The organism is Pantoea jilinensis (assembly GCF_019104105.1).
GTDB lineage: Bacteria > Pseudomonadota > Gammaproteobacteria > Enterobacterales > Enterobacteriaceae > Pantoea > Pantoea eucalypti.
Genome location: NZ_CP077746.1, coordinates 3042836 through 3098329 on the forward strand (window position 1 = coordinate 3042836; position 55494 = coordinate 3098329).

The 55494-nt window shown below is 55.1% G+C and carries 57 protein-coding genes, 1 other RNA gene and 1 other annotated feature (2 of these 59 only partly in view); of the genes, 26 read left to right on the forward strand and 32 right to left on the reverse strand.

Going from position 1 to position 55494, the window contains the following annotated elements:
• Both ybbP and ybbA read right to left on the reverse strand, forming a co-directional pair.
• Nucleotides 1-236 carry the beginning of a putative ABC transporter permease subunit YbbP gene (ybbP, locus tag KTJ90_RS14375; RefSeq protein WP_442844135.1) on the reverse strand. The gene continues 2182 nt to the left of window position 1, outside the view, so the window shows 236 of its 2418 coding nt (coding positions 1-236); it begins with the start codon at nucleotides 234-236; its stop codon lies beyond the left edge, outside the window.
• Nucleotides 233-919, reverse strand: a complete 687-nt coding sequence (gene ybbA / locus KTJ90_RS14380) for a putative ABC transporter ATP-binding protein YbbA (protein WP_010259059.1) — start codon at nucleotides 917-919, stop codon at nucleotides 233-235. Before ybbA ends, ybbP begins: the two co-directional genes overlap by 4 nt.
• Between ybbA and tesA the strand changes: the two genes are divergently transcribed.
• From tesA to KTJ90_RS14405, 5 genes are all read left to right on the forward strand, one after another.
• Nucleotides 887-1513, forward strand: coding sequence for a multifunctional acyl-CoA thioesterase I/protease I/lysophospholipase L1 (tesA, locus tag KTJ90_RS14385; protein WP_181162210.1), 627 nt, complete (start codon nucleotides 887-889; stop codon nucleotides 1511-1513). The genes ybbA and tesA overlap by 33 nt on opposite strands.
• Nucleotides 1514-1543: 30 nt before the next feature.
• Nucleotides 1544-2317 carry an SDR family oxidoreductase gene (locus tag KTJ90_RS14390; RefSeq protein ID WP_003849434.1) on the forward strand — a complete coding sequence of 258 codons (774 nt, stop codon included), beginning with the start codon at nucleotides 1544-1546 and terminating at the stop codon, nucleotides 2315-2317.
• 79 nt (nucleotides 2318-2396) lie between these two features.
• A complete protein-coding gene (locus tag KTJ90_RS14395) occupies nucleotides 2397-3254 on the forward strand; it encodes a co-chaperone YbbN (RefSeq protein WP_003849432.1) in 858 nt (285 codons plus the stop codon).
• 58 nt (nucleotides 3255-3312) lie between these two features.
• Nucleotides 3313-4227: an SPFH domain-containing protein gene (locus KTJ90_RS14400; RefSeq protein WP_499025121.1), complete on the forward strand. Its 915-nt coding sequence runs from the start codon at nucleotides 3313-3315 to the stop codon at nucleotides 4225-4227.
• Entirely contained in the window at nucleotides 4227-4673 is a 447-nt protein-coding gene (locus tag KTJ90_RS14405; RefSeq protein WP_182630039.1) for an NfeD family protein, read from the forward strand. Before KTJ90_RS14400 ends, KTJ90_RS14405 begins: the two co-directional genes overlap by 1 nt.
• Here the strand turns inward: KTJ90_RS14405 and cueR are convergent.
• Nucleotides 4661-5065 (reverse strand): Cu(I)-responsive transcriptional regulator, encoded by a 405-nt coding sequence (gene cueR / locus KTJ90_RS14410; protein WP_003849426.1) that lies wholly within the window; start codon nucleotides 5063-5065, stop codon nucleotides 4661-4663. The genes KTJ90_RS14405 and cueR overlap by 13 nt on opposite strands.
• Nucleotides 5066-5162: 97 nt before the next feature.
• Here cueR and copA point away from each other — a divergent pair, with 97 nt between their 5' ends.
• The 3 genes from copA (at nucleotide 5163) to ybaK (ending at nucleotide 9202) form a co-directional block, all read left to right on the forward strand.
• Nucleotides 5163-7676: a copper-exporting P-type ATPase CopA gene (copA, locus tag KTJ90_RS14415; protein ID WP_140033630.1), complete on the forward strand. Its 2514-nt coding sequence runs from the start codon at nucleotides 5163-5165 to the stop codon at nucleotides 7674-7676.
• Nucleotides 7677-7746: 70 nt separating this feature from the next.
• A complete protein-coding gene (locus KTJ90_RS14420; protein WP_499025131.1) occupies nucleotides 7747-8550 on the forward strand; it encodes a TraB/GumN family protein in 804 nt (267 codons plus the stop codon).
• 172 nt (nucleotides 8551-8722) lie between these two features.
• A complete protein-coding gene (ybaK, locus tag KTJ90_RS14425) occupies nucleotides 8723-9202 on the forward strand; it encodes a Cys-tRNA(Pro)/Cys-tRNA(Cys) deacylase YbaK (protein WP_039659101.1) in 480 nt (159 codons plus the stop codon).
• Here the strand turns inward: ybaK and KTJ90_RS14430 are convergent.
• Complete coding sequence (locus KTJ90_RS14430; RefSeq protein WP_033742998.1) at nucleotides 9199-10068, reverse strand: LysR family transcriptional regulator; 870 nt, start codon at nucleotides 10066-10068, stop codon at nucleotides 9199-9201. The genes ybaK and KTJ90_RS14430 overlap by 4 nt on opposite strands.
• An 89-nt stretch (nucleotides 10069-10157) precedes the next feature.
• Between KTJ90_RS14430 and KTJ90_RS14435 the strand changes: the two genes are divergently transcribed.
• Nucleotides 10158-10589 carry a multidrug/biocide efflux PACE transporter gene (locus KTJ90_RS14435; RefSeq protein ID WP_003849418.1) on the forward strand — a complete coding sequence of 144 codons (432 nt, stop codon included), beginning with the start codon at nucleotides 10158-10160 and terminating at the stop codon, nucleotides 10587-10589.
• A 34-nt stretch (nucleotides 10590-10623) separates the two neighbouring features.
• Here the strand turns inward: KTJ90_RS14435 and ushA are convergent, their stop codons facing one another.
• Nucleotides 10624-12390 (reverse strand): bifunctional UDP-sugar hydrolase/5'-nucleotidase UshA, encoded by a 1767-nt coding sequence (gene ushA / locus KTJ90_RS14440; protein WP_003849416.1) that lies wholly within the window; start codon nucleotides 12388-12390, stop codon nucleotides 10624-10626.
• A gap of 556 nt (nucleotides 12391-12946) precedes the next feature.
• On the opposite strand from ushA, the gene ybaL reads away from it, so the two are divergent.
• The gene (ybaL, locus tag KTJ90_RS14445; protein WP_003849412.1) at nucleotides 12947-14641 is read left to right on the forward strand and encodes a YbaL family putative K(+) efflux transporter; all 1695 of its coding nucleotides are present in this window, start codon (nucleotides 12947-12949) and stop codon (nucleotides 14639-14641) included.
• A gap of 223 nt (nucleotides 14642-14864) precedes the next feature.
• Here the strand turns inward: ybaL and KTJ90_RS14450 are convergent, their stop codons facing one another.
• From KTJ90_RS14450 to KTJ90_RS14465, 4 genes are all read right to left on the reverse strand, one after another.
• On the reverse strand, nucleotides 14865-16166 hold the full coding sequence (locus tag KTJ90_RS14450) for an inosine/guanosine kinase (RefSeq protein WP_003850408.1): 1302 nt from the start codon (nucleotides 16164-16166) through the stop codon (nucleotides 14865-14867).
• Nucleotides 16167-16224: 58 nt separating this feature from the next.
• Nucleotides 16225-17184 (reverse strand): ferrochelatase, encoded by a 960-nt coding sequence (gene hemH, locus KTJ90_RS14455; RefSeq protein ID WP_003850410.1) that lies wholly within the window; start codon nucleotides 17182-17184, stop codon nucleotides 16225-16227.
• A 113-nt stretch (nucleotides 17185-17297) separates the two neighbouring features.
• On the reverse strand, nucleotides 17298-17942 hold the full coding sequence (adk, locus tag KTJ90_RS14460) for an adenylate kinase (RefSeq protein WP_003850412.1): 645 nt from the start codon (nucleotides 17940-17942) through the stop codon (nucleotides 17298-17300).
• A gap of 105 nt (nucleotides 17943-18047) precedes the next feature.
• A complete protein-coding gene (locus KTJ90_RS14465; RefSeq protein ID WP_003850414.1) occupies nucleotides 18048-18932 on the reverse strand; it encodes a DUF6024 family protein in 885 nt (294 codons plus the stop codon).
• 189 nt (nucleotides 18933-19121) lie between these two features.
• Here KTJ90_RS14465 and KTJ90_RS14470 point away from each other — a divergent pair, with 189 nt between their 5' ends.
• Nucleotides 19122-19991, forward strand: a complete 870-nt coding sequence (locus tag KTJ90_RS14470; protein ID WP_078804164.1) for a LysR substrate-binding domain-containing protein — start codon at nucleotides 19122-19124, stop codon at nucleotides 19989-19991.
• A gap of 33 nt (nucleotides 19992-20024) precedes the next feature.
• Here the strand turns inward: KTJ90_RS14470 and htpG are convergent, their stop codons facing one another.
• The 6 genes from htpG to KTJ90_RS14500 all read right to left on the reverse strand — a co-directional run bounded on the left by htpG (nucleotide 20025) and on the right by KTJ90_RS14500 (nucleotide 26314).
• Nucleotides 20025-21899 carry a molecular chaperone HtpG gene (htpG, locus tag KTJ90_RS14475; RefSeq protein ID WP_008924917.1) on the reverse strand — a complete coding sequence of 625 codons (1875 nt, stop codon included), beginning with the start codon at nucleotides 21897-21899 and terminating at the stop codon, nucleotides 20025-20027.
• 100 nt (nucleotides 21900-21999) lie between these two features.
• A complete protein-coding gene (gene recR, locus KTJ90_RS14480) occupies nucleotides 22000-22605 on the reverse strand; it encodes a recombination mediator RecR (RefSeq protein ID WP_003850420.1) in 606 nt (201 codons plus the stop codon).
• Nucleotides 22605-22937 (reverse strand): YbaB/EbfC family nucleoid-associated protein, encoded by a 333-nt coding sequence (locus tag KTJ90_RS14485; RefSeq protein ID WP_003850423.1) that lies wholly within the window; start codon nucleotides 22935-22937, stop codon nucleotides 22605-22607. The genes recR and KTJ90_RS14485 overlap by 1 nt, the downstream gene beginning before the upstream one ends.
• 55 nt (nucleotides 22938-22992) lie before the next feature.
• The gene (dnaX, locus tag KTJ90_RS14490) at nucleotides 22993-25071 is read right to left on the reverse strand and encodes a DNA polymerase III subunit gamma/tau (protein WP_499025141.1); all 2079 of its coding nucleotides are present in this window, start codon (nucleotides 25069-25071) and stop codon (nucleotides 22993-22995) included.
• Nucleotides 23590-23651, reverse strand: a sequence feature (DnaX frameshifting element). (Overlaps the previous gene by 62 nt.)
• 157 nt (nucleotides 25072-25228) lie before the next feature.
• The gene (apt, locus tag KTJ90_RS14495; RefSeq protein ID WP_182630043.1) at nucleotides 25229-25780 is read right to left on the reverse strand and encodes an adenine phosphoribosyltransferase; all 552 of its coding nucleotides are present in this window, start codon (nucleotides 25778-25780) and stop codon (nucleotides 25229-25231) included.
• Between the two features lie 144 nt (nucleotides 25781-25924).
• Nucleotides 25925-26314, reverse strand: coding sequence for a DUF454 family protein (locus KTJ90_RS14500; protein WP_003850431.1), 390 nt, complete (start codon nucleotides 26312-26314; stop codon nucleotides 25925-25927).
• A 57-nt stretch (nucleotides 26315-26371) separates the two neighbouring features.
• Between KTJ90_RS14500 and priC the strand changes: the two genes are divergently transcribed.
• From priC to rsmS, 3 genes are read left to right on the forward strand one after another with little or no spacing between them, the layout of a single operon-like run.
• Nucleotides 26372-26902: a primosomal replication protein PriC gene (gene priC / locus KTJ90_RS14505; RefSeq protein ID WP_182630044.1), complete on the forward strand. Its 531-nt coding sequence runs from the start codon at nucleotides 26372-26374 to the stop codon at nucleotides 26900-26902.
• Between the two features lie 57 nt (nucleotides 26903-26959).
• Nucleotides 26960-27205 carry a GlsB/YeaQ/YmgE family stress response membrane protein gene (locus tag KTJ90_RS14510; protein WP_008924913.1) on the forward strand — a complete coding sequence of 82 codons (246 nt, stop codon included), beginning with the start codon at nucleotides 26960-26962 and terminating at the stop codon, nucleotides 27203-27205.
• Nucleotides 27206-27213: 8 nt separating this feature from the next.
• On the forward strand, nucleotides 27214-27366 hold the full coding sequence (gene rsmS, locus KTJ90_RS14515; protein ID WP_003850436.1) for a pleiotropic regulatory protein RsmS: 153 nt from the start codon (nucleotides 27214-27216) through the stop codon (nucleotides 27364-27366).
• On the opposite strand, the gene acrR is transcribed toward rsmS, so the two are convergent.
• Nucleotides 27363-28001, reverse strand: coding sequence for a TetR/AcrR family transcriptional regulator (gene acrR, locus KTJ90_RS14520; protein WP_499025144.1), 639 nt, complete (start codon nucleotides 27999-28001; stop codon nucleotides 27363-27365). The genes rsmS and acrR overlap by 4 nt on opposite strands.
• A 142-nt stretch (nucleotides 28002-28143) precedes the next feature.
• On the opposite strand from acrR, the gene KTJ90_RS14525 reads away from it, so the two are divergent.
• From KTJ90_RS14525 to ykgO, 4 genes are all read left to right on the forward strand, one after another.
• Complete coding sequence (locus KTJ90_RS14525) at nucleotides 28144-29340, forward strand: efflux RND transporter periplasmic adaptor subunit (protein WP_078804162.1); 1197 nt, start codon at nucleotides 28144-28146, stop codon at nucleotides 29338-29340.
• Nucleotides 29341-29356: 16 nt separating this feature from the next.
• The gene (locus KTJ90_RS14530) at nucleotides 29357-32512 is read left to right on the forward strand and encodes a multidrug efflux RND transporter permease subunit AcrB (RefSeq protein ID WP_003850443.1); all 3156 of its coding nucleotides are present in this window, start codon (nucleotides 29357-29359) and stop codon (nucleotides 32510-32512) included.
• Between the two features lie 161 nt (nucleotides 32513-32673).
• Complete coding sequence (locus KTJ90_RS14535; RefSeq protein WP_008924911.1) at nucleotides 32674-32934, forward strand: type B 50S ribosomal protein L31; 261 nt, start codon at nucleotides 32674-32676, stop codon at nucleotides 32932-32934.
• Nucleotides 32935-32937: 3 nt separating this feature from the next.
• A complete protein-coding gene (ykgO, locus tag KTJ90_RS14540; protein ID WP_003850445.1) occupies nucleotides 32938-33078 on the forward strand; it encodes a type B 50S ribosomal protein L36 in 141 nt (46 codons plus the stop codon).
• Nucleotides 33079-33123: 45 nt separating this feature from the next.
• On the opposite strand, the gene KTJ90_RS14545 is transcribed toward ykgO, so the two are convergent.
• Genes KTJ90_RS14545 through KTJ90_RS14555 form a run of 3 tightly spaced genes read right to left on the reverse strand, consistent with a single transcriptional unit; the run spans nucleotide 33124 to nucleotide 35522 of the window.
• A complete protein-coding gene (locus KTJ90_RS14545) occupies nucleotides 33124-34002 on the reverse strand; it encodes a metal ABC transporter substrate-binding protein (RefSeq protein WP_003850447.1) in 879 nt (292 codons plus the stop codon).
• 15 nt (nucleotides 34003-34017) lie between these two features.
• A complete protein-coding gene (locus KTJ90_RS14550) occupies nucleotides 34018-34857 on the reverse strand; it encodes a metal ABC transporter permease (RefSeq protein WP_003850449.1) in 840 nt (279 codons plus the stop codon).
• Entirely contained in the window at nucleotides 34854-35522 is a 669-nt protein-coding gene (locus KTJ90_RS14555; protein ID WP_008924910.1) for a metal ABC transporter ATP-binding protein, read from the reverse strand. The genes KTJ90_RS14550 and KTJ90_RS14555 overlap by 4 nt, the downstream gene beginning before the upstream one ends.
• Before the next feature lie 340 nt (nucleotides 35523-35862).
• Between KTJ90_RS14555 and KTJ90_RS14560 the strand changes: the two genes are divergently transcribed.
• The 3 genes from KTJ90_RS14560 to hha all read left to right on the forward strand — a co-directional run bounded on the left by KTJ90_RS14560 (nucleotide 35863) and on the right by hha (nucleotide 36981).
• Nucleotides 35863-36216: a hypothetical protein gene (locus tag KTJ90_RS14560; RefSeq protein ID WP_003850454.1), complete on the forward strand. Its 354-nt coding sequence runs from the start codon at nucleotides 35863-35865 to the stop codon at nucleotides 36214-36216.
• Nucleotides 36217-36363: 147 nt separating this feature from the next.
• Nucleotides 36364-36741 carry an Hha toxicity modulator TomB gene (gene tomB, locus KTJ90_RS14565; protein WP_003850455.1) on the forward strand — a complete coding sequence of 126 codons (378 nt, stop codon included), beginning with the start codon at nucleotides 36364-36366 and terminating at the stop codon, nucleotides 36739-36741.
• 24 nt (nucleotides 36742-36765) lie between these two features.
• Complete coding sequence (gene hha, locus KTJ90_RS14570; protein ID WP_003850458.1) at nucleotides 36766-36981, forward strand: hemolysin expression-modulating protein Hha; 216 nt, start codon at nucleotides 36766-36768, stop codon at nucleotides 36979-36981.
• A 135-nt stretch (nucleotides 36982-37116) separates the two neighbouring features.
• On the opposite strand, the gene ffs is transcribed toward hha, so the two are convergent.
• Nucleotides 37117-37213, reverse strand: an RNA gene (gene ffs, locus KTJ90_RS14575) — signal recognition particle sRNA small type.
• 187 nt (nucleotides 37214-37400) lie between these two features.
• Between ffs and KTJ90_RS14580 the strand changes: the two genes are divergently transcribed.
• Nucleotides 37401-37718, forward strand: coding sequence for an MGMT family protein (locus KTJ90_RS14580; protein WP_003850460.1), 318 nt, complete (start codon nucleotides 37401-37403; stop codon nucleotides 37716-37718).
• A 30-nt stretch (nucleotides 37719-37748) separates the two neighbouring features.
• On the opposite strand, the gene KTJ90_RS14585 is transcribed toward KTJ90_RS14580, so the two are convergent.
• Entirely contained in the window at nucleotides 37749-38306 is a 558-nt protein-coding gene (locus tag KTJ90_RS14585; RefSeq protein WP_008924908.1) for a YbaY family lipoprotein, read from the reverse strand.
• Nucleotides 38307-38496: 190 nt separating this feature from the next.
• On the opposite strand from KTJ90_RS14585, the gene tesB reads away from it, so the two are divergent.
• Entirely contained in the window at nucleotides 38497-39360 is an 864-nt protein-coding gene (gene tesB / locus KTJ90_RS14590) for an acyl-CoA thioesterase II (RefSeq protein WP_003850463.1), read from the forward strand.
• A gap of 49 nt (nucleotides 39361-39409) precedes the next feature.
• Here the strand turns inward: tesB and amtB are convergent, their stop codons facing one another.
• The 5 genes from amtB to KTJ90_RS14615 form a co-directional block, all read right to left on the reverse strand.
• Entirely contained in the window at nucleotides 39410-40696 is a 1287-nt protein-coding gene (gene amtB / locus KTJ90_RS14595; protein WP_003850465.1) for an ammonium transporter AmtB, read from the reverse strand.
• A gap of 34 nt (nucleotides 40697-40730) precedes the next feature.
• Entirely contained in the window at nucleotides 40731-41069 is a 339-nt protein-coding gene (gene glnK / locus KTJ90_RS14600) for a P-II family nitrogen regulator (RefSeq protein ID WP_003850469.1), read from the reverse strand.
• Nucleotides 41070-41326: 257 nt separating this feature from the next.
• Nucleotides 41327-43102 (reverse strand): multidrug ABC transporter permease/ATP-binding protein, encoded by a 1776-nt coding sequence (locus KTJ90_RS14605; RefSeq protein ID WP_499025155.1) that lies wholly within the window; start codon nucleotides 43100-43102, stop codon nucleotides 41327-41329.
• Nucleotides 43095-44864 carry a SmdA family multidrug ABC transporter permease/ATP-binding protein gene (locus KTJ90_RS14610; protein WP_003850473.1) on the reverse strand — a complete coding sequence of 590 codons (1770 nt, stop codon included), beginning with the start codon at nucleotides 44862-44864 and terminating at the stop codon, nucleotides 43095-43097. Before KTJ90_RS14610 ends, KTJ90_RS14605 begins: the two co-directional genes overlap by 8 nt.
• 24 nt (nucleotides 44865-44888) lie before the next feature.
• Nucleotides 44889-45350, reverse strand: coding sequence for an Lrp/AsnC family transcriptional regulator (locus KTJ90_RS14615; protein ID WP_033742960.1), 462 nt, complete (start codon nucleotides 45348-45350; stop codon nucleotides 44889-44891).
• A gap of 116 nt (nucleotides 45351-45466) precedes the next feature.
• Here KTJ90_RS14615 and KTJ90_RS14620 point away from each other — a divergent pair, with 116 nt between their 5' ends.
• A complete protein-coding gene (locus tag KTJ90_RS14620) occupies nucleotides 45467-46501 on the forward strand; it encodes a PLP-dependent cysteine synthase family protein (RefSeq protein WP_499025158.1) in 1035 nt (344 codons plus the stop codon).
• A 34-nt stretch (nucleotides 46502-46535) separates the two neighbouring features.
• On the opposite strand, the gene cof is transcribed toward KTJ90_RS14620, so the two are convergent.
• On the reverse strand, nucleotides 46536-47357 hold the full coding sequence (cof, locus tag KTJ90_RS14625) for an HMP-PP phosphatase (protein WP_337028070.1): 822 nt from the start codon (nucleotides 47355-47357) through the stop codon (nucleotides 46536-46538).
• Nucleotides 47358-47448: 91 nt separating this feature from the next.
• Between cof and KTJ90_RS14630 the strand changes: the two genes are divergently transcribed.
• Nucleotides 47449-49167: an SgrR family transcriptional regulator gene (locus KTJ90_RS14630; RefSeq protein ID WP_499025160.1), complete on the forward strand. Its 1719-nt coding sequence runs from the start codon at nucleotides 47449-47451 to the stop codon at nucleotides 49165-49167.
• 41 nt (nucleotides 49168-49208) lie between these two features.
• On the forward strand, nucleotides 49209-49904 hold the full coding sequence (gene queC / locus KTJ90_RS14635) for a 7-cyano-7-deazaguanine synthase QueC (RefSeq protein WP_187512780.1): 696 nt from the start codon (nucleotides 49209-49211) through the stop codon (nucleotides 49902-49904).
• Between the two features lie 49 nt (nucleotides 49905-49953).
• On the opposite strand, the gene KTJ90_RS14640 is transcribed toward queC, so the two are convergent.
• The 5 genes from KTJ90_RS14640 to lon form a co-directional block, all read right to left on the reverse strand.
• Complete coding sequence (locus tag KTJ90_RS14640; RefSeq protein WP_003850485.1) at nucleotides 49954-50352, reverse strand: acyl-CoA thioesterase; 399 nt, start codon at nucleotides 50350-50352, stop codon at nucleotides 49954-49956.
• 100 nt (nucleotides 50353-50452) lie between these two features.
• Nucleotides 50453-50806: a ComEA family DNA-binding protein gene (locus tag KTJ90_RS14645; RefSeq protein ID WP_008924899.1), complete on the reverse strand. Its 354-nt coding sequence runs from the start codon at nucleotides 50804-50806 to the stop codon at nucleotides 50453-50455.
• 140 nt (nucleotides 50807-50946) lie between these two features.
• The gene (gene ppiD / locus KTJ90_RS14650; RefSeq protein WP_008924898.1) at nucleotides 50947-52815 is read right to left on the reverse strand and encodes a peptidylprolyl isomerase; all 1869 of its coding nucleotides are present in this window, start codon (nucleotides 52813-52815) and stop codon (nucleotides 50947-50949) included.
• Nucleotides 52816-53063: 248 nt separating this feature from the next.
• Nucleotides 53064-53336 carry a nucleoid-associated protein HU-beta gene (hupB, locus tag KTJ90_RS14655; protein WP_033731763.1) on the reverse strand — a complete coding sequence of 91 codons (273 nt, stop codon included), beginning with the start codon at nucleotides 53334-53336 and terminating at the stop codon, nucleotides 53064-53066.
• A gap of 214 nt (nucleotides 53337-53550) precedes the next feature.
• A protein-coding gene (gene lon, locus KTJ90_RS14660) for an endopeptidase La (protein ID WP_003850493.1) crosses the window boundary here: on the reverse strand, nucleotides 53551-55494 show its 3' portion. It continues 411 nt past the right edge of the window; the window shows 1944 of its 2355 coding nt (coding positions 412-2355); its start codon lies beyond the right edge, outside the window; it ends in the stop codon at nucleotides 53551-53553.

Genomic DNA, 55494 nt, shown 5'->3' on the forward strand with positions numbered 1-55494 from the left:
CTGACCGTCAGGCCGTTTTCCTTCGCTTTTTCCAGCCAGGCTTCCGGGGCAGCATCAGTGCTACGCAGCGTGCGGTCACCCGCCATAAAATCACGACTCTGCTGATTCAGCCCTTTTTCCATGCGATCGCTGATTGAGCCCAGCGCCAGTACGCAGGCTACCGCCAGCGTCAGAGCCAGCCAGACGATCAGCAGTGAGGGGGAGCGCCACTCGCGCCAGAACCAGCGCCAGATCATTGCTCCTCCCACAATTTTCCGTCACGCAGCCGCAATCGACGGTCGCAACGCGCTGCCAGCTGTTCATCATGCGTCACCAGAATCAGCGTGGTGGCGAAGTCGCGATTAAGAGAAAACAGCAGGTCGGCAATACGGTCACCCGTTTTACGATCGAGATTGCCGGTGGGCTCATCGGCAAACAGCAGGCCCGGACGACCGCTGAAGGCGCGGGCCAGCGCGACCCGCTGCTGTTCGCCGCCGGACAGCTGGGCGGGCAGATGATGCAGACGCTCACCCAGCCCGAGTAGCGTCAACAGTTCACGCGCCTGTTCGCGGCTCTGGCGATCGCTGTCGCCGCGCAACAGTGATGGCAGTTGAACGTTTTCCTGCGCATTCAGAGTCGGTACCAGCATAAATGACTGAAACACAAAACCAACCTGCCGGGCACGCAGTGCTGCACGCTGCTCTTCATTCATCTGGTGCAGCGGCTGACCCAGCAGATGCACTTCACCGCTGCTGCCATCGTCCAGCCCGGCCAGAATGCCCAGCAGGGTAGACTTGCCGGAACCCGACTCGCCAATCAGCGCAATGGTCTCGGCTGGTTTGACAACCAACTCAACTCCGGTGAGGATGGTTAACTGATGCTCTCCCTGACCGACGGACTTAGTAAGATGATGAACTTCAACAATGTTTTCCGCTGGCATTATCCCTTCCTGTTATTGATTCTTCTGCTGGTATCCCGTCTTGCTGCTGCAGATACCCTGATGGTGCTGGGCGACAGCCTGAGTGCGGGCTATCGCATGTCTGCCACTGCGGCCTGGCCCAGCCTGCTTGATAAGCAGTGGCAGCAGAAACCGAAAGTGGTCAACGCCAGCATCAGCGGTGATACTGCTGCCCAGGGACTGGCGCGCCTGCCTGCGCTATTAAAACAGCATAAGCCGCAATGGGTGTTAATCGAACTGGGCGGTAACGATGGTCTGCGCGGTTTCCCGCCCGACGCTATCGCACAGAATCTGAGTAAAGTGATCGACGATGTCAAAGCCGCTAATGCGAAACCCTTGCTGATGCAGATCCGTCTGCCCGCCAACTATGGCCGCCGCTACACCGAGGCGTTCAGCGGCATCTATCCGGAGCTCGCACAGCAGCATGCCATCCCTCTGGTGCCCTTTTTTATGGAGCAGGTCTATCTGAAACCCGAATGGATGCAGCAGGATGGTATTCATCCGAATCCTGATGCTCAGCCGTTTATCTCTGCGTTAATGGCAAAAGAACTGGCCCCCTTAGTTAAGCAGCCGTAACGCGCCAGGATGCGCAAATAGGGTAAATAAATGCAAAAAACTATTCTGATTACAGGTTGTTCAAGCGGCATTGGCCTGGTCGCCGCCCACGATTTACTGGCGCGAGGTTACCGGGTGATCGCCGCCTGCCGCAAAGCCGACGATGTCGCGCGTATGAACACGCTGGGTTTTACCGGGCTACAGCTCGATCTGGACGATCCGCAGAGCGTGGATCAGGCAGCAGATGCGATACTCGCGTTATGCGATAACCGTCTGGATGCGCTGTTTAACAACGCCGGGTTTGGCCTCTATGGACCGCTTCGTACCCTCTCCCGTCAGCAACTTGAACAGCAGTTTTCCAGCAACTTTTTCGGTGTACATCAATTAACGCTGCGGCTGTTACCTGCGTTACAAGCCAGCGGCGATGGCCGCATTGTGAATACCAGTTCGGTGCTGGGACTGATCTCCACGCCAGGCCGGGGCGCGTACGCTGCCAGTAAATATGCACTGGAAGCCTGGAGCGATGCACTGCGGCTGGAAGTGCGCAGCAGTGGCATTCGGGTCAGTCTGATAGAACCGGGACCGATTGAGACGCGCTTTACCGATAATGTGACGCAGGGCGAACAGCATAATCCGGTGCGTAACCCCGGCATCGCGGCACGCTTCACCCTGCCACCGGAAGCCATTCTGCCTAAACTTCGTCACGCACTCGAGAGTAAACATCCACGTTTACGCTACCCGGTGACACTGGTCGCACACGTAATGAGCCTGTTGAAACGGTTACTGCCTGGCTGGATGCTGGATCGCATTTTGCGCAGCCATTAATCAGGCCTGCGTAATAGCGCTTGAAGCCGGGCCAGTTGGCCCCATATTCTTAGAACACTTTTTGCAAAGAGACTTATCCATGTCACCACAAGCTTCTATCATCGACATCAACGAATCTAACCTGCAGCAGACCCTTGAGCAGTCGATGCAGCTGCCGGTGCTGTTCTACTTCTGGTCTGAGCGCAGCCAGCACTGTCTGGAGCTGACGCCGGTGCTGGAGCGTCTTGCCCAGGAGTACGCGGGTCAGTTTATCCTCGCAAAGCTGGATTGTGACAAAGAGCAACGGGTGGCCTCGCAGTTTGGTCTGCGTTCAATTCCGACCGTCTACCTGTTCCAGGATGGCCAGCCGGTCGACGGCTTCCAGGGACCACAGCCAGAAGAAGCGATCCGCGCCCTGCTGGAAAAAGTGCTGCCGCGCGAAGAAGAGCTGAAAGCGCAACAGGCGATGGCGCTGATGCAGGAAGAGAAACCGCTGGAGGCGCTGCCACTGTTAAAAGATGCGTGGCAGTTGAGCAACCAGTCCAGCGAAATTGGTTTCCTGCTGGCGGAGGTGCTGATTACCCTGAACCGCAGCGATGAAGCGGAGGCAGTGCTGAAAGTGGTGCCGCTGCAGGACCAGGATACCCGTTATCAGAGCCTGATGGCACAGATCGATCTGCTGAAACAGGCTGCGGATACGCCGGAGATTCAGCAGCTGCAATCCGAGCTGGAAGCGGACCCGACTAACGCCGGACTGGCTGCTAAACTCTCGTTACAGCTGCATCAGGTGGGTCGTAATGAAGAAGCACTGGAACTGCTGTTCAGTTTCCTGAAATCTGATCTTAATGCCGCTGATGGCCAGGCGCGTAAAATGCTACAGGAAATTCTGGCCGCGCTGGGAACCGGCGATGCACTGGCTGCGCGCTATCGTCGCCAGCTATACTCCCTGCTGTATTAAACAGCAGTACCACGGGCCGAAGCGACTCGGCCCGTTAATCTGACAATGCGGAGGTTGTATGATTAGTGTTATTCCTGCCCTGATTATCCTGGCACTGGTAGCGGTCTGGGCGACCGTTAAAATCGTGCCACAAGGTTTTCAATGGACGGTCGAGCGCTTTGGCCGTTATACCCGCACCCTGCAGCCAGGATTAAGCCTGGTAGTGCCGTTCATGGATCGTGTCGGTCGTAAGATCAACATGATGGAACAGGTACTGGATATTCCCTCGCAGGAGATCATTTCTAAAGACAACGCCAACGTCACCATCGACGCCGTCTGCTTTATTCAGGTCGTTGACCCTGCGCGTGCCGCCTATGAAGTCAGCAATCTTGAGCAGGCTATCCTGAACCTCACCATGACCAACATGCGTACTGTTCTTGGCAGTATGGAGCTGGACGAAATGCTGTCACAGCGCGACAGCATCAACACCCGCCTGCTGCACATCGTGGATGAAGCGACGAATCCGTGGGGCGTTAAGATCACCCGCATCGAGATTCGTGACGTGCGTCCGCCGCAGGAACTGATTGGCGCGATGAATGCGCAGATGAAAGCGGAGCGAACCAAACGCGCCGACATTCTCACAGCCGAAGGTGTACGGCAGGCGGCAATCCTGCGCGCTGAAGGGGAAAAGCAGTCGCAAATCCTTAAAGCCGAAGGTGAACGTACGTCGGCATTCCTTCAGGCAGAGGCGCGTGAGCGTCAGGCTGAGGCAGAAGCTAACGCCACGAAAATGGTCTCTGAAGCGATCGCAGCAGGCGATATTCAGGCGATCAACTACTTCGTGGCACAAAAATACACCGATGCGCTGCAAAAAATCGGTGAGGGGAATAACAGCAAAGTCGTCATGATGCCGCTGGAGGCAAGCAGTCTGCTGGGTTCAATTGCAGGCATCGGTGAACTGCTGAAGGACTCACGCACTGAGTCGAAACGCTGATGCTGGCCGACATTATCGCGCACCCTCACTGGTTCTGGCTGACGCTGGGTGGATTACTGCTGGCGGCTGAGATGCTGGGCACCAGCGGTTATCTTCTGTGGAGCGGTCTGGCGGCGGTTATTGTCGGCCTCATTGAATGGTTTGTGCCGGTGAGCTGGACGACGCAGGGTTCCCTGTTTGCCGCGATGACGCTGGTGTGTGTGTTTTTGTGGTATCGCTGGATGCGCCACCGTGAGGCGCATCAAAAACCCAACGCTCTGAACCAGCGCGGCAGCCAGATGATCGGGTTGCAGCTTACACTGGATACCGCCCTGCACAACCGCACCGGCCATGTGCGCATCGGGGACAGCAGCTGGCGTGTTGAGGCAGATCGGGATCTGCCTGCGGGCACAGCGGTGGTCGTGGTGGGTGTTGAGGGCATCACACTGCGTATTCAGCCACGCTGACCGCAGCATCCGGCCAGATTATTGATGATGGGACACTCGGCACTGTCATCGCCGGGACAGGCGTCCGCCAGCGCCAGCAGGCGTGCGCGCATCGTATGCAATTCTTCAATGTGGGCCGCGATTTCATCAGCTTTCTGCAGCGTGCGGGCTTTGACATCAGCACTGTGGCGCGAGGGATTATTGAAAAACGCCACCAGCTCACGACACTCATCCAGCGTGAACCCCACCTGACGCGCCTGACGTAACAGGTTTAGCTCGTCAATGTGATGACCGCTATACGTGCGGTAACCATTTTCACTGCGCAACGGCGGTGTCACCACGCCTTTCTCTTCGTAAAAGCGAATCGCCTTGCTGGTCAGCCCGGTCTTTTTCGCCACATCGCTGATGTTCATTTGCGTCCCCTTGACCTTCCCCTTGATGGAAGGTTTATGCTTAAGCATGAATCGGAACTGACCAATTCGTCAAATGGGATTACAGAAGGAGTTGATTATGTCACACACTATTTCCCTGGCACTCGACGGCTTATCCTGCGGCCACTGTGTCAAACGCGTCAAAGAGGCACTGGAACAACGCGACGATGTTGATTTGGCTGAGGTCACTCAACAGGAAGCGCAGGTTTCTGGTCAGGCGGATGCGGCCGCGCTGATTGCTACTGTGGAACAGGCGGGTTATCACGCCACGCTGAAAACAGCAGACGCCTCCCCAAAGTCTGAACCGTTGACAGCATCGGAGCCGCCGCCGGAGGCGCTGACAACGGAGACCGCTTCTCATCCGGCAGAAAAAGCGTTGCCTGCCCATATGCTGCTGATTGAAGGCATGACCTGTGCCAGTTGCGTCAGTCGTGTTGAAAAAGCGCTGCAGCAGGTTACCGGTGTCAGCCAGGCACGGGTCAATCTCGGTGAACGCAGCGCGCTGGTGCTGGGTAATGCTGACCCGCACCAGCTTGTGGCTGCCGTCGATGCCGCAGGTTACGGCGCACAGGTCGTTGATGACGAGCAGGAGCGACGTGAAAAACAGCAGCACAGCGCTCGCCGTGCCATGCGGCGTTTCAGCTGGCAGGCTGCTGTCGCCCTGGCGTTTGGCGTGCCACTGATGATCTGGGGTATGGTGGGCAACAACATGATGCTCACCGACAGCAACCACACCACCTGGCTGGCGCTGGGCGTCGTAACCCTGCTGATCATGGTCGTGACCGGCAGCCACTTTTATCGCAGTGCCTGGCGCAGTTTACGCAATGGCAGTGCCACCATGGATACGCTGGTGGCACTCGGCACAGGCGCCGCCTGGGTCTACTCCTTTAGCGTGGTGCTGTGGCCCGACTTTTTCCCGCCGCAGGCACGCCATCTCTATTTTGAAGCCAGCGTCATGATTCTGGGACTGATCAATCTGGGGCATGCGCTGGAGCAGCGGGCGCGTCAGCGATCGTCTAAGGCGCTGGAACGCCTGCTTGATCTGACGCCGGCCCAAGCGCGGCTGGTCGATCAACAGGGTGACCGGCTGATCCCGGTAAGCGACGTCCAGCCTGGCATGACGCTGCGCCTGGTCACCGGCGATCGGGTTCCGGTCGATGGTGAAATCGTCACGGGTGAAGCCTGGTTTGATGAAGCGATGCTTACCGGCGAAGCGGTGCCGCAAAGCAAAAATCCGGGTGCGGCGATCTTCGCCGGCACGCTGGTGCAGGACGGCTCGGTTGAATTTACCGCCCGGGCCACCGGGAATCACACCACCCTGTCGCGCATTATCCGGCTGGTACGTCAGGCACAGAGCAGCAAACCGGATGTGGGACGTCTGGCCGATCGTATCTCTGCTGTTTTTGTTCCGGTCGTGGTGCTGATTGCACTGCTCAGCGGCGCAGTGTGGTATCTGTTCGGGCCACAGCCACACATCGCTTACATGCTGGTAATCGCGACTACCGTTCTGATTATTGCCTGCCCCTGTGCGCTGGGACTGGCGACACCGATGTCAATTATTGCCGGTGTTGGACGTGCCGCTGAACTGGGCGTGCTGGTCCGCGACGCCGATGCCCTGCAGCGCGCCAGCCAAATCGACACGCTGGTGTTTGATAAAACCGGTACTCTCACCGCCGGTAAGCCGCAGGTCAGCGAGGTGCTGGTCTGGGGTGATGCCAGCCGTGAATCCGTGTTAGCGACTGCGGCCGCGCTGGAGTTTTCCTCGGGTCATCCGCTGGCGAAAGCGATTGTCGCTGAAGCGAAACTGACGCAACCGCCTCAGTTAGCGCAATTTCGTACAATACGCGGTAAAGGGGTCAGCGGTATTCTGGATGGCAGAACGCTGCTGCTGGGTAATGCTGCACTGTTACACGACAGCGGCATTGATTATCAGGTGGCAGAAGCAGAGATTGCGCGCCTGACACAACAGGGGGCAACGCCGGTGTTACTGGCGGAACAGGGCCAGCTAACCGGTCTGATTGCGCTCCGCGATCAGCTTCGGCCAGAAAGTGGCGCCGCCCTGAAGCGGCTGCATCAGCAGGGTTATCGCCTGATTATGCTGACCGGTGACCATGAAAATACCGCGCGCGCCATTGCAGCCGAAGCCGGTATTGATGAAGTCATTGCTGGCGTGTTGCCGGATGGCAAAGCGGCTGCCATTGAAGCCTTACAGCAACAGGGCCGCCGCGTTGCGATGGTCGGTGATGGTATCAATGACGCGCCTGCGCTAGCGCAGGCCGAAGTGGGCATTGCCATGGGCGGCGGCAGCGATGTCGCCGTGGAAACGGCAGGCATTACATTAATGCGTGCCGACCTGAACAGCGTGGCGGATGCGTTAGCGCTCGCTTCTGCGACACTGCGCAATATCCGGCAGAACCTGTTTGGCGCATTTATCTATAACAGCATCGGTATTCCGGTGGCTGCGGGTGTGCTCTATCCGCTGACCGGTACTCTGCTTAGCCCGATTGTGGCGGGTGCAGCGATGGCGCTCTCCTCTATAACGGTGGTCAGCAATGCAAACCGCCTGCTGCGTTACCAACCGCCGCGCCAGTAATCGCCTTTTCAGCGCTGTTTTTCGTTCTCTGAAGTCGCTAGCATGGCGTTTTGAACCGCAAGGATTGGGAATGACAGGCAACATCTGGCGCTCACTGCGCGGCTTTATCAGCCAACTTTTTCCCGCCAGTTACCGCTGGCCTGCGATGGATGTCCGGCTTGGCGATCGTCAGTTGCATCTGGTGGGTAGCATCCATATGGGAACGCGCGACATGCAACCGTTGCCGCCGCGCCTGCTGCATCGGTTGCAGCAGGCGGATGCGCTCATAGTGGAAGCGGATATTACGCAGGGTGGATCACCCTTTGATCACCGGGGCGATCGTCCAGCACTCGCGACACGGCTGGAGAGCAGTACGATGCAAACGCTCACCGCAATGTGTCAGGAGATGAGTCTCAACCTGAGCCTGCTGGATAACCTGCCCGCCTGGCAGGTGGCGCTGATGTTACAGGCACAGCAGGCGCAAAGACTGGGATTGCGACCTGACTACGGCATCGATTATCAGTTGCTGCAGGCAGCAAAAGATCTGAACAAGCCGGTGATTGAACTGGAAGGCGCAGATGCACAGATCGCCCTGCTGACCGCACTGCCGGATGACGGTATGGCGCTGTTACAGGATACGCTGCTGCACTGGCATACCAATGCGCGACTGCTGCAGATGATGGTGAGCTGGTGGCTCGATACGCCGCCACGCCAGCCGGAAATTACCCTGCCCGCCACGTTTAGTCAGGCGCTGAATGATACGTTGATCGGTCAGCGCAATGCGCAATGGTGTCACAGCCTGCGAGGGCTCGCGGCAGGAAACTATGTGGTCGCGGTCGGCGCGCTGCATCTGTACGGCGAAGCTAATCTGCCTGAGATGCTGAAGAAGCCCTGAAAAAAAGAGAGCCGATAATGTTATCGGCCCGTCAAAGAGGAATTTGTTTATGATTTTGGTTATCGCCAGCAATCAGATTGCGGGCGCGAGGCCAATTTTACGCAAAGAACAAAATTTCGCCACCTTTTTCAATGGATCCGCGCAATAAGATTTTTCTTAGTAAGGAGCCCGTATGACGCCCGCCGTAAAATTGCTGGAAAAACAAAAAGTCAGCTTCATCCTGCACCCCTATGAGCATGACAGTCACGAAACGCATTTTGGTGATGAAGCCGTGCGCAAACTCAATCTGGATGCGCGGCAGGTGTATAAAACGCTGCTGGTGGCGCTGAATGGCGAGGCGAAACAGCTGGCGGTGGCGATTACGCCAGTTTCGACACAGCTGGATCTCAAGAAGGTGGCAAAAGCGCTGGGCGCGAAGAAAGCAGATATGGCCGATCCCCAACTGGCGCAGCGGGTTACCGGTTATCTGGTGGGCGGTATCAGTCCACTGGGGCAGAAAAAACGGCTGCCTACGGTGATTGACCATTCTGCCAGCGCATTTGACGCCATGTTTATTTCAGGCGGTAAGCGTGGACTGGATATCGAACTGGCACCACAGGATCTTTCGCGGCTGCTGGACGCCCCGTTTGCGGATATCGCCCGCCACGATTAAACCCGTGGCTGGGCGCAAAGCTGATCGATCATCCAGCGGCCCGCCGGGCCAGGTGGCGTGCGTCGCGACCACACCACCTCAATGGCGATATGCTGCGGCCAGCCCGGCATCGACAGCTCTTTCAGGACGTCATGTCCAAACTGCTTCACCAGCCAGCGCGGCAAAACAGTCCAGCCAAATCCCTGCTCCGCCATCTCTAACAGCAGTAAGTACGTGGGTGCCGACCAGATTCGTCCCATCGGCGCGGGTTCAGAGGCCTCAACCCAGGTGTTTAGCCGCAGGTGACGAACGCCTTCCAGCTCGCTTTCGCTGACGGTACTAAGCTGCGCCAGCGGATGATCGCGATGTAAAAAGACGGCCATCTGCGCTTCAACCTGCAGTCGTGCTACCGCAATATCCACCGGCAGATTAGGCTGTGCCCGCACCACACCCAGATGGACCCGCCCGGCCTGCAGCAGATCCAGCACATCGCCATCCTCGGCAATCATGACCTCCAGTTCAATCTCCGGATAACGGGCATCAAATTGCCTGAGCAGATGCTCGTGGTGATCGGTTTGCCAGAAATCGGACATAGCAAAACTCAGCCGGGGCTCAACGCCCTGCGACAGACGTATCGCCAGCGCATCCAGCCGCTCACTGGCGGCGAGGATTTGCTGAACCTGAGGAATAACACGGCGTCCCTGCTCGGTCAGGATGGGTTGACGACCGGCGCGATCAAACAGCACGAAACCGAGATCATCTTCTAAATTTGCCACTGCTGCGCTGATGGTGGACTGACTTTTACCCAGCGCGCGCGCCGCCGCAGAGAAAGAACCGCTCGCCACGGTCTGCATAAAAGCCTCAAGGGATTCCGGGGAGTAACGCATCTGAACCATCGCTTTTTTCGATAGGTGTTCATTTTATCTTAGCATTCTGACGTGTGAAAATGCGCCGCATTATTCAAGGAGAATTAACAATGCGTACCCGCTCAATTAAAGAACGTATTCTTCATGCTGTCTGCTTTGAAACGCTGGCGATTCTGACCGTTTCGCCGCTGGCGGCATGGGTGATGAATAAGCCGCTGTTTCAGATGGGATCGCTGGCGATTATGCTCTCAACGGTCGCGATGCTATGGAACATGATTTATAACAGCGGATTTGACAGGCTCTATGCGCCGGGCCAGAAACGCGGACCCGGCGTGCGTGTGTTACATGCACTGGGGTTTGAAGGCGGATTTATCCTGATTGGTCTGCCGATTGCCGCCTGGATGCTGGATATCTCCCTGGGTCAGGCATTGCTGGTAGAAGTGGCCTTTTTCCTCTTCTTCCTGCCCTACACCATGGCCTACAACTGGGTATGGGACAAACTGCGCGAGCGCTGGATTAGACGTCACTCCTGCCAGGCGTAAGAAAAAAGGGAGGCGCAAGCGCCTCCCGGTGAGTTCAATGCGTGGCGGCTGTCTGGTTCCCCCACGGCCAGATCCACGCCAGAATCATTTTGGGATAATTACGCTTCCGCGCTTTTTCCGCCGCCTCATCCCGCGCCTTAATCTGCTCATCCGTCAAATGCACGATCTGCCCTTTCGGCTCATAGTCGCTGGCTTTCACTGGCGAATGCGCCTTAATGAAGTCGCGCAGCACCTGCGCATCAACGGCTCCACTGTTGGCATACCCGGGGTGATTATCCAGACGCGGGTAACCGTCGCCACCTGCTGCATTGAAGCTGTTGGTCGCCATGCGATAAATCTGCGTGTCCTGCAGCGGTTTACCGTTAATGCTGACGTTGCTGACCTGCTTACCGTCGGTGGTCAGGCTGATGCCGGCAAACTGCGCGTAGCCGCCTGAATCAGGCTGAATATTAGCAACGACATCCAGATATTTTTTGATCTCCGCACCGGTCAGGGTGACCGAAACCACCTGATTGCCAAATGGCTGAACCTGCAACAGGTCACGCCAGTTCAGCTTGCCTGCTTTCAGTGAGGTACGAATACCGCCACCGCTCATCACCGCAAAATCGGCTTTGGTGAACGCCATCTGGGCGCGCAGAATCAGCTGGCCCAGATTCGTCTGCTCAAAGCGAACCTGCTCTTTTTCACCACTGAAATTGCCGTCAGCGCTGCCAACATTCATGATTAACTTCGCCTCTGCACGTTTCTGGAACGGCATCAGCAACTTCATCATGGCGGTGTTTTTCGGGATCTCTTCCTGCCAGGTCAGCCAGGTTTCGCTGCCATCTGCATTCTTTATCTTATGTTTGAGGTTAACCGGCACCAGCTGATAAGCCTCCAGCGTCACCTGACCATTACGGAAGGTGAAGTCACCGCGGCCGACATATTTGCCCCACTTGTCGGCCTGCATAATCCAGATGCCATTTTGCTTATCCGGCTCACACGGCTGGCCTGGCTGATAATTTTTTACGCTGACGTTCTCTTTTTCCATGCAGACCGCATCATGCGAATGACCGCCGACAATCAGGTCGATCGTTCCGGCAGGCAGGCTGCGCGCCAGCGTGACATCACCTATGCCGTTGCTGCCGTGTTTACCGTCGTCATAGTGGCCCAGATGGGTCAGCGCGACAATCACGTCCGGCTTCTCGGTGGCGCGCAATTCAGCCACCGCTTTCACCGTTTCTGCGACCGGATCGCGGAACTCGGTATCTGTCAGTCCGGCCGGATTAGCCAGTTTCGCCGTGTCCGGGGTGATAAGCCCGACCACCGCGATCTTTAATCCGAGACGGTTGAATACCGCCCAGGGTTTGAACAGGCGCTGACCGGTGCTTTTTTGATACACGTTGGCGGCCAGTAGCGGGAATCTCGCCCACTTCTCCTGCTTACGCAGGACCGCGATCGGCTTGTCGAATTCATGATTGCCCAGCGCCATCGCATCATAGCCAATGAGATTCATCGCGCGGAAATCGGGTTCAGCGTCCAGCTCATCGGACTCCGGCACGCCCGTGTTCACATCACCGGCAGAGAGGATCAATGCGCCGCCGCCGCGGGACTGAACATCGTAGCGCATAGTATCCATCAGGGTTTTCTGCGCGGCCAGACCATACTCACCCTGTTCATTAAACCAGAAGTGACCGTGCTCATCGTTGGTGTGCAGCAGACTGAAACGATAGGTGCGATCGGCCTGGGCGGCCTGTGAAAACAGCGGCATCACGGCCACCAGCAGTGCCATGCCCACCCCTGTCCATTTAGATAACAACACTGTGACTCTCCTTAATTTATCGTCTGGCCCGATTTTCTGCCGCTTTGCCCCACTGTGTCGCACATTCCCCCGGCGAACTCAAGGCCAATGCACATTCATCTGCCTGACACGCCCTGTTCTTTTATTTCTGATCCGCCTTTGATGAGCAGGACAGCCCTGCAAAGCGGCGTTAGTGCGATAACGCGCTTTACCAGTGACCCTGTCCGGTTATTGGTGGAGAGTGCAGATACAGGCAGTAAACGCTATTGCTGACCTCCCTGCTGACTGCTGTAAAAAGTGCCGCTGACAGAATTTAACTGCTCTGCACACACATTTATCTCTTTTTCACGCCAGAACGGCATCATTTACTGCATCTGATATTTATTTCTCATCCCCTGGTCTGAAGCGTCAAATCAGTGAATATTGCGGATAATGAATAAAAACACCCACTCAACTGTACATTTGACTTTTTTTCGTGGTTTTTTAAGGTATTCCCGCAAATTGCTCAGCGAAAGAATAGATTTTGTTTTAAACTCATTTGTTACAAGCGGACACATTTGTATACAAGGAGACAGGCATGCATCACACCACACCGCTGATCACTACCATTGTCGGAGCACTGGTTCTGGCATTTCTCCTTGGGATGCTGGCAAATCGCCTGCGAATTTCTCCCCTGGTCGGCTACCTGATAGCTGGCGTGCTGGCCGGTCCCTTTACTCCCGGCTTTGTTGCAGATACAAATCTGGCCCCTGAACTGGCAGAACTCGGTGTTATCCTGCTGATGTTTGGTGTCGGCCTGCACTTCTCGATGAAAGATCTGATGTCGGTAAAGTCGATCGCCATTCCCGGTGCCATCGCACAGATCGCGGTCGCGACGTTACTGGGAATGGGATTATCGTGGACGATGGGATGGTCATGGATGACGGGCCTGGTGTTTGGTCTGTGCCTCTCTACCGCCAGTACCGTGGTGTTACTGCGCGCGTTAGAGGAGCGACAGCTGATCGACAGCCAGCGTGGACAGATAGCGATTGGCTGGTTGATCGTTGAAGATCTGGTGATGGTACTGACGCTGGTGCTGCTGCCTGCGATTGCCGGCATGATGGAACAGGGTAACGCCAGCGCCGGACTGCTGGTCTGGGACCTGCTGTGGACGATTGGCAAAGTCGCCGCCTTTATGGTGCTGATGATGGTGGTGGGACGCCGTGCTGTGCCCTGGATTCTCGCCCGCAGCGCCGCCACTGGCTCACGCGAGCTGTTTACACTGGCGGTGTTAGCACTGGCACTGGGCATCGCCTTTGGTGCGGTTGAATTCTTTGATGTGTCGTTTGCGCTGGGCGCTTTCTTCGCCGGTATGGTGCTGAACGAGTCGGAACTGAGCCACCGCGCTGCGCGCGATACCCTTCCACTGCGCGATGCGTTTGCCGTACTGTTCTTTGTGTCGGTCGGCATGCTGTTTGACCCGTCGATTCTGGTCACGCAGCCGCTGGCGGTGCTGGGCGCGCTGGTCATTATTGTGGTGGGTAAGTCAGTCGCTGCCTGGCTGCTGGTGTCGCTGCTTGGCCATTCGCGTCGTACGGCTCTGACCATTTCGGTCAGCCTGGCGCAGATTGGTGAGTTCGCCTTTATTCTGGCCGGCCTGGGTATCTCACTTGGGCTGCTGAATGATGAGGGCCGCAATCTGGTGCTGGCCGCCGCCATCCTGTCGATTATGCTTAACCCGATTCTGTTTACCCTGCTTGAGCGTTTCCTGGCGAAAACGGAGACGATGGAAGAGCAGACGCTGGAAGAAGCAATTGAAGAAGAGAAGCAGATCCCGGTCGATTTCTGCAATCACGCCGTGATTGTGGGTTATGGCCGTGTTGGCAGCCTGATTGGCCAGAAGCTGCTTGAAGCCAATGTTCCGCTGGTGGTGGTTGAGAATTCCCGCACGCGTGTTGAAGCACTGCGCGAGCAAGGCATCAAAGCCGTGCTGGGAAATGCGGCTCGCGCGGACACCATGGAACTGGCCCGACTCGACTGCGCCCGCTGGCTGTTGCTGACCATCCCGAATGGATATGAGGCGGGAGAAGTGGTCACCGCCGCGCGTGAAAAACATCAGAATATCGAGATTATCGCCCGCGCTCACTATGACGATGAAGTGGAGTACATCATGGAACGTGGCGCCACTCGCGTGGTGATGGGTGAGCGTGAGATTGCCAGCAGTATGCTGCAAATTCTGCAGGATGAGATGACGCAGGGCGAGGATTTACAGGCCTGCGACGTAGTGCGCTGATTAAGTCTGGCCCGTATAGCTGTGATACCGAGACGGCACAGGGAACAGGTTCAGATCGGAAAGACGCAAAAGCCGTCATCCATGACATGCTCGGCCCGCGCCGTCCTGGCGCGGGACGCTTTCCTCTTCTGACCCTGTTCCCTGCGCGTTGAATTAATCCATTGCTGTCAGATTCACCCTCATTTAAGTTTGCAAACTGTCTGCCGCCCTGTGGCGACCCGCTTTACCGATCCCAGTAAGACTCTTCCAGACTGTCTTCCCGCTCCGGCAGGCCGCGGGTTAAACGCGGCGAATGCTGATTCAGCACCTGATAGCTGACACGGTTGGCATATTTACACACCTGCGCCAGCGACGAATAGGTCAGATACGGACGCGCATGTTTGCTGGAGTTAGGCACATTCAGGCTGTGATAGTTATTGGCGGTGATGTCATGCAGTAACGCCGCCAGCGCCCCATCACCGGCACCGTTGGTGTTCATGATCTTTTCCGGTCCGCCCATATAAGGCGCGATGTGCGAGAAAACACGCAGCGGCTGCTGGCAATCCTGCTGGCGCATTACGCGGCTGAACTCGTACTGGTTGAACTCAGCAATCGCACCCGGCAACAGCGGATGATTGGTTTTACGTTTGAACTCGTCTTCGGTGTAGCCCGCCATGTAAAGCCCAATCGGGCCGGCGGTGCAGAGCACCAGATCCACCCAATCCAGCGCCATATTGGAAGCGAGCAGTGGATCGGCTTCGCCGGTCAGCGCCAGCGCTTCCTCTTCATTCATGGCCACAATGCTGACATGATCACGCAGGAAGTCCCGCCAGAACTCAGGATTATCGCCAATCACATGCTTGGTGCCCAGCGTCAGCACCACCGGCACGTTGTGACGTTTGGCATACTCAATCGCCCGTAACGTCGCCTGCGGCATCGGCTCACCTTCGGCGCAGCGCACCAGGTAAGAGGTCAGTACCAGGGCAGAGGCACCGGCAATCACCTCTTCCGGCACGTTATCCGGATGTAACTGGTTCATCTGGCCTGGGCTGATAGCAAACGTTCGCTCGCCATGTTCACCAATCAGCGTAAAGCAGCGGCCAATAGCGCCATCGACACCCTGCAGATAGTTGAGATCGACCCGGCTTGACGTGTTACAGAGATAACGATAGGCGTAGCCGCCAATCTGGATGTTATTGCACATAACACCCAGCAGCACCGAGCGGTCATCAGCCAGTACCGAGAAGTTATGCAGCGTGTTACCGATGGTGCCACCGGCAAACTGATGGGTGATCAGCGCTTCGCGCATCAGCTCGTTATAGAGCGCTTCCGCGACGGCATTATCGATGACCAGCGAGTGCCCGGCACTCAGGCCGTAGCGCTCAAGAAAAGCGTCATCGACTTTTGCTTCGATATCCACCAGCGTCTGGTCGATACCCACCACCCAGCTGCCGGCATCAACGTCGTGTTGTGCGGGTTGTAACAGGGGATCGCGTGCGCTGACGGGAAAGTAGTGTTTGGATTTGCGTTTGCCGGGAAATTTCATCGGGAGGTGCCGTCTGGAAAAACAGGCGGAGAATGATATCACACTCTCCGCCTGCGCTTTAACGGCGTGCGTCGACCAGTTGCGCCATCATGTCGATATGCGCCTCATCGGCGTTCAGCGCAGGGATATACTCAAACTTCTCACCACCGGCATGCATGAAGATCTCGCCGTTTTCGCCACTGATCTCCTCAAGCGTCTCCAGACAGTCAGAGGAGAAGCCCGGACTCATCACCTGAACATGCCTGATCCCTTTGGCGGGCAGGCTTTCCATGGTTTTGTCGGTGTAAGGCATCAGCCAGGGTTCACGACCAAAACGTGACTGGAAGGTCATCATGTACTGACCGTCACGCAGACCCAGTGCTTTAACCAGGGCCGCAGTGGTATCCGCACAGCGCTGCGGGTAGTCATCGCCTTCGTTGGCAAAACGCTGCGGAATGCCGTGGAACGATAACACCAGCAGATCGGGCTGACCGTGCCGCTCAAATGAGCGCTCCACCGTCGCTTTCAGCGCGGCGATATAGGCCGGATGCTCGGCATAGTCGCGAATAAACTGCACGTCAGGCAGCGAACGGTAATCTTTGAATACGGCGGTCAGACCATCCCACACTGAGGCCACAGTGGAGCAGGAGAATTGCGGGTAGAGTGGCAGCACAATCAGGCGGGTCACGCCCTGCGCCATCAGCTTATCGACTGCACTTTTCAGGCTCGGGTTACCATAGCTCATGCCCAGCTCGACGGGCATATCAACACGGGCCGCCAGGGCATCGCGCTGACGCATGCTGTAAACCAGTAGCGGTGATCCCCCTTCCATCCAGACCGATGCGTAGAGTTTAGAGACGCGTGGCGAGCGAAACGGCAGAATGACAGCATTGAGAACCGGCCACCAGAGCCAGCGCGGCGCATCAACCACGCGCGGATCGCCTAAAAATTGTTTCAGATAGCGTTTAACTGCAGGTGTGGTTGGGGCGTCTGGCGTACCTAAATTTACCAATAACACGCCGGGCTTATCTTGCCTCATTGGAGTTCCTTGATGACAGCGGGGATGCGTGAAAACGGGGAAATTGTAGCGGAATTAGTGGGAGGTAAAATCGATTACTGCAAAAGGGGCCAGTAATACCGGCCCCGTTGAGCTTAGCCGAGGATCTTAGCCAGCTCAGCACTCACTTCGGTCACCTTACGGGTCCCGTCGATTTTGTGATAGGCGGTGTTGCCCGCTTCCGCTTCTTTGCTGTAGTAAGCAATCAGTGGCGCGGTCATCTGATGGTATTCCACCAGGCGCTTACGCACGGTCTCTTCCTGATCGTCTTTACGCGTGGTCAGCTCTTCGCCGGTCAGATCATCTTTGCCTTCCACTTTCGGTGGATTAAAGGTGACGTGATAAACGCGGCCAGATGGGGTGTGAACACGACGGCCCACGATGCGTTCAACAATCAGTTCGTCCGGTACGGCAAACTCCAGCACGTGATCAACCTTGATCCCGGCCTCTTTCATTGCATCTGCCTGAGGAATGGTGCGCGGGAAACCGTCCAGCAGGAAACCGTTTTTGCAGTCTTCCTGAGTGATACGCTCTTTGACCAGCGCAATCACCAGCTCATCGGTCACCAGTTTGCCAGCATCCATAATGGCTTTCGCCTGGTTGCCCAGCTCGCTGCCTGCTTTTACTGCTGCACGCAACATGTCGCCGGTGGAGATTTGCGGAATACCGTACTTCTCCATGATGAATTGGGCCTGAGTCCCCTTACCTGCGCCCGGAGCTCCGAGCAGAATAATACGCATTGCGTAAATCCCCTTGCGAATCGCATTGATCTATCTTAGAAGCGGAAGAACATACCATTATGACCCGCTCATCACAAGGAAGGGCGCGGATCGCGCAGGGTGACTTTAGCGGCTTTCTGGCCCTGACCCCGACCCGCCCGGCCTGACTGACGCTTTTTCAGATTTACCACCTGCGCTGAGCAGAAATTGCAGTCGCCGACTCAGATGATGCGTCATATTCACGCTTTTTTTGCCGCTGCCCCGCACGTTAGCATTCAGCTGCAGCCTCGCCAGCTGCGGCCATTTCACCACATCGTCCGCATCTGACAGCGCAGAGATCAGCGAGGCCGGAACATTAAAGCTGGCGAACGGCAAACCAGGCTGATGACAGGAGTTCAGCGGCAGTGGGGATGACAGGGAAAGCGCATCGACGGTGGCAGCATTGTAGGGGCGCCACAGCGGATCGTCGAAGCGGCGCAGCGCCTCATACGTGGCGTTAAGAGTCAGTCCCTGTTCAAATAGCCGCAGTTCGCTGCGCACCAGCGTACTGAAGTCATGGGTCCGCAACGCTACGAGCACCAGATCGCTGCAGATCTCAGCGTGGCGATCCAGCCGGGTAACAAACAAATGGGATTCATCGATCAGTCTTTGATGCAGCACGCTGGCGAAGCTCTCGCTCGCCTCAGTCACGCCCTGATTCTGGCAATCCTGTAAGGGACGCACGCGGCCATTCGGCAATTCGATATGAGGAACCAGCATAATGCTGCCTGCTATCAGCGGAACCGCTGGCAGGTTACTAAGTTCGGTGATCGGATAACGCGAGGCGTAGCGCTGCTGATTACGTGCCTGCTCCTGACGCAGAAAAAGCTGAGAAAGCAGGACCTGCGCTACATGCAGTGAGGGCGCGAAGAAGAGATCGAATTGCTCCAGCCGGTAAAAGCGTGAGAGCGCCAGGCGTAACCGATGGCGCGCCTCTGCTGACGTTTCAGAGGATAAAGGGCTGTGAGCCATGGTTGTCTCGCTTCAGGGAGTGTGCGGCGTGAGCGCAGGTTAAGCGAGGCGGAATATCGGTGAAAAAAAACACAGATATAAGGCTGAGTCAACCCGCCAGAATTTGCTTTACAGAGTAGAGGAATGCGGCTGGACATTAAAATGATATAAATTAACAATCCCTGTTAGGTTTCTGCACAGGAGATAGGGATGAACGGACTGCCACCACTCAGAGCGCTGCACTATTTTCACCAGGCAGCCTTACACAGCAGCTTTAGTGTGGCGGCTGAACATCTGCATGTGACCCACAGCGCCATCAGCCATCAGATTCGCCAGCTGGAGAGCTGGATGGGTAAGCCGCTGTTTGTCCGTAGTCATGGCCGCGTGAAACTGACCGCACACGGCGACCGGCTGCTTCTGAGCTGTCAGCAGGCATTCAGTGAGTTACGCAGCAGCTGCGAGACTATTCGCACCGGCCTGCTTCAGCAAATCCGCGTCTCCTGTGCTCCCAGCTTTTTGTCACAATGGCTGATCCCCCGAATCGCCAGCTTTTACCAACGCTATCCGGAGATTGAAGTTCACTTTCTGCCGCTCGCTGAGATCGCGCAACTGCGCAGCGAACATGTGGATGTACTGATCCTCAGCCATGGCGATCCACCTGAACCCGATTTAGACGCCACGCTGGTCAGCGAGGATGAGATTGGACCGCTTTGCGCACCGCATTTTGCCACGCAACTGCGGGTCGGAGAGGATCTGGTAGCACTGCCTCTGCTCCATGCAGATACCCGACGGCACGCCTGGTCAGAGTGGGCGGTCCAGACCGGAGTCAGGGGTCGCTTTAATAGCGGTAAACATTTTGAGACGCTGTCGCTGGGCATTCAGGCCGCACGAAGTGGTCTGGGTGTTCTGATGGCACCGCGTTTGCTGGTTCGCAAAGAGCTGGAAGATGGCACGCTGATCGCCCCGCTGGGCTTTGTTCCCGTGGAGCGTGCGACCTGGATGATGACGAAGCAGAGCCGTCGTCAGGATACAGAGATCCGTGTGTTTCGTGACTGGCTGCGTGAGGCCGCACAGCCATAAAAAAAGCCGGTGAAAACCACCGGCCTGTTGCCGTTATGCGGTCAGCAGCTGGTTCATGCGGCGGATAAACTGGTTTGGATCGTCCAGCGTACCGCGCTCTGCCAGCAACGCCTGATCCAGCAGCAGCTCAATCCACTCACCGAAGCGTGCTTCATCCTGCGTATCCGCAACACGTTTCACCAGCGGGTGATCCGGGTTGATTTCAAACAGGTACTTCACTTCCGGCACTTCCTGTCCAGCCGCCGCAAACAGCTTCGCCATCTGCGTGGTCATCTCGTTGGCATCGGTAGTCACAATCGCTGGCGTGTCGGTCAGACGATGGGTCAGACGCACCTCTTTCACGCGTTCGCCCAGCAGATTTTTCACACGCTCAACAAATGGCTCCAGCGCTTTTTCCGCTTCTTTCTGCTCTTCGGTCTCTTCATCCGCCAGTTTGCTCAGCGACTCATCCGCTTTGCTGACCGACTGGAAGGTCTTACCGTCGAACTCAGTGAGGTAGCTCATCATCCATTCGTCGATGCGGTCAGAGAGCAGCAGCACCTCGATGCCTTTTTTGCGGAACAGCTCCAGGTGCGGGCTGCTCTTCGCAGCGGCATAGCTGTCAGCAGTGATGTAGTAAATCTTCTCCTGACCTTCCACCATGCGGCTGACGTAATCTTCCAGTGAAATGGTCTGTGCTGAACCTTCGCTCTGGGTGGTGGCGAAGCGCAGCAGTTTCGCAATCGTTTCCTGGTTGGCGTTATCTTCCGCCGGACCCTCTTTCAGCACCAGGCCGAACTCATTCCAGAAGGTCTGGTATTTCTCGTTGTCATCTTTCGCCAGTCTTTCCAGCATCTGCAGAGTACGCTTCGTCAGCGCAGCACGCAGGCTCTGGGTCACGCGGCTATCCTGCAGGATCTCGCGGGAGACGTTGAGCGGCAGATCACTGGAGTCAATCAGACCACGCACAAAGCGCAGGTAGTTCGGCATAAACTGCTCAGCATCGTCCATGATAAAGACGCGCTGCACATAGAGTTTCAGGCCATGTTTCTGATCGCGGTTCCACATATCAAATGGCGCACGCGCCGGAATGTAGAGCAGGCTGGTGTACTCCTGCTTACCTTCCACCCGATTGTGGCTCCAGGCGACCGGGTCGCTGTAGTCATGGGCGATATGTTTGTAGAACTCGTTGTACTCGTCGTCGCTGATCTCAGCTTTGTTGCGGGTCCACAGCGCCTGGGCTTTGTTGATCTTCTCCCAGTGAGTTCCCTCGCCCTCTTCATCTTTGCTCTCGATCTCAACCGGCAGCGCGATGTGATCGGAATATTTACTGATGATGCTGCGAACGCGCCATGCGTCCAGGAACTCATCTTCGCCTTCGCGCAGATGCAGCGTGATCTCAGTACCACGATCGGCTTTCTCGATCTCAGCCAGGGTATATTCGCCCTCGCCCGCAGATTCCCAGAACACACCTTCATCGGCAGATGCGCCCGCAGCGCGGGTACGAACGGTGACTTTATCTGCCACGATAAAGGCAGAGTAGAAGCCCACACCGAACTGACCGATCAGTTGGCTGTCTTTAGCCTGGTCGGAGCCGAGGGATTCCAGGAAGGATTTGGTGCCCGATTTGGCGATAGTGCCGAGGTTCTCAATGACCTCATCGCGACGCATACCGATACCATTGTCGCTGAGCGTGAGGGTACGGTTGTCCTTATCAACAGAGAGACGAACGCGCAGCTCGCCGTCACCTTCATACAGGCTGGAATCTGACAACGCGCGGAAACGCAGTTTGTCTGCCGCATCCGAGGCATTGGAAATCAGCTCACGCAGGAAAATCTCTTTGTTTGAATAGAGAGAATGGATCATCAGGTGCAGAAGTTGTTTTACTTCCGACTGAAAGCCACGGGTCTCTTGTCCTTTCATGGTCATTGCTACCTCAACAAAACAGGTTGAACAAACGTTGTTGAGGTTGATGTGGGGATGACGCGGGGGTTTTCAAGCCGGTGTCTTTCACAACACCGGCAAGTGATTAAAATTTAAACTTCTGTCGACCTGCCAGCGAGTGGGACAGCGTGGTGCCATCGACCATCTCCAGCTCTCCGCCCACCGGCACACCGTGCGCGATACGGCTGGCGTCAACGCCATACTGACCACAGAGTTCCGCAATGTAGTTTGCGGTCGCCTCGCCTTCCACCGTCGGATTGGTCGCGAGGATCACTTCCTGCAGCGTTTCACTCTCCAGTCGCTGTTCCAGACGATCCAGGCCGATATCTGCCGGACCAATGCCGTCGAGCGGCGACAGATGTCCCATCAGCACAAAGTAGCGGCCGCCAAACTGGCCGGTCTGCTCAATGGCGTGAATATCTGCCGGGCTTTCCACTACGCAGATTTGACCATTCTGCTGACGCCGTGGATTGGCGCAGATGGTGCAAATTTCCTGCTCGGTGAATGTCCGGCAATCAGCACAGTGACCAATCTCCGACATCGCCCGGGTCAGCGCCTGCGCCAGGCGCATACCACCGCTGCGATCGCGCTGCAGCAGCTGAAAAGCCATGCGCTGTGCCGATTTCGGCCCAACGCCGGGCAGACAGCGCAGCGACTCCATCAATGATTCAAGCAGTGGACTGGTTTGCATCAGAACGGCATCTTAAAGCCTGGTGGCAGCTGCATACCCGAAGAGACAGACGCCATCTTCTCTTTCTGGGTTTCATCAATGCGACGTGCCGCATCGTTGAACGCCGCAGCGATCAGATCTTCCAGCATATCTTTGTCATCTTCCAGCAGGCTGGGATCGACTTCCACGCGACGGCAGTTGTGCGCGCCGTTAATGGTCACTTTTACCAGGCCAGCACCCGATTCGCCGGTCACTTCAATCGCGGCGATCTCTTCCTGAACCTTGGCCATTTTGTCCTGCATCTGCTGGGCCTGTTTCATCAGGTTGCCCAATCCGCCTTTACCACCAAACATAGTTTTCTCTCTCAGCTAAGGCTACAACGCTATCGTTACGATAGCAGCAGCGTGTTCAAACAGGTCGGATACTCTCCTCATCCAGATCAGCATCGAAAAATCGCTGCAGCGTCTGGATGTGGGTATCACAGGTGATCGACTGACGCGCCTGCGCCAGTTTCTCTTCGTAAATGGCCTGACGCCACTCCAGTGGCGTCAACACCGATGAATTATCGTCTTCAACGACCGAGAGTTCAACTTTCTGCCCGGCACGCTCACTCAGTGCATCGCATAACACCTGCTGCGCCGACGGTGAATTCAGATGACGCTGACTGCTGCGTAAATGCAGGCAGACCCCGTTTTCGGTGGTCTCTTTCCAGGCATTTAATGCCAGCTGCTGCACCAGTTTTGGCAGCGGCAGGGTCGCAATCTCTGCGGCCCAGGGATCGCGCTGTTGCGCTTCTTCCGCCAGTCGCGCCGCCAGCTCAGGGGTTTTCTCATGCTCCAGCGCAGAACGCAAGGCCTTCGGCGTCGCGACCGGCTCTGCCACTTCAACCTGCTGATTAACGGCTTTCCAGCGGTAAGCTTCCTCTTTTACCGGCGCGGCAGGCTCGCGATCGCGGATACGCTGCTGACTGCGCTCGGTAACCGAAGCCAGCCGCTCCAGTGCCGAGTTGGCCGGCCGCGCACCTGGCGCCGCCGGCTCACTCTTTTTTGGTTTGTTCGCTCCCTGACGCAACAACTGCGTGCGCGCCTGGAGGAGCTGGCTGGTGGAGCTTGAAAGTGGCGCTTCAGGTGCCGCATCCGGCGGAGGCGCGGGTTGCGGAGCCGCATCAGGCGCGGCCATCTGCGGCTGAGCGGCAACGTGCTGTTGCGGCGCAGGCATCGGCGGCTGAGGCTGCTGCGCCACAGGTGACGCTGTCTGAGCAGGTGACGCTGTGGCGGGCTGTGCTGCCGTGTGTCGTGCTGAAGGCGAAGGCCCGGAAGGTGCCGGTGCCGTCTGCGCCGGCGCGACAGGTGCCATCTGCTGAGTTAACGCGGGACGGGCAATCGGTTCTGCCACCGCCGCTTTGGGGTGGAACGCCAGTGCGCGCAGCAGCGTCATCTCCACGCCCATGCGGCGATCGGGCGCAATCGGCAGATCCTTGCGGCCCATCAACAGCGTCTGATAATAGAGTTGCAGATCGGCGGGTGGCACCACGCGAGCGAGTTCACGCAGTCGCAGAGCGTTGCTCTCGTCATCATCGCTGAGCGAAGCCGGCAGCAGTTGCACCATTGCAATCTGGTGCAGCAGGCGCAGCATCTCCACCAGCAACGCCTCCCATTCCACACCGCGTGAAGCCGCCTGGCTCAGCAGTGTCATGACCTGCTGACCGTCACCGTCCACCAGCGCTTCCAGTAGCCCAAGCGGCTGTTCATCATCCAGCGTGCCGAGCATGACGCTGACCGTGTTGCTGGTCACCGCGCCCTGCCCCATGGCAATCGCCTGATCGGTGAGGCTCAGCGCATCGCGCATACTGCCATCGGCGGCGCGCGCCAGCAGCTGGAGCGCCCGGGTTTCGCTCTCAATCTGTTCCTGCTTCAGCACATGCTCGAGCTGCTGGCGGATTTGATCAACATCCAGCGCTTTGAGATGGAACTGCAGGCAACGCGAAAGAATCGTCACCGGCAGTTTCTGCGGATCGGTAGTCGCCAGCAGAAACTTAACGTGTGAAGGCGGCTCTTCCAGCGTCTTTAACAGCGCATTGAAGCTGTGACGCGACAGCATATGCACTTCATCAATCAGATAGACTTTGAAGCGTCCACGGGCCGGGGCGTACTGCACGTTGTCGAGCAGATCGCGGGTGTCTTCAACCTTGGTACGCGATGCGGCGTCAATCTCGATCAGATCGACAAAGCGGCCCTGCTCAATTTCACGGCAGTTATCACACTGACCACAGGGCGTGGCGGTGATACCGGTTTCGCAGTTAAGGCCTTTGGCCAGCAGACGCGCAATGGTGGTTTTCCCCACGCCGCGGGTGCCGGAGAAGAGATAAGCATGATGGATGCGTCCCAGAGACAATCCATTCGCCAGCGCCGTCAGAACATGTTCCTGACCGACAACATCAGCAAAAGCCTGGGGACGCCATTTTCGCGCAAGTACCTGATAGCTCATGTGGATTCGACGAAGTTGGATGGAAAGATGAGCGCAGACGCTCTGCAACCCCTGTATAAGATTGCAGTAGTCTATCAGCTACGCTTTTGGCTGGCACTCGTTATCTTGACGCCAGAGGCGTGACGGCCTCGCCGGGTGGCAAGGCCGAAAGAGTGGCTTAGTGGCCGGGGAATTTGACCAGGCTGTAACTCTCAACGCCCAGGGCATTGAGACGCGATTCACCGGTCAGATCGAACAGGTTAATAATGAAAGCCGCGTCTTTCACTTCACCGCCTGCACGACGGATCAGTTTAACGGTCGCTTCAATGGTCCCACCGGTCGCCAGCAGGTCATCAACCACCAGCACCAGATCGCCCGGCTGGATGGCATCTTTGTGCAATTCCAGCTGATCGGTGCCATATTCCAGCTCATAAGCTTCACTGTAAACCTCACGCGGCAGTTTGCCGGGCTTACGCACCGGAACAAAACCGACATTGAGGCCTAATGCCACCGGGGCACCAAACAGGAAACCGCGCGCTTCCGTACCCACCACTTTAGTGATGCCTTTATTACGGTAACGCTCAACCAGCAGCGCAATCGACGCGGCATAGGCTTTGGGATCTTCCAGCAGGCTGGTGACATCGCGGAACAGGATGCCTGGCTTAGGATAATCGGGAATACTTTTAATGCTGTTTTTAATGAATTCAAGCTGCTGCGCAGTGTCGGTCATAATGATACGCCTGGTAAGAAATTCTGTTTCGCGCAGCTTCAAAAGCGCTAATACCTGGTAAAAGGCTCAGCGGAAGTCAATTCACAAAGGGAAGCCACGCACGAAGACGCCCAAATCTAAGCAAATGACCGGCTAAATGCAACTTTATCGCGGCGACTTGGGTGCGTCCGCTGCTTCTGCCACCACCGGAATACGCCACATAAACAGCAGCAGCGCCGCCAGCATGATCAGCAACATGATGCGTACCCAGAGCTGATGCACCAGGAAAAGCGAAAGACTAAATGTTGCGACTATCAGGCAGATAGCACGGACTTTGGCGCCCGGCGGCATTGCGCGATGCTGTTGCCAGTGGCGCAGATAGCGGCCAAATGGCGATTTCCACAGCAGCCAGTGATGGAAGCGTGGCGATGACCGCGCAAAACACCAGGCCGCAAGCAGCATGAATGGCGTGGTAGGTAATAAAGGTAATACAATGCCCAGCGTCCCCAGCACAATCGCCAGCCAGCCGAGGGTTAATAACAGAATGCGTTGCATGAATCCCGCCCAGCTCTTTCCTCATCCGACTACGTTAGCACAACCGGACGTCACGCGATGAGTGCGATCGCTTTGCAACAGCGCCTGCAACAGCTTCTGATCGACCTGCGTCAGGAGATTGCGCGTCATCCGGATGGTGAGTGCCGTATGCCACGCTTTGACTCGCAGCTTTTTCGCACCAAAGGCACGCGGCTGGCAGATTACCTGCTGGAAGTGGAACAGAATTTCGCCCGACTGTGCGACAGCGTTAACGATCTGGCGCGCAGTGCCTGGCTGGCTGAACACCTGGTGGATCAGATTGCTGCCCTGCAACGCGAGGCGAGTACCCAAAAGCTGCGTACCCAACGTGAACAGCCGGTTAAGAACCCACGCGCCTCAAAATATCAGGAGTACCGTGAATTTGAACGGCGCTTACTGGCGATGATCGATCAGCGTGAACAGCGGCTGGCACTGGCCGAAACGCTGGCGGTCCAGCGTCAGCTGAAGCAGGATCTGGAAACACTAGAGGGAAGACTGGCGCGCTGTCGTCAGGCGATTCGCTCTGTCGAATGGGGCGCTTCCCTGCGCGGCGGTGAGCACAGCGAATAAAGCGCAGCGTGAGAAAAGCGCTTCTATACTGAGTGCAATTCTGCCTGGAGACGAACCATGGGTTTACTGAGCTGGCTAATTTGCGGGCTACTGCTGGGCCTGTTAAAGCGTCTGCTGATACCGGGTCGGCCCGGTGGCCTGATGGCGACCCTGACGCTGTCGATGATCGGCGCACTGATCGGCGGCTATATCGCCGCCTATTTTGAACTGGGCTCGCTGGCAACGCTGCATGCTGGCGCCCTGGGCATAGCGATTGTCGGCGCGTTACTGATGCTGCTGGTCGCGGCCCGATTACGTATTTAGGAGACAAGATGTCACTGGAAAACGCCCCTGACGACGTCAAACTGGCTGTTGATCTGATTCAGCTACTGGAAGAGCATCAATTGCCGGTTGAGACCGTGCTCTCCGCGCTGGCTATGGTGCAGCGCGATTTCGAGAACAAGCGCGATAGCCAGCCGACCTAACAGGACGCCGCCAGCGTCGGACTGAGGCGCAGCATATCGATAAAGGCGTTGGTCAGAACGGGTGCGTCTGCGGCTAAATCAAAACTGTCCGGCGAAAACAGCCAGCTTTCCATCATACCGTTGACGTAACCGCGCATAATCAGGGCAGCCTGACGCGTGCTGAGAGTGCCCGGAAGTTGTCCGGCGTCAATGCACTGGCGCAGGACATCTTCAATTTTATCGTAGCATTCCAGCAGTAAGCTTTGTTGCATATTCTTCAGTGCTGACATTTCGCCCACAAACTCGCATTTATGGAAAATGATCTCCATCAACGCGCGTCGCTGTGGATCCTTTGCAGTCGCTTCAAAGATATAGACCAGCATTGCGCGCAACACAGAGAGTGGATCGCCAGGGTATTTTGTCTGATACTCAAGTTCCACATCGTCCAGACCCGCATCACAACGAAGCCATATTTCGTGTAATACATCGGCTTTGTTTTTGAAATGCCAGTAGATTGCCCCGCGCGTAACGCTGGCTGCGGTGGCGATATCTGCCAGTGAGGTTGCTGAGACGCCCTGCTGCGAAAAGAGAACAATAGCGGCATCAAGAATTTGATGCCGTGTTTCAAGTGCTTGCGCTTTGGTTTTTCGTGCCATAGTGGGCTTTTTTTACAAACAGGTAAGTTTACATACATTTGTGAATGTATGTACCATAGCATGACCTGCGCCTTGCCACAGCAATGGGTTTTTCAGTTTGTGATCCATTGACCAATTGATACCGGACACTAGAGGTTTATTTATGAATAAAATCAGAGGATTATCGCCTCTGGCGGCCGCCCTGATGCTATCAGGCAGCTTTTTGTTAACAGGATGTGACAACAATAAATCCGAACAAGCCGCCCAGCAGCAACCGCCAGCCGTAGGTGTTGTTACACTGAAAACGGAACCCCTTAAGATTTCAACTGAATTACCAGGCCGCACCTCGGCATACCGTGTGGCTGAAGTCCGTCCGCAGGTGTCCGGTATTATTCTGAAGCGTAACTTTATTGAAGGAAGCGACGTTAAAGCAGGTCAGTCTCTCTATCAGATCGATCCGGCTACCTATCAGGCAGCCTATGACAGCGCCAAAGGTGATTTAACGCAGGCGCAGGCTAACGCACATATCGCTCAGCTGACCGTCAAACGTTATAAACCTCTGCTCGGCACCAAATATATCAGTCAGCAGGATTATGACACCGCTGTTGCTACAGCCGCGCAAAACGAGGCTGCAGTTCAGGTAGCAAAAGCCAATGTCGAAACGGCCCGCATTAATCTGGCTTACACCAAAGTCACCTCGCCTATCAGTGGCCGCATCGGTAAATCGTCGGTAACGGAAGGTGCGCTGGTACAAAGCGCACAAACCACCGCACTGGCCACCGTGCAGCAACTTGATCCCATGTATGTCGACGTCACCCAGTCGAGCGAAGATTTTATGCGCTTACGTTCAGAACTGGAGTCGGGTCAGCTGAAGCAGAGCGAGGGCAAAGCCAACGTGACACTGCTGATGCAGAACGGCAGCAGCTATCCACAGCCTGGTACGCTGGAGTTCTCTGACGTCACCGTTGATGAAACCACCGGTTCTATCACCCTGCGCGCCATTGTCCCGAACCCGAACCATACCCTGTTACCGGGCATGTTTGTTCGTGCGCGTCTGGATGAAGGCACCAATCCTGATGCATTGCTGGTTCCGCAACAGGCGGTAACCCGTACCCCAACGGGTCAGGCAACGGTCATGGTCGTAGGTGCAGATAACAAAGTTGAAGCGCGTCAGGTCACCACCTCTCAGGCGATTGGCGACAAATGGTTAGTCACTGACGGTGTTAAAGCGGGTGAACGTGTGATCAGCACCGGTCTGCAGCGTGCCAAGCCGGGCGCACAGGTGACCCCACAAGAAGTCTCAGACGATGCGAAAGCGGCACCCGATTCAAAGCCGCAGTCTGACAAGTCACCGTCATAACAGGAGCCGTTGATTCATGGCTAAGTTCTTTATCGATCGACCCATCTTTGCGTGGGTGCTTGCCATCATCATCATGCTGGTCGGTGCGCTGTCGATTCTCAAACTTCCGATCGAGCAATATCCCAATGTTGCCCCGCCGGCGATTGAGATTCAGGCCACCTACCCTGGTGCGGATGCTAAAACGCTGCAGGACTCGGTGACCCAGGTTATCGAACAAAACATGAACGGTATCGATGGACTGATGTATATGTCCTCGAGCAGCGACTCGTCCGGTACGCTGACCCTGACCATCTCCTTTGAGTCGGGTACAGATGCAGATATCGCGCAGGTTCAGGTGCAGAACAAACTGCAGCTGGCGACGCCGCTGCTGCCGCAGGAAGTGCAGCAACAGGGGATTCAGGTTAAGAAATCGTCCAGTAGCTTCCTGATGGTTGCGGGCTTCATCAGCGACGATGACAACATGACGCAGAATGACATTTCTGACTTTATTTCGTCATCAATCAAAGATCCGATCAGCCGTACCAAAGGCGTGGGTGATACCCAGGTATTTGGTGCGCAGTACGCGATGCGTATCTGGATGGATCCGCACAAGCTGAACAACTACAACCTGACGCCGGTTGATGTGATCAGTGCGCTGAACACTCAGAACACCCAGGTCGCTGCCGGTCAGTTAGGTGGTACGCCGCCGGTGCCAGGACAGCAGCTCAACGCCTCAATCATTGCGCAAACCCGTCTGACCTCAACGGATGAGTTCGGCAAAATCCTGCTCAAAGTGAACGAAGATGGTTCTCAGGTTCGTCTGCGTGATGTGGCAAGGATTGAACTCGGTGCAGAAAACTACGAAATCGTTGCCCGTTATAATGGCAAGCCTGCGTCCGGTATCGGTATCAAGCTGGCCACCGGTGCGAATGCGCTGGATACCGCCAATGCGGTGAAAGAAGAACTGGCCAAATTGCAGCCGACCTTCCCGGCCGGATTGAAAGTGGTCTATCCGTATGACACCACACCTTTCGTTAAGATCTCGATTTTCGAAGTGGTGAAAACGCTGATCGAAGCGATTGTGCTGGTGTTCCTGGTGATGTATCTGTTTCTGCAGAACTTCCGCGCCACGCTCATTCCAACTATCGCTGTGCCCGTGGTACTGCTGGGTACGTTTGCCGTTATCAACGCGTTTGGTTATTCGATAAACACCCTGACGATGTTCGGGATGGTGCTGGCCATCGGCTTGCTGGTGGATGACGCCATCGTGGTGGTTGAGAACGTTGAGCGCGTGATGGCGGAAGAAGGATTACCGCCAAAAGAAGCAACGAAGCGTTCAATGGAGCAGATTCAGGGCGCACTTGTCGGTATCGCGCTGGTACTGGCCGCTGTATTTATTCCGATGGCGTTCTTTGGTGGCTCGACCGGCGTTATCTATCGCCAGTTCTCCATTACTATCGTTTCGGCGATGGCGCTATCGGTGCTGGTCGCCTTTATTCTGACGCCGGCACTCTGTGCCACCATGCTGAAACCGATCAAAAAAGGCGATCACGGGAAAACCACCGGTTTCTTCGGCTGGTTCAACCGTATATTCGACAAAAGCACCAGTCACTATGTGGATGGTGTCGGCCACATGGTTCGCAGTACGGGTCGCTACATGCTGATCTATCTGGTCATCGTGGTCGGAATGGCGTTTCTGTTTATGCGACTGCCCTCTTCATTCTTACCGGAAGAGGATCAGGGTCTGCTGCTGGCTCAGGCGCAGCTGCCTGCGGGCGCAACGCAGGAGCGTACTCAGAAAGTGCTTGATCAGGTGACGGACTACTTCCTGACGCAGGAGAAAGACACGGTTAAATCGGTGTTCACCGTTAACGGCTTCGGCTTTGCTGGTCGTGGACAGAATACCGGTATCGCCTTCGTCAGTCTCAAGCCGTGGGATGAGCGTACCGGCGCAGACATGAAAGTTCCGGCGATTGCTGGCCGCGCCATGAAGGCGCTGGGCGCAATCAAAGATGCGATGGTCATTCCGTTCAACCTGCCCGCTATCATTGAACTGGGTAACGCGACTGGCTTCGATTTTGAGCTCATCGATCAGAATAACCTGGGTCACGATAAGCTGACGGAAGCGCGTAATCAGCTGTTTGGTATGATTGCACAGCATCCTGATACGCTGGTTGGCGTGCGCCCGAACGGTATGGAAGATACACCGCAGTACAAGCTGACCATCGATCAGGAAAAAGCGCAGGCACTGGGCGTATCACTCAGTGATATCAACACTACGCTGGCGGCTTCCTGGGGTGGCTCTTACGTGAACGACTTCATTGACCGCGGTCGTGTGAAAAAAGTTTACGTGATGGGTAAAGCGGACTCTCGCATGTTGCCGGACGACATTGGTAAATGGTTCGTGCGCAACAGCAGTGGAACCATGGTGCCCTTCTCTGCCTTCTCGTCAGCGAAATGGCAGTATGGTTCACCGCGCCTTGAGCGTTACAACGGCCTGCCTGCGATGGAAATCCTGGGACAGGCAGCTCCCGGTAAAAGTTCGGGTGCGGCAATGGATCTGATGGAAGAGCTGGCGGCGAAACTGCCTGCCGGTATCGGCTATGACTGGACTGGCATGTCCTATCAGGAACGCTTGTCCGGTAATCAGGCTCCTGCGCTCTATGCTATCTCGCTGATTGTGGTCTTCCTGTGTCTCGCCGCACTGTACGAGAGCTGGTCGATTCCCTTCTCGGTTATGCTGGTTGTCCCGCTCGGGGTCATTGGTGCACTGCTCTTTACCACTCTGCGTGGCTTAAGTAATGACGTCTACTTTGTTGTCGGGTTACTGACCACCATCGGCCTCTCGACCAAGAACGCCATCCTTATTGTCGAATTTGCTAAAGATTTGATGGATAAAGAGGGCAAAGGGCTGATTGAAGCTGCGCTGGAAGCGTGTCGTATGCGTCTGCGTCCTATCCTGATGACGTCACTGGCGTTTATTCTCGGGGTACTGCCGCTGGCGATCAGTACCGGTGCTGGCTCCGGTTCGCAGAACGCGGTAGGTACAGGCGTAATCGGTGGTATGGTTACCGCGACCATCCTGGCAATCTTCTTTGTGCCGGTGTTCTTTGTGGTAGTACGCCGCCGCTTTGGCAAGAAAAAAGAAGAATCAGCGAACAGTCATCCGGTTGAACATAACCAGACTCACTAAGCTGTAAATCATCTGAGGCCGCGCAAGCGGCCTTTTTTATGCCTGCGATTCCACCCTCCTTCTCTCCTGCCACTTCACCTGAACCAGCGCTACGACAGTTGCAATCTCAAAAGGTGCGGCGCATAATAATGTTATATTATAACATTACATAGGCGTGCATTATGAAAGCGAATATTCATCCTCACTATCGTCACGTGGTCTTCCATGACACATCCGCGGATGTGTGGTTCAAAATCGGATCCACCATTAAAACCGATCGCACAGTTGAGTTCGAAGGCGAAACACTGCCCTACGTCACTCTGGACGTGTCATCCGCCTCGCATGTTTTCTACACCGGCAAACAGAAAGATTTTGCTAAAGAAGGCAGCACCGCACGCTTTAACCAGCGTTTCGGTTCTTTCCTGGCCGCAAAGAAGAGGTAACTCATGAAGGTATTAAGCTCTCTGCGCTCCGCCAAAAATCGCCATCGGGATTGCAAAGTGGTGCGCAGGAAAGGACGTGTTTACGTCATCTGTAAAACAAATCCACGCTTTAAGGCTGTACAGGGAAGGAAGAAGAAACGCTAGTTTGTGTCGTGATGACTGGCCGGGCTCGCCCGGCCTTTTTTATGCCTATTGCATACTCTTCAGCATCGCATTCACGTTATGTTTAAAGGCCGCCTGATAAGTCGCCGCCGGGCCAGAAGCCGTGGATAACGCTTCCGGATAGAGCTCACCACCTGGCTCAGCACCGGTCGCGCTGGCTATCTGTTTCACTAACCGCGGGTCCGTCTGATTCTCGATGAAATAGCGGTTAATGTGCTGCTGTTTGAGCTGGTTGATTAAGCTCCCCACGTTGCTGGCACTCGCTTCTGCTTCAGTAGAGAATCCGACGGGTGCCAGAAACGTTACGCCATATCGCTGTCCAAAGTAACCAAACGCATCGTGACTGGTCAGCACTTTACGTTTGTCGACTGGAATAGCATCAAAGGCCGTTTTTGCCCAGCTATCCAGCGCCTGCAGTTGCTGTATGTAATTCTGCCCACGCTTGCGGATTGCTGGTGCATCTTCAGGGTCGGCTTTGACCAGCGCATTCATCACGTTGGTCGCGTAGATAACGCCGTTCTGCATGCTGTTCCAGGCGTGTGGATCGGTCACCGTTTTGCCCTCCTCCTCCATGCTGCGGGTAGTCACACCCGTTGAAGCGACCACGGGCTGCCCGCGATATCCCGACGCGCTGACCAGGCGATCCATCCACCCTTCCAGCCCCAGTCCGCTGACAAACACCAGATCGGCCTTCGCCAATGCCTGGCTGTCCTGTGGCGTAGGTTCAAACGTATGGGGATCGCCATTCGGTCCCACCAGACTTTTTACGTTGACATGATCGCCGCCGACCTGTTTGACGATATCTGCCAGCACAGTAAAACTGGCCACGACATCCACCGTTTTTGCCATTGCAAATGGCGTGGCAAACAGCGCAGCGAGCGCCAGGCTAACCGGTAATTTTTTCATAGATACCCCTTAAGATTAATGGCGGCGCAAAATCCCGCCGCATGGCCCTGCAAGAATGGAGAAAAAAAACAGCATGGCGGCGCTCAGCACCACAGCGGGACCGGCCGGTAATGAAAAGTGCCAGGAGAGCATCAGGCCAGCCAGGGCTGAAAGCATTGCCATGAAAATGGCGATAGCCAGCATCGCGGCAAGATGGCGACTCCAGAAACGGGCGCTGGCAGCGGGCAGCATCATTAATCCCACCGACATCAGCGTGCCCAGCACCTGAAAGCCCGCCACCAGATTCAGCACCACCAGCATTAAAAACAGACCATGCACCAGCGGTGCACTCCATTTTCCCTGCGCCCGCAGGAAGTCACTGTCAAAGGCATCGATGACCAGCGGACGATAAATGATCGCCAGCATAATCAGCGTAAAGGCGGCGATGCCGCCAACCAGCAACAGTGCAGCGTTGTCCACCGCCAGCAGCGAGCCAAACAGCACGTGCAGCAGATCCACGCTTGAGCCGCGCAGTGAGACCAGCGTGACGCCCAGCGCCAGCGAACCGAGATAAAACCCGGCAAAACTGGCATCCTCTTTTAAGGGCGTGTATCGACTCACCGCGCCCGAGAGCAGCGCCACGGCTAAACCTGCGATCAGGCCGCCGATACCCATCGCGACCAGTGACAGTCCGGAGATCAGATAGCCAATAGCCGCACCCGGCAACACGGCATGTGATAATGCATCGCCAATCAGACTCATACGGCGCAGCGAAAGAAATACGCCGAGTGGCGTGGCACTGATAGCCAGCGCGACGCAGGCAACCAGTGCGCGCCGCATAAACCCAAACTCAATAAAAGGCTGTATCAACGTCACGGCGCATAACTCCGCAGAGGGGGATCAGGGAGCCAGGTGCAACTGACCTCCGTATCATCCATCGACATCACATTACTGAAGTAGCGAGCGACCAGTGGACGGTCGTGCAGCACCACCAGCAGCGTTGTTCCAGCCTGCTGTTGCTGTTCCAGTATCGACATCAGTAATGTTACCGTCTGACTATCAATGCCGTTAAAAGGCTCATCCAGTAGCCAGAGCTGGCTGCGCTGCAACATCAGTCGCGCAAACAAGACGCGCTGAAGCTGTCCGCCCGATAAGGTCGCGGGCTGCGCATCTGCATAATCACGCATCTGAACCGCCTCCAGCGCCTGCCAGATTTCCCGACGCAGTTCCCGGTTGATGCCGCCGAACCAGCCGCAGCGAGGCCAGCAGCCAATTGAAACCAGTTCAAATACCGTCAGGGGAAAGCGCGTCTCCAGTTCAGTACGCTGTGGCATCCAGCCAATAGCCCGCCGCGAAACCTGCAGCTCGCAGCGCCCCGCTATTGGTGGCAGCAAGCCCGCGATGGTTTTTAACAGTGTTGATTTGCCGCTACCATTCGCGCCGACCAGGGCTGTCATCGAGCCAGCGCTGAGCTGACCATTGATGGCGGGGGTAACAGCCTGTCCCTGATAGCCCGCGCGAAGTGCGTTGAACCGGATCATGCGCTGATCCCCCATTTTATCGCCACAGCAAGCAGCGCAATGAACAGCAGTGCGATAGCCAGTCGCCCACCTAATGACATAAGTAATCCACTCTGACGCATCACTTCACCAATATGTTATAACATAACAATAATATATCGGATATTGTTGTTGCACCTATGCGCGAATGTGTATCAAAAGATAAATAACACCAGGTGTCACTGGCAGTCGCAGACATGCGATGCAGCCTGCTCACACCACTGGCGCAGGTTAACAATTAACGGTTTTGTGCTCTGCTGGCTTGCAAACTGGTTGCAGAAATCCAATGATAGGTTTATTAACGGTTATAAGCGGACCAGATATGTTGTCACGAATTGAATGTGATATTGCTGTAGGCGAATCAGACTGCACAAAATTAGCGGAGATTGTTCAGCGGAATATTCTCAAAATAACAGATTTGCTGGTAGGGGATTTACGCTGGTATTCGCAGAATGCGCAGTTAGTTCCTGGCAGTTTAAAAATTATTTGTGTTGAATATCAGGATCTGGATAGTTTTAAATTACTTTACGATTTTGACTGGAATTTATTTAGTCCTTGTCAGGATTTAAATGAAACAGTAACGCAATCGGAGCAGGTGAAGTTTCGCATTGTGCCCGGTGCACTTGAGTTTGATGCGATTGACAATGCACAACCCTCCCCCAGCGATGAATTGTAATATTTAGTAATGGAGGTGAGCAGAACTAATGGTTTTACACTATCTTTAAGATATCCCGTTTAATAACTGCCCGAATAATCGCTTCCCGGCGGCGTTATCGTGACTCGCTGCCCTGCGGCAACTGTGCTAGCTATGGAGGGGAAAAAGATGGACGAATACTCACCGAAACGGCATGATATTGCCCAGCTTAAATACCTATGTGAAAGCCTGTTTGACGACAGCATGGCAACATTAACCGACAGCCATCATGGCTGGGTAAATGATCCCACTTCTGAAAGCAATCTGCAGCTTAACGATTTGATTGAGCACATCGCCTCTTTCACCATGAATTACAAAATTAAGCACGTTGAAGATGAAGCGCTGATTTCGCAAATCGATGAATATCTTGATGATACCTTTATGTTATTCAGCAACTATGGTGTCAATAGTCCGGATCTTCAACGGTGGCAACGTTCAGCTAAACGCTTATTTAATCTGTTCACTGAAGAGTGCGCTTTTCTCCAGCAACCGAGCCATTCATTATAGTACAGACATGAGAACGGTTTATTTATGAACAAAACCCTGACTAAAACTGATTATTTGATGCGACTACGGCGTTGCCGTTCACTGGATACCCTGGAAAGGGTCATTGAAAAAAATAAGTATGAATTACCTGAAGATGAGTTAGCGGTATTTTACTCGGCAGCTGACCATCGTCTGGCAGAACTGACGATGAACAAGCTTTACGATAAAGTCCCGGGTTCAGTCTGGAAATTTGTCCGCTAGTTTTATTGATTAGTACTTAGCTTTACACTTTTTAGTACCGGATATTCCTGCCTGCCGTCAAACCAATCGGCCAGGCGGGTTTTGCCTGTCTGCAGTTTCTATGAAGGGATATTGCGAGGGAGAAAGTGGTGGGGGCCCTGCCAGCTACATCCCGGCACACGCGTCACCTGCTACGGCTGCTTCCTTCCGGATCTGACCGAGTTCACAAGCTAGCATTGCGGGAGAACCAACAGGGCCCCCATTGACAAGCCCTCTTTACGAGAGCGGGGGCATTATCTGGGAAGGAGGGTGCAATTGCAAGCGTAGTCGGGACAACCGTTGTTTTCTTGAACAACCGCCGCTATAACGCTTTCACTGCTTTCTCCCCATGCTAAAGTTAAGACCCTATTCCTGATGAAATAAGCAGATGAAATAAACACATGGATCAGCCTGACACCTTCCAGCAACGCATCTGGCAAATTGTTGCCGCTATTCCGTATGGCCATGTCACTACCTATGGCGATGTGGCGCTGCTGGCAGGTTCTCCGCGGGCGGCACGTCAGGTCGGCGGCGTGCTCAGTCGGTTACCTGAAGGCACTACCCTTCCCTGGCATCGCGTCGTCAATCGTCACGGTAAAATTTCACTGCAGGGCGACCGTCTGTTCAGACAGCGCGATGCACTGGAAGCCGAAGGCATAGAGGTAAGTGATGAGGGACAGCTTGATATCGGAACGTATCGCTGGGATTTCAGGCAGTAAAAGGGGCGACAAGGTCGCCCCGAAAAGTGATTAAATATGGGTTGGTGCAGGAACAGCTGCAGACGGCGTCACCTGAGTCGGTGAGGTCGAAGGAACGGTGGTCGCTGCCCCCGGCTGGGTTGGCATCGCCATTGATGGCACGGGTACCAGCAGCAGTTCAGCTTTAGTGCCACCCTGGTTGATCACCGGCTTCACGCCTTCAGTGACAAAAGCCAGCTTGCCGTCGATTGAGATCGCTGCGCTTAACAGAATGCGCGCATTAGGCTGGATGTCGGCCGGGTTAAACGGCAGCACGAACTGGAACGGTGCCTGTTTACCTTCAGTACGCACCACGCGTTGCGACAGCACTTTTGATGGTGCATCGGATACAGAGGCATCAGACAGGGTTACCGTTAACACCGCATCCGGCGGCAGCGCAATGCGCTGGCGGATAAATACAGAGCCACTTACGTTAGGCTGCGCAATTGCCGCGGTCTGGCCTGCAACCGCAGAACCCAGAGTGGGGGTCGGAACGGGTTTACTCTTATCGGCGCATCCCGCAACAGCAAGCGCCATAATTACACCACTACACACATGCCTGAGTTTCATTGATGTCGTCTCCATTTGATCAAAATGATTGTCGGCAGCGAATCCTGCTTACAGCGTTTCACTCGCCGTATGTCCTTAATGTTGGCACAAAAATGAAATTTTGCCTGGCTCAGCTAAAGCGGAAAGTCTGATTGACGTTAACTGGTCCGATCTTTCACACTGAGCAGGTCACTTTATTGAGGAATGCGCCATGAGTCAGGCACTGCAAAATCTGCTGAATCTGTTAAATCTGGAAAAACTCGAAGAGGGTTTATATCGCGGCCAGAGCGAAGATCTGGGTCTGCGCCAGGTTTTTGGCGGTCAGGTGGTCGGTCAGGCGCTTTATGCCGCTAAGCAAACCGTTCCGCCAGATCGCGTTATCCACTCTTTCCACAGCTACTTTTTGCGGCCCGGCGATAGCCAGAAAGCGATTATCTATGATGTTGAAACGCTGCGTGATGGCAAAAGTTTCAGTGCCCGGCGGGTAAGTGCCATTCAGAATGGACAGCCGATTTTTTACATGACCGCATCGTTTCAGTCGCCGGAAAGCGGATTTGAACATCAAAATCCGATGCCTGAAGTCGTCGGGCCTGAAAACCTGTTAACTGAACAGGCGATGGCGCAGAAAATGGCACATCTTCTGCCAGAAAAGCTACGCGAGAAATTCATTGCTGAACGTCCGCTGGAGATCCGTCCGGTACAGATTCACAACCCGTTGCGGGGACATGTGGCTAAGCCTGAGCGCCAGGTCTGGATCCGTGCCACTGGCCCACTACCTGACGACTTACGTATTCATCAGTACCTGCTCGGCTATGCTTCCGATCTCAATTTCCTGCCGGTCGCGCTTCAGCCGCACGGCAAAGGCTTTTTAGAACCGGACATGCAGGTCGCCACGATCGACCATTCCATGTGGTTCCATCGCCCGTTCGACTTCACTGAATGGCTGCTCTACAGCGTAGTCAGTACCTCGGCTTCTGGCGCACGCGGTTTTGTCCGGGGTGAGTTTTACAATCAGCAAGGTGTGCTGGTGGCGTCGACGGTTCAGGAAGGCGTGATGCGTCAGCGCAGCGAATAAAAAAAGGGGCGATTTCTCGCCCCCGATTAATCTTTTCCGTACTGACACATTACTGGTTGTAAGCGTTCTCGCCGTGGCTGTTTACATCCAGACCTTCACGCTCATGCTCTTCCGGTACACGCAGACCAACAATCAGGTCAGCCAGCTTGAAGCCGATAAAGGCGACAACACCCGACCAGACGATAGTCAGGCCGACGCTGAACAGCTGCACCCAGACCTGATGGCCCATGGTAACGCCCTGTGCATAGCCCACGCCGCCCAGTGAAGAGGAAGCAAACACGCCAGTCAGAATACAGCCTACAATTCCGCAGACGCCGTGTACGCCGAACACATCGCAGGGATCATCCACACGCAGCCATTTCTTCAGGGTGGTCACACCCCACAATCCTGCCAGGCCGCCAACCAGACCGATGATCAAGGATCCGCCCACGCCAACGTAACCACAGGCTGGGGTAATCGCTACCAGACCGGCAATAAAGCCTGAACAGGCACCCAGTAGAGAAGGCTTACCACGTACCGCCCACTCGCCAAAGGTCCATGCCAGGACTGCGCCCGCGGTTGCGACGACGGTGTTCAGGAAGGCCAATGCCGCGATTTCATTTGCTGCAGACGCAGAACCGGCGTTGAAGCCGAACCAGCCAACATAAAGAATCGCGGTGCCGGTGAAGACCATTGGCAGGTTGTGTGGCTTAAAGGCCTCTTTACCAAAGCCAGCACGTTTGCCTACCAGATAAGCGCCCACCAGACCTGCTACTGCGGCGTTAATATGCACTACTGTACCGCCAGCAAAGTCCAGCGCACCATCCTGAGCCAGGAAACCGCCCGCCCACACCATGTGCGCGATTGGTAAATAGGAGAGCGTCAGCCAGACACCGACAAAAATCAGTACTGCAGAGAAGCGGATACGTTCAGCTATCGCACCGACAATCAGGCCCACGGTGATACAGGCAAATGAGGCCTGGAAAGCGACGTGGATATACTGATAGAAACTGCCCATTACGGCGGTAAGTTGAATGTTTTTCAGCATGGCCCAGCCAAAGCCACCAAAGAAAGCATTGCCTTCACTGAACGCCAGGGAGTAGCCGTAGACCACCCACAATACGCAAACCAGCGAGAAGGTCACCGCGACCTGGGTCAGCATCGACAGAACGTTTTTGCCGCGAATCAGACCACCGTAAAACAGCGCGATACCTGGAATTGACATAAACAGCACCAGCGCGGTGCAAATCATCATAAATGCGTTATCAGCCTTGTCCGCAACGGCAGGCGCAGCCATCGCGAGTGAGGGTAACAGTGCCAGGCTGGTGAGGCCCAACTTAGCTAACATTTTATTCATTTTTATTCCATCCCATCACAGTACTGAGTCTTGATTACAGAGCGGCTTCGTCGGTCTCGCCGGTACGAATACGGATGACGCGCTGCAGTTCAGCCACGAAAATCTTACCGTCGCCAATTTTGCCGGTGTAAGCCGCTTTACTGATGACATCCACCACTTCGTCCAGCTGATCATCGGCAATCGCGATATCAATTTTGACTTTTGGCAGGAAATTTACGCTGTATTCTGCGCCACGATAAAGCTCTGCATGGCCTTTCTGACGGCCAAACCCCTTCACTTCGGAGACGGTCAGTCCCTGAATGCCGATAGAGGATAAAGCTTCACGTACATCCTCCAGCTTGAATGGCTTAATTACGACGGTGACCAGCTTCATTGGATCCCCTCCAGCGAGTAAATTGGTAACGTTTATGGACACGAAGAGATATAAGCAAAGCCTGTGCCAGAGTGTAAAACTGACATTAATCAGTGAGTCAGGCGAGACGCGGCAAGGCATGGTTTTAACCGTAGCGGAAACCTGAAGCCTGGATGAAGGGGAATACTGCCAGGGACTGCACTCCTTTGGTGCTTAAGGCGTCAAAGGAGTGCATTTGTACAGATTATTCTGATAAACATGCTCAAAAAAGGTGCAGCTCAACCTTCAGATGTTACAGGCACGCCCGACGCCAGATTTTCACCTGCCTGTTGTAGCTGATACATCTGCCAGTAGCGTCCCTGCATCGCCAGCAGTTGCTGATGGGTACCCTGCTCCACCACACGACCGCGATGCAGCACCAGAATCTTGTCCGCTTCCACAATCGTTGATAGTCGGTGCGCAATCACCACCAGCGTACTGTGCTGACGAAGCGTCGCAAGTGTCTGCTGAATCGCCTGTTCGGTACCGGAGTCGATATTGGCTGTTGCCTCGTCGAGGATAAGTATCTGCGGCAGATCAACCAGTACCCGGGCCAGCGCCAGCAGCTGCTTCTGTCCGACCGACAAATTATTGCCCTGCTCGCCCAGCCGGGTATGAATTCCCTCTGGTAAAGCCTGCGCCAGTGGCGCCAGCTGTACCTGCTGGAGCACCTGCCAGACAGCCTCTTCGCTGATGTCGCGGCCCAGCCGGACATTGGCCAGCAGCGTATCGGCCAGGACGACCGGATCCTGCTGCACCATCGCGATACCGTGTCGCAGCACGGCATGACTCAGGTCACCAATAGGCCGGTCATCAATCCGGATTTCGCCGCGCGTCACCGGGTAGTAGCCCATCAGCAAATTAGCCAGAGTACTCTTGCCGCTGCCGGTATGGCCCACCAGTGCCACGAATTCACGCGGTGCGACGTCAAGATTGATATCACTGAGTACATCGCGGTTTTCACGGTAGGCAAAACTGAGATTGTTCAGGGTGATACGACCTGAAGCCAGTGGATGCGGGTCGATGCCATATTGCTGCTGCGTAGCATCCATCAGCTCGAAAATACGCTCACCAGAAACCACCGCCTGTTGCAGCATCGATTGCTGCGTGGTCAGCTCAATCAGCGGCTCATTCAGGCGGCCCAGGTAAGTAATAAAGGCATACAACACCCCGACTTCAAACACGCCAGGCACCGAGAAGCTGAACAGGATCAGCAACCCACACAGTACCATCGCTGAAAACAGGCTCAACAGAGGGCGCAGCAGAAAGCCATCAAGACGCAGCGTCTCCATTCGCGCCAGATAGTGGGAGCGACTCGCTTCGCCCATACGCTCACCAAATCGCGCCTGCTGGCGAAACTGCTGAATCACGCTCATGCCGCTGATCACTTCGTTAAAGCCGTTGTTAATGTCTGCCAGATAACTACGAACCCGTCGGGCAATCGGCGTGCTGTAGCGCTGATAGATAAACATGACTATCAGTACCAGCGGGAAGATCATCATCGCCACCAGTGCCATGCGCCAGTCAAGGCTGAACATCGCTACCATCATGGCGCCAACGAGTGCAGCACTGCGCAGTACAGTGGAGACCACCGTGACGTAGAGATCACGGATGACTTCGGTGTCGTTCGTCACACGCGAAATGATTTGACCGACCGGCTGGGTATCAAAGGCGCTCAGCGGCTGACAGAGTGCTGCATTCATCACGTCACAGCGCAACTGCTGGACCACACCAATTGCGGCACGGTTGAATAACAGCGCCTGCCAGTAGTGCAGCCCGGCGGCCAGTAACTGAAGCAGAATAAAACTCACCACCAGTCCGGCAACGATACCCCAGGGCATCTGATGCTTCGCCACCAGGTTATCAATAAAATAGCTGACCAGCACCGGGCCGGTCACTTCCGCTGCGGCAGCAATCCAGAGCATGCCAACCGCCAGCGACAGAGATTTGCGCCATGGCTTGCCGTAGCTCAGCAGACGCTTCAGGGTTGGCCACAAGCGTGCAGACTTAGCCATGCGGCACTCCTTTCTCATTTTCATCATCATCCAGTGCCGCTTCGAGTTGCTGATACCGGTACATATCACGATACCAGCCAGCACTGCTGGCCAGCGCATCGTGATCGCCTCGCTGCATCACGCTGCCCTGTTGCAGCACCAGAATTTCACTGGCTTCTGTCAGCGCTGACAGGCGGTGTGCGCTGATAATCAGTGTTTTGCCCTGCCCCCAGATGCGCAGGTTATGCAGGATTTCGTGTTCGGTACGTCCATCCACTGCAGAAAGTGCGTCGTCCAGAATCAGGATTTCGGCATTCAGCAGGAGTGCCCTGGCAATTGAAAGACGCTGCTTCTGTCCACCGGACAGCATGACGCCGCGCTCCCCGACTTCCGTTTCATAACCCTGCGGCAGACGCAGGATATCGTCATGAACACAGGCCAGCATAGCTGCACGTTCTATCTCCAGCTGGGTTGCGCCCGGTTTCCCCAATGCAATATTGTTCGCCACACTGTCTGAGAACAGGAACGGTGTCTGGCTGACTACGGCCAGACGGCTGCGCCAGCTGTCCAGCCGTAACTGCGGCAGCGGGATCTGATGGTAGCGGATGTCACCCTGCTGAATATCAAAGTGACGCTGAATCAGGCTGAGCAGTGTGCTTTTGCCACTGCCGGTTGGCCCGCACAGTCCCAGCATTTCACCGGGTTTCAACTGGAAGATGATATCGCTTAGCACCGGACCTGTGCTGGCCGGATAGTGAAAGGCGCGAATAGCGACCTGCAGCATGCCGGGTTGAGGGGGTAAAGATTTATCGCCATCTTCCACCGCCGGCGCTTCTGCCAGCAGCGCACCGATGCGGCTCCAGGCGGCGCTGCCGCGTTCGACAATATTAAACATCCACGCCAGCGCCAGCATTGGCCAAATCATCAGGCCGAGATACATCACAAAACTGGTGAGCTGTCCCAGCGTCATCTGATCATGCCATACCATCCAGCTGCCGCCGCCAATCGCCAGCAGGTTTGAGAAACCGATCGCGATGTAGATTGTGGGATCGAAACGGGCATCGACCCGCGCGACGCGCAGGTTTTTTTCCCCGGTATCACGGGCGATGTCGGAAAATTGCTGCGACTGATGCTGTTCCAGACCAAAGGCTTTGATCATCCGGATGCTGGTCAGGCTCTCCTGCGTCTGATCGTTGAGGCTGGAGAAGGCCGCCTGTGCCAGCTTAAAGCGGTGGTGCAACTGATTACCGTAACGATGGATCACGATAGCCATAATCGGCATCGGCACCAGCGCCAGCAGCGTCAGTTGCCAGCTGATCTGAGTACTCATCACCAGCAACACCACACATCCCATCACCAGCGAATCGACCAGCGTCAGTACCCCTTCTCCGGCCGCAAACACCACGCGGTCCACGTCGTTGGTGGCGCGCGCGATCAGGTCGCCGGTGCGGTGACGCAGGTAAAATGCCGGTTGCTGACGACTCAACTGGCGATAAAAATCTTCGCGCAGTTCAACCGCCAGCTGGTAGGAGGCACCAAACAACAGGACGCGCCAGACATAGCGCAGCAGATAGACCACGATTGCCGTTGCCAGCATGATCCCAATCCACATCATGATGCGGCTGGAACTCATGTTGTCACGTGTTACACCATCGACAATCACGCCGACTACATGCGGCGGCAGCAACTGCAGAATAGCAATAACAATAAGCAGGATGACCGCGCCCAGATAGCGCCGCCACTCCCGCAGGAAATACCAACTTAACTGACTGAATAATCGCACAACGCTGCTCTCAATCTCAGGCCCTCAGAGGGCGACAGGTAAAGCCGTGGTGTATTTAATCTCTTCCATGGCGAAGCTGGATGTCACATCAATCAGGCCGGGCACCCCATTGACTACTCGCTTGTAAAAAGCATCATAGCTTTTCATATCGGCCACCTGAATGCGCAGCAGGTAATCATACTCCCCTGCCATGCGGTAAAAGGCCATGACCTCCGGCATGCTACTCACCACGGAGACAAAAGTCTGATACCAGTCGCGGCTGTGCTGCTGGGTTTTCACAAACATAAATGCCGTCAGTGACAGTCCGATTTTATCACCATCCAGCAACGCTACCCGAGCGCGAATAATGCCATCATCTTCCAGTTTTTTCAGGCGCTTCCAGCAGGGTGTGGTGGTAAGGTTGACGGCATCCGCCAATGCCTGCAGTGACAGGGTACAGTCCTGCTGCAGTAGCGCGAGCAATTTGAGGTCAGTTTTATCTAACATTCGGGGCTCCGAGAGAATCATTTTCTCCATTACCGCGATTTTAGCGGTAATTTTGCAATCTCTTTTTCCTGCACGTGCCATAAAATAGTCTCATTATTTTTTATCGGACGCCTGAGATGCACACTTGCTGGATTCGTCACGCTATCAACGAAATTAATGCTGACTTTCAACGATCGGCAGAGACCCACTTGATCCGGTTCGATCTGGCGGATTTTCCCGGCATCTGGTTCTATCTGAAAGATGAGAGCACCCATCCCAGTGGCAGTCTTAAACATCGGCTGGCACGATCTCTTTTTCTTTACGGCCTTTCTAATGGCTGGATTAAACAGGATACGCCGATTATAGAAGCCTCGTCAGGCAGCACTGCCGTTTCTGAGGCGTACTTCGCAAGGCTGCTGGGCCTGCCGTTTATTGCAGTGATGCCCGCCAGTACAGCGAAGCGTAAAATTGAGCAGATCGCGTTTTATGGCGGACAGTGCCATTTTGTCGAGGATCCCTGCCAGCTTTACGCAGAGTCTGAACGGCTGGCGCGGCAGCTGAATGGCCATTTTATGGATCAGTTTACTTACGCTGAACGCGCGACAGACTGGCGTGGCAATAACAACATTGCAGAGAGCATCTTTCGTCAGATGCAGCACGAGCCCTATCCCATTCCCCATACTGTCATCATGAGTGCAGGCACCGGCGGCACTTCAGCGACCCTGGGCCGCTATATTCGTTACCAGGGACTGGAAACGAAAATGCTGGTAGTGGATCCGCAGCATTCTGTCTTTTTCGACTACTGGAGGCAGCGTGATGCCACTCTGACCAGCACGCGCGGCAGCATGATCGAGGGGATTGGCCGTCCACGGGTAGAACCCTCGTTTATGCCTGACGTGATCGATGAAATGATAAAAGTGCCGGATGGTGCGACGCTGGCCGCCATGCTGAAACTGGAAAAGATTCTGGGACGCAAACCTGGCGCCTCTACCGGCACTAATTTCTGGGGCATGATGCAGGTGGCGAAACGCTTACGGGCGGCAAATCAGCAAGGGGCGCTGGTGACACTGCTTTGCGACAGTGGCGAACGTTATCCCGATAGCTACTATCAGCCAGAGTGGGTAGCAAAACATATTGGCGATATCACGCCGTGGCAGCGCGAGCTGAAATAAAAAACCGGACATCCTGTCCGGTGCACGGCAATCCTCAGCATTCGGGGGAATACGCGAGGTCAGGTGTAGCCAGCCAGTGATTTAAATAGTGAGACACTGCCTGTGTCTCGCAATGCCCTAATACGGGTAAATGCGGAAGTGCGGCTTTCAATTGCGCCATCGCATTGCCCATGATGAAGCCCTGCCCGACCTGCGCCAGCATCTCGCGATCGTTCATCGCATCACCAAACGCCATACATTCCGCCATTGTCAGCGACAGGTGATCACATAACAGCGCCAGCGCGCTGCCTTTGTTGCAGTGAGCGGGCAAGACCTCCAGCGTGTCCACCCCAGAGAAGCAGATCGTAGCCTGCTCGCCCAATGCGGCATCCAGCGAGATCTTTAGCCGACACAGATTCTGATGCTGATCAATAAAGCAGATTTTTGTCACCTGATGCGCAGGCAGCTTTTTAAGATCGCACAGTTGATAACCGAATCCGCTCATCTGATGGGCCACCAGCAGCTCCGGAGCAGGTCGATCGGTAAACCACCCCTGATCGTTGAAAATATGGATTGTCGCGGTGGTATCCCAGTGGCGGTGGATGACCTCTTCAGCGACGGCAGGAGGCAGATCACGTGCGAAGATAAGATTGCCAGACCGATCGTGTACGCGGGTGCCATTACCGGTGATCAGCCATGCGGGAAGTGTCATTTTTTCCCGCAGGATCTGCATTTCCTGCAGATGGCGGCCCGTTGCCAGCGCGAGATTAACACCACGCAGATGCAATGCCTGCAAACTCTCCAGAGTCTGCTGCCCCAACTGATGATTCGGCAGCAACAATGTGCCATCCATATCGAACGCGGCTAAACGCACCATGATTCCCCTCCTGCTGAAAGATGGCTTTACTATTGCCTGTAAATTGCGGAACTAATAGTGAATACTTAAAAAAAACTGTTCCGGGTTTAGCATGCGCCAACTTAATCGCCTTAATCAGTTTCAACGTCTGTGGCAGCAGAGTCTGGGCGCCGCTCAGCAGACCTGCGTGGCAGAGATGGCGCGCCACTGCATCTGCAGCGAACGCCATCTGCGAACGTTGCTGTCACAGTGGCAGCACGCAGGCTGGCTTCGCTGGCATGGCGAGCCAGGCCGTGGCAAGCAGGGGAAATTAACGTTTCTGCAAACGCCTGAACAATTACGACAGCAGTTGCTGCAACGCCAGCTTGATGCCGGAGAGGCGGCGGAGGCTTTGCAGTTGCTGGATCTGGCACCGGAAAGGCTGATCAATATGCTGCGGCCACTCATGGGTGGTCAGTGGCAGAACGATACGCCGGTTCTGCGTATTCCCTACTATCGCCCGATGGAAAGCACTGAGCCGCGCCAGATTGCCGGACGGGCTGAACAGCATCTGGTGCGCCAGATCTACTCAGGACTGACCCGGTTTGAACAGGATGAGCCGGTGGGCGATTTGGCACACCACTGGCAACATGATGAGGCATCATGTAGCTGGTTATTCTGGTTACGGCCTCAGCTAATGTGGCACAACGACGAGCCAGTGCAGGCCGCACAACTGGTGACGCAATTCCGTCAGCTATTGCACGATACCCGCGTGCGTGTATTGCTGGCTGATGTGATTAGCGTGGATGCCCCCCATCCGCTTGCGCTGCGGTTTATCCTGCGACGCCCTGACTTCTGGCTGCCTCATCGCCTTGCCCATCTGTTATGCCTGTTGCCCCATCCTGATGATGCTGTCATTGGCAGCGGCCCATGGAAACTGGCGCACTTTAGTCCTGAACTGGTCAGGATTGAAAGTCATTCCCGCTGGCATCTGCAGCGGCCGCTGTTGCAAGCCGTTGAGTACTGGATTACGCCTCAGTTGTTTGATCCTGCTCTCGGCAGTAGCTGTCGTCATCCGGTGCAAATTGCCATAGGGGATGCCAATGAGCTCAGGACGTTACAACCGGTGAGCAGCAGCATCAGTCTGGGCTTCTGTTATCTGGTCTGCCGACCACGAGCCGGATTTACGCGCGATCAGGCACGTACGCTTTTTCAGCTAATTCAGCAAAGCGGCATCGTCAGCCGGTTGCCACTGGATGAAGGATTAATCACGCCCAGCAGCGAACTGTTACCTGGCTGGGATGTGCCGCGGATTAATCGTGTCTCGGTCCCCTTGCCGGCGACACTGACGCTGCATTATCAGTTACCGGTTGAATTACACCAGATGTCACAGGCGCTGGTTGCCCTGTTAAAACGGCACGGTTGCAGCCTGAACGTAGTGTTTCACCCGGTAAAAAACTGGCACCGCATTGAGCAACTCGATGAAGCAGATATCGTGATGGGTGACAGGCTGATTGGCGATGCGCCGGTCTTTACATTGGCCAACTGGTTGCAGAGCGATCCGCTATGGCGGCCGCTGTGGGTCACACCAGAGGGCGAAGACGTCCAGGCGCAACTGCTGGCTATTCAGCAGATCGCGGACAGCAACATTCGTACTCACACGCTTCACCAGCTTTATCATCAGCTGATGATGAAGGGCATTCTGCTGCCGCTGTTCAATTATCGCTACCAAATCCACGCACCGCCTGGCGTTGAAGGCATTGAGCTCAACACCCTGGGCTGGTTCGATTTCAGTCGCGCCTGGATTCCACCGCCCATTGATCCGCCTTGCAGCTGTTCAGCAGCGGACTGAGGCATTACCATAAGCGCAAAATTAATGACCAGGAAAACACCATGAAACGCGCTGTTGTAGTTTTCAGCGGTGGACAAGACTCCACTACCTGTCTGATTCAGGCCTTAGAGCAATATGATGAGGTTCACTGCGTCACGTTCGATTATGGACAACGCCACCGGGAAGAGATTGAGGTTGCCCGGGATCTGGCCAGTAAACTGGGCGCGCGCGCGCATAAAGTACTGGATGTGACCATGCTGAACGAACTCGCCGTCAGCAGCCTGACACGGGATAACATTCCGGTGCCGGCTTACAATCCTGAGGCCAGTGGTTTACCCAGTACGTTCGTGCCGGGCCGCAATATTCTCTTTCTGACGCTGGCCTCGGTTTACGCCTACCAGGTTGAAGCGGAAGCGGTGATCACTGGCGTCTGTGAGACCGATTTCTCTGGCTATCCCGATTGCCGTGATGAGTTTGTTAAAGCGCTGAACAATGCGGTGTCGCTTGGCATGGCGCGCGAGGTTCGTTTTGAGACGCCGCTGATGTGGCTCAACAAAGCGGAAACCTGGGCGCTGGCGGACTACTGGCAGCAGCTTTCGCTGGTACGTGAGCAGACGCTGACCTGCTATAACGGCGTGAAAGGTGACGGATGTGGTGAGTGTGCTGCCTGCAATTTAAGGGCTAATGGCTTGCAGGGGTATCTCAACGATCGTGATAGGGTAATGGCCGCGATGAAAGCTAAGAGCGGCCTTAGTTAAGGCACTCTGGCGTGGCGGCAGAGAATTTAGTTTGCCGCCTTTACCCGGTTTATGCCATCAGACGCATCAGTCGCTCGCGTAATTCTCCTTCCAGCGCAACCGCCTTCTGGGTCCGCAAATCAATACAGACAAACGTGAGTGCAGCATCCGCCACGACGGTTTCCTGACCTGCCAGCAAAACCCGCTGCGCAATAATGCCGCTTTTACCATTCAACTGCGTGATTGCACTGTCGATAGTGAGTACGTCGCCCAGCACGGCCGGGCGACGATAATTGATGTTGATGTTGACCACCACAAAAGCCAGTTTCTGTTCCTGCAACCAGTGGAATGCTTCAACCTCTTCCAGCCATTCCCAGCGAGCTTCCTCAAGAAACTCAAGATAGCGTGCATTGTTGACGTGCTGATAGACATCCAGATGATAGCCGCGCACTTTTATGGTGGTCTGCATGGTCATGCTCTCCTGCTACTGTAAGTTAACTGGTTGGACCTGTTCACTTTAGCAGAGTCGCCTGCTCAGCGCGGCTTAAGCATCACAGATGTGTACTGCCTCACAATTTCAGCCTGCCCGCATTCCGCTCTATCAACGCGTTGCCAATGCCCGGCACTTCGCTAAGTTGCTGAATTGCGCTAAAGGGCCCGTACTGTTCGCGATAGCTCACAATCGCCTGGGCTTTTTTCAACCCTACGCCATTCATGACGGCAGTGAGCTGTTCCGCTGTCGCGTCATTGATACTGACCTGCTCCTGCTGTGGCTGTAAGGGTGATGCCGGCTTTGACGCGGATAGTGCGCTCTGCGTGACAGCGTCGCTGGCAGATTCAGGGGCCGCAGAGACGCTGGTATGACAGAGTGCACCACCCAGCGCGAGGGAAAGATAAAGGGCAACGAGTTTAGGTTTAGCCATGCTGTGTTTCTCCTTGTGTTTAAACAGCAGCGACAGCGTGTCACCGCTGCGCACAAGGCACAAAAGTGGAATTGCAGAAATGGAAAAGGCCGCGAATGCGGCCTTTGATTGTTACTGTTGTTGCACTGTTTCTGCGAGGCTTACTGCATTTGTGCAGCAGCGCCGTACTTAATTTTGGCTTCTTTACGCAGGTTTTGCAGCAACGCTTCAAACGTCAGCTGTGCATTATTCTGCGTGACGCCTTTGACCATTTCGTCAATCTGCGCCTGCGGCATGCTACCCGTTTTAACTTTATCAACCGCCACCAGTACCACGTTGCCCTGCATATCTTCGCTCACACCCCATGAAGGTTTATTTTCCGCGGGCTGAGGGAGATTAAAGGCCGCCTGTGCAACAGGATCCTGCGCGTTACGGTCAACAGTTTTGCTGGCGCTCAGGGTCAGACCCGCGGCAGTCAGCGCATCCTGCTTACCGGCTTTGAGATCGGTCAGGAGTTTATCCGCCTGGGCTTTCGCCTGCTGCGTCGCTTTATCATGCTTAAGCGTGTCCGTGATCTGCGCCTTAACCTGATCCAGCGGTTTTACCGCTTCTGGTTTGTGCTCACTGATACGCAGCACAAAGGCACGATCGCCATCAACAGTGATGATATCGGAGTTGTTGCCCGGCGCGCCGTTTTGCCCCACAAGGCCACCATTAAAGATCGCCTGCTTCACCGCATCGAAGTTCAGTGCGTCTGGCAGCGTATCCTGGCTGAACCAGCCGGTCTCTTTCGCTTTCAGACCCGAAGCCTGCTCCGCACCCGCCAGTGACTCATTGTCATTGCTGGCTGCTTCGCTGACTTTCTGTTGCAGTTTGTAGAAGGCATCAACGCCCTTTTCCTGCTTCACTTTCGCGGCAATGGCGCTGCGAACGTCATTCAGCGGCTTAACCTGCTCTGGCTGAATATCGTCGAGACGAACGACCAGGAAACCCACTGAGGATTTGATCACGCCTGACATCTGGCCTTTCTGAGTCAGACCCGCATTTTTCAGCTCATCCGGCGTCGTTGAAGGTTCCAGCCAGCCCATATCACCGCCCTTACGCGCAGAAATAGGGTCGATTGATTTGGCTTTCGCCACATCCGCGAAGCTGGCGCCACCTTTCAGCTGGGCCAGTACCGCATTGGCATCGGCTTCAGTTTTAGTCTGAATCACGCTGTAACGCGTACGCTGCGGCTGTGTATAGTCTGCTTTATGCTGGTCGTACCAGGCCTGAATATCCGCCTCGCTGGCATCCTGTTGCATGCTGGCCGCATCCATCAGGATATAGCTGACACGGAACTGTTCCGGCGCCATAAAACTGGTTTTATGCTGCTGATAATACTGACTGATTTCATCGTCGGTGACGGTTTGCTTCGCCGCCAGCGCGTTGACGTCCAGCGTCGCCTGACGAATGTCACGCTGTTGTGAAACCAGGTCCACCAGTTTACTGGCTTCGCCTTTGAGCGTGAAATCGGTGTTAGCAACGGCATTAATCAGCTGCTGATTAGAAAGTTGCTTACGCAATGCTTCAGCGTACTGGTCAGCACTGAAACCCATGTTGCCGATCAGAGCCAGATATTTCGCATTGTCGAATTTGCCGTTGGTCTGGAAAGCCTGCTGATTGAAGATAGCCTGCTTAACCTGATCGTCACTGATGCTGAGGTGGAGATCTTTGATGTAGCTGTCAAGCAGCGCCTGATCGATTAACTGCGACAGCGCCTGCTGGCGGATCTGCTGCATGTAGCCATCGTTGCTGGCCAACTGCGAGAACTGGTCGCCCAGCATCTGCTGCTGACGGCTGCGTTCGCTGTTGAACGCCTGCTCCAGCTGTCCACGGCTGATCTCCTGACCATTAACTTTGGCCGCATAATCGTTATTGCCGCCAATCAGATAGTTGCCAACGCCCGTCAGCACAAAGGAGACCATAATCAGTCCCAGAATAATCTTGAGCACGACATTGTTCGACGCCGCGCGTAAATTGTCCATCATGGTATGGCAACACTCCGCTGTAGTGTGAATGTAAAGCTCGGTCGCAATTCGCCACTCGCTGGCGACTCACGCAACTGCAGGCTTAGCTGGCAGTCTCAATCCGGTCCAGGTCCATCTTACGGCCCGATTCTCACCGGTTAAAACAAAAAAAGGCACATCAGATTGATGTGCCCGTATGTTACATGAGAACGGGTTAATCGTCCTCTAATCCACTGAAGAAAATGCGTCAATGAATCTATTCGTTGTTATTAATTGACAGCGTCTTTCAATGCTTTACCAGCACGGAAACCGGGAACTTTACCGGCCGGAATGGTGATCTCTTTACCGGTTTGCGGATTACGACCGGTACGTGCAGCGCGGTCACGCACAGAGAATGTGCCGAAACCCACCAGAGCCACTTCATCACCCTCTTTCAGCGCATCTGAAACTGAGCCCATAAATGCATCTAAAACACGTCCTGCAGCAGCTTTAGAAATATCAGCATCGGCAGCAATTTTGTCGATCAATTGTGACTTATTCACTCTATTCATCCCCTCTTTTATTATTTCACATCGCACCCTGCATCCAGCCAGGTCCGAGCGCGCAGCAAGTTATATCAAGCCAGTGACGCCGAAACAACGTAATTTCTCTGAGAACGTCGCGTCGGCAGCCACCTAAATTAGCGGCACAAAAAAAAGCTGGCAAGCGCCAATTGCCTTGCCAGCTCCGCTTTTTAACGGTTTATGCCGTTAATCACTATTTTGCTGTCGCGACCTGCATGCCGTATGGCGCATTTTCCAGTGCCAGATTCAGCACCTCTTCAATGCGTTTCACCGGATGAATCTCCAGATCGGCAATCACGTTCTGTGGAATTTCTTCCAGATCACGCTTGTTGTCGTCCGGGATCAGCACAGTTTTAATACCGCCACGGTGTGCTGCCAGCAGTTTTTCTTTCAGCCCACCAATCGGCAGTACCTGACCACGAAGGGTAATTTCACCGGTCATGGCGACATCTGCACGAACCGGGTTACCGGTCAGACAGGAAACCAGCGCAGTACACATGGCGATACCGGCACTTGGACCATCTTTCGGTGTGGCGCCTTCTGGCACGTGAACGTGAATATCACGTTTTTCGTAGAAGTCACCATTGATGCCAAGCTTCTCGGCACGGGCACGCACTACGGTCAGTGCAGCCTGAATCGACTCCTGCATCACTTCACCCAGAGAACCGGTGTAAGTCAGTTTGCCTTTACCCGGCACGCAGGCGGTTTCAATGGTCAGCAGATCGCCACCCACTTCCGTCCAGGCCAGGCCAGTAACCTGACCAACACGGTTTTCACTGTCAGCACGGCCATAGTCAAAGCGCTGTACGCCCAGGAAGTCCTTGAGGTTTTCGCCATTGATGGTGATGTGCTTCTTAGTCTTGTCCATCAGCAGTGATTTCACCGCTTTACGACACAACTTCGACAGCTCACGCTCAAGGCTACGCACACCGGCTTCACGGGTGTAGTAACGGATAATGCCGACAATCGCGCTGTCTTCAACCGTAATTTCGCTGGCTTTCAGGGCGTTACGTTCAATCTGCTTAGTCAGCAGATGCTGCTTAGCGATATTCAGCTTTTCATCTTCGGTGTAACCCGACAGACGAATCACTTCCATACGATCCAGCAGCGGTGCCGGAATGTTCATTGAGTTCGACGTTGCCACAAACATCACATCAGAGAGGTCATAGTCGACTTCCAGATAGTGGTCGTTGAACGCAATGTTCTGCTCAGGATCAAGCACTTCCAGCAGGGCAGACGCAGGATCGCCACGCATGTCAGAAGACATTTTGTCGATCTCATCCAGCAGGAACAGCGGGTTTTTAACCCCCACTTTCGCCATTTTCTGGATTAATTTACCCGGCATAGAGCCGATGTAAGTACGGCGGTGACCACGGATTTCTGCTTCATCACGCACGCCACCCAGCGCCATACGCACATATTTACGTCCGGTCGCTTTCGCGATCGACTGACCCAGAGAAGTTTTACCTACCCCTGGCGGTCCGACGAGGCAGAGAATCGGCCCTTTGATTTTGCTGACGCGACTTTGAACCGCAAGATACTCAAGAATACGATCCTTCACGCGCTCCAGGCCATAATGGTCGGTATCCAGCGTCTCCTGCGCTTTACGCAGATCTTTCTTCACTTTGCTGCGCGCGTTCCACGGAACCTGAACCATCCAGTCGATGTAGCCGCGAACCACGGTGGCTTCAGCGGACATCGGGGACATCATTTTCAGCTTCTGCAGCTCAGCTTCTGCTTTCTCACGCGCTTCTTCCGGCATTTTTGCCGCGTCGATTTTGCGTTTTAACGCTTCGTACTCGTCAGGCGCGTCATCCATCTCGCCCAGCTCTTTCTGAATCGCCTTCATCTGCTCATTCAGATAGTACTCGCGCTGGCTTTTCTCCATCTGCTTCTTAACACGGTTGCGAATACGCTTCTCAACCTGCAGCAAATCGATTTCAGACTCCATCATCGCCATCAGATATTCCAGACGCTCGTTGACGTCGGACATCTCCAGCACAGACTGTTTGTCTGCCAGTTTCAGTGGCATATGTGCTGCGACGGTGTCGGCAAGGCGGGCCGCATCGTCAATATTGTTCAGCGAGGTTAAAACCTCTGGTGGGATCTTTTTATTGAGTTTGATGTAGCCTTCAAA

What these genes read in the sequence shown, in the direction of transcription:
- tesA (WP_181162210.1), top strand. Translation starts at nt 887, where the DNA reads ATGATGAACTTCAACAATGTTTTCCGCTGGCATTATCCCTTCCTGTTA.
- ybbA (WP_010259059.1), bottom strand. Translation starts at nt 919, where the DNA reads ATGCCAGCGGAAAACATTGTTGAAGTTCATCATCTTACTAAGTCCGTC.
- KTJ90_RS14390 (WP_003849434.1), top strand. Translation starts at nt 1,544, where the DNA reads ATGCAAAAAACTATTCTGATTACAGGTTGTTCAAGCGGCATTGGCCTG.
- KTJ90_RS14395 (WP_003849432.1), top strand. Translation starts at nt 2,397, where the DNA reads ATGTCACCACAAGCTTCTATCATCGACATCAACGAATCTAACCTGCAG.
- KTJ90_RS14400 (WP_499025121.1), top strand. Translation starts at nt 3,313, where the DNA reads ATGATTAGTGTTATTCCTGCCCTGATTATCCTGGCACTGGTAGCGGTC.
- KTJ90_RS14405 (WP_182630039.1), top strand. Translation starts at nt 4,227, where the DNA reads ATGCTGGCCGACATTATCGCGCACCCTCACTGGTTCTGGCTGACGCTG.
- cueR (WP_003849426.1), bottom strand. Translation starts at nt 5,065, where the DNA reads ATGAACATCAGCGATGTGGCGAAAAAGACCGGGCTGACCAGCAAGGCG.
- copA (WP_140033630.1), top strand. Translation starts at nt 5,163, where the DNA reads ATGTCACACACTATTTCCCTGGCACTCGACGGCTTATCCTGCGGCCAC.
- KTJ90_RS14420 (WP_499025131.1), top strand. Translation starts at nt 7,747, where the DNA reads ATGACAGGCAACATCTGGCGCTCACTGCGCGGCTTTATCAGCCAACTT.
- ybaK (WP_039659101.1), top strand. Translation starts at nt 8,723, where the DNA reads ATGACGCCCGCCGTAAAATTGCTGGAAAAACAAAAAGTCAGCTTCATC.
- KTJ90_RS14430 (WP_033742998.1), bottom strand. Translation starts at nt 10,068, where the DNA reads ATGCGTTACTCCCCGGAATCCCTTGAGGCTTTTATGCAGACCGTGGCG.
- KTJ90_RS14435 (WP_003849418.1), top strand. Translation starts at nt 10,158, where the DNA reads ATGCGTACCCGCTCAATTAAAGAACGTATTCTTCATGCTGTCTGCTTT.
- ybaL (WP_003849412.1), top strand. Translation starts at nt 12,947, where the DNA reads ATGCATCACACCACACCGCTGATCACTACCATTGTCGGAGCACTGGTT.
- KTJ90_RS14450 (WP_003850408.1), bottom strand. Translation starts at nt 16,166, where the DNA reads ATGAAATTTCCCGGCAAACGCAAATCCAAACACTACTTTCCCGTCAGC.
- hemH (WP_003850410.1), bottom strand. Translation starts at nt 17,184, where the DNA reads ATGAGGCAAGATAAGCCCGGCGTGTTATTGGTAAATTTAGGTACGCCA.
- adk (WP_003850412.1), bottom strand. Translation starts at nt 17,942, where the DNA reads ATGCGTATTATTCTGCTCGGAGCTCCGGGCGCAGGTAAGGGGACTCAG.
- KTJ90_RS14465 (WP_003850414.1), bottom strand. Translation starts at nt 18,932, where the DNA reads ATGGCTCACAGCCCTTTATCCTCTGAAACGTCAGCAGAGGCGCGCCAT.
- KTJ90_RS14470 (WP_078804164.1), top strand. Translation starts at nt 19,122, where the DNA reads ATGAACGGACTGCCACCACTCAGAGCGCTGCACTATTTTCACCAGGCA.
- htpG (WP_008924917.1), bottom strand. Translation starts at nt 21,899, where the DNA reads ATGACCATGAAAGGACAAGAGACCCGTGGCTTTCAGTCGGAAGTAAAA.
- recR (WP_003850420.1), bottom strand. Translation starts at nt 22,605, where the DNA reads ATGCAAACCAGTCCACTGCTTGAATCATTGATGGAGTCGCTGCGCTGT.
- KTJ90_RS14485 (WP_003850423.1), bottom strand. Translation starts at nt 22,937, where the DNA reads ATGTTTGGTGGTAAAGGCGGATTGGGCAACCTGATGAAACAGGCCCAG.
- dnaX (WP_499025141.1), bottom strand. Translation starts at nt 25,071, where the DNA reads ATGAGCTATCAGGTACTTGCGCGAAAATGGCGTCCCCAGGCTTTTGCT.
- apt (WP_182630043.1), bottom strand. Translation starts at nt 25,780, where the DNA reads ATGACCGACACTGCGCAGCAGCTTGAATTCATTAAAAACAGCATTAAA.
- KTJ90_RS14500 (WP_003850431.1), bottom strand. Translation starts at nt 26,314, where the DNA reads ATGCAACGCATTCTGTTATTAACCCTCGGCTGGCTGGCGATTGTGCTG.
- priC (WP_182630044.1), top strand. Translation starts at nt 26,372, where the DNA reads ATGAGTGCGATCGCTTTGCAACAGCGCCTGCAACAGCTTCTGATCGAC.
- KTJ90_RS14510 (WP_008924913.1), top strand. Translation starts at nt 26,960, where the DNA reads ATGGGTTTACTGAGCTGGCTAATTTGCGGGCTACTGCTGGGCCTGTTA.
- rsmS (WP_003850436.1), top strand. Translation starts at nt 27,214, where the DNA reads ATGTCACTGGAAAACGCCCCTGACGACGTCAAACTGGCTGTTGATCTG.
- acrR (WP_499025144.1), bottom strand. Translation starts at nt 28,001, where the DNA reads ATGGCACGAAAAACCAAAGCGCAAGCACTTGAAACACGGCATCAAATT.
- KTJ90_RS14525 (WP_078804162.1), top strand. Translation starts at nt 28,144, where the DNA reads ATGAATAAAATCAGAGGATTATCGCCTCTGGCGGCCGCCCTGATGCTA.
- KTJ90_RS14530 (WP_003850443.1), top strand. Translation starts at nt 29,357, where the DNA reads ATGGCTAAGTTCTTTATCGATCGACCCATCTTTGCGTGGGTGCTTGCC.
- KTJ90_RS14535 (WP_008924911.1), top strand. Translation starts at nt 32,674, where the DNA reads ATGAAAGCGAATATTCATCCTCACTATCGTCACGTGGTCTTCCATGAC.
- ykgO (WP_003850445.1), top strand. Translation starts at nt 32,938, where the DNA reads ATGAAGGTATTAAGCTCTCTGCGCTCCGCCAAAAATCGCCATCGGGAT.
- KTJ90_RS14545 (WP_003850447.1), bottom strand. Translation starts at nt 34,002, where the DNA reads ATGAAAAAATTACCGGTTAGCCTGGCGCTCGCTGCGCTGTTTGCCACG.
- KTJ90_RS14555 (WP_008924910.1), bottom strand. Translation starts at nt 35,522, where the DNA reads ATGATCCGGTTCAACGCACTTCGCGCGGGCTATCAGGGACAGGCTGTT.
- KTJ90_RS14560 (WP_003850454.1), top strand. Translation starts at nt 35,863, where the DNA reads ATGTTGTCACGAATTGAATGTGATATTGCTGTAGGCGAATCAGACTGC.
- tomB (WP_003850455.1), top strand. Translation starts at nt 36,364, where the DNA reads ATGGACGAATACTCACCGAAACGGCATGATATTGCCCAGCTTAAATAC.
- hha (WP_003850458.1), top strand. Translation starts at nt 36,766, where the DNA reads ATGAACAAAACCCTGACTAAAACTGATTATTTGATGCGACTACGGCGT.
- KTJ90_RS14580 (WP_003850460.1), top strand. Translation starts at nt 37,401, where the DNA reads ATGGATCAGCCTGACACCTTCCAGCAACGCATCTGGCAAATTGTTGCC.
- KTJ90_RS14585 (WP_008924908.1), bottom strand. Translation starts at nt 38,306, where the DNA reads ATGAAACTCAGGCATGTGTGTAGTGGTGTAATTATGGCGCTTGCTGTT.
- tesB (WP_003850463.1), top strand. Translation starts at nt 38,497, where the DNA reads ATGAGTCAGGCACTGCAAAATCTGCTGAATCTGTTAAATCTGGAAAAA.
- amtB (WP_003850465.1), bottom strand. Translation starts at nt 40,696, where the DNA reads ATGAATAAAATGTTAGCTAAGTTGGGCCTCACCAGCCTGGCACTGTTA.
- glnK (WP_003850469.1), bottom strand. Translation starts at nt 41,069, where the DNA reads ATGAAGCTGGTCACCGTCGTAATTAAGCCATTCAAGCTGGAGGATGTA.
- KTJ90_RS14605 (WP_499025155.1), bottom strand. Translation starts at nt 43,102, where the DNA reads ATGGCTAAGTCTGCACGCTTGTGGCCAACCCTGAAGCGTCTGCTGAGC.
- KTJ90_RS14615 (WP_033742960.1), bottom strand. Translation starts at nt 45,350, where the DNA reads ATGTTAGATAAAACTGACCTCAAATTGCTCGCGCTACTGCAGCAGGAC.
- KTJ90_RS14620 (WP_499025158.1), top strand. Translation starts at nt 45,467, where the DNA reads ATGCACACTTGCTGGATTCGTCACGCTATCAACGAAATTAATGCTGAC.
- cof (WP_337028070.1), bottom strand. Translation starts at nt 47,357, where the DNA reads ATGGTGCGTTTAGCCGCGTTCGATATGGATGGCACATTGTTGCTGCCG.
- KTJ90_RS14630 (WP_499025160.1), top strand. Translation starts at nt 47,449, where the DNA reads ATGCGCCAACTTAATCGCCTTAATCAGTTTCAACGTCTGTGGCAGCAG.
- queC (WP_187512780.1), top strand. Translation starts at nt 49,209, where the DNA reads ATGAAACGCGCTGTTGTAGTTTTCAGCGGTGGACAAGACTCCACTACC.
- KTJ90_RS14640 (WP_003850485.1), bottom strand. Translation starts at nt 50,352, where the DNA reads ATGCAGACCACCATAAAAGTGCGCGGCTATCATCTGGATGTCTATCAG.
- KTJ90_RS14645 (WP_008924899.1), bottom strand. Translation starts at nt 50,806, where the DNA reads ATGGCTAAACCTAAACTCGTTGCCCTTTATCTTTCCCTCGCGCTGGGT.
- ppiD (WP_008924898.1), bottom strand. Translation starts at nt 52,815, where the DNA reads ATGATGGACAATTTACGCGCGGCGTCGAACAATGTCGTGCTCAAGATT.